Below are 46,268 nucleotides of genomic sequence, written 5' to 3'. Positions count from 1 at the left end.
GGACGGCGCGGCCTTGTCCTCGAATGCCGGGCGGGCTGGATGGTGTGGGCTGGCATCGGGTGGGTGGGGGTTTGGGACGGCGCGGCCTTGTCCTCGAATGCCGGGCGGGCTGGATGGTGTGGGCTGGCATCGGGTGGGTGGGGGTTTGGGATGGCCTGGACTGGTCCTCACGCGCTGGGCGGGCTGGATGGTACGGGTCGGCGTGGAGAGGTGCCGTTGGTGGCATGTGCCTTCAGCGGGTGGGTGGGGTTTGCGACGGCGCGGCCTTGTCCTCGAACGCTGGGCGGGCTGGAGGGTGGCACCCCCTGGGGGGTCGGTGGGGGTTCGGGGCGGCGTGGTCTTGTCCTCGTATGCCGGGCGGGCCGAATGGTGCGGGTCGGGGGTGGAAGTTGGCGTTCCTTGTGGGTGGGTGAGGGCTTGTCCTCGGGCGTTGGGTGGGGCGGCAATGCTTGGACCGGCGTTGGGAGGGGGCCGGTCGCCCGGCTTGGGTGGCCCGAGGGGGTTCGCCAGCCGGGCAGGTGGGTGTGGTGGGTCTACGCCGGTCGGTGGCCGTGGTTTGAGCGGCCCTTCTTGGTGCGCCACTTGCGTTTGCGGGTTTTCTTCGACATGTCTCTCGTAATTAACCGAGGACAGCGCTGCCGTCGAGGGGTCATGCGCGCCCGATGGGGGCGAGTACCGCGTCGGTGAGCTTGGTGAGGTCCTCGGGGGAGAGTTCGACCTCCAGGCCGCGGCGGCCCGCCGAGACGCAGATCGTGGGGTGGGCGGAGGCCGAGGCGTCCAGGACGGTGGGGATCTTCTTGCGCTGGCCCAGGGGGGAGATGCCGCCCCGGACGTAGCCCGTCGTGCGTTCCGCCAGGGCCGGGTCGGCCATCGCCGCGCGCTTGCCGCCGACCGCCGACGCCAGGGCCTTGAGGTCGAGCTGGCCCGCCACCGGGACCACGGCCACCGTGAGGCTGCCGTCCACGTCCGCCACCAGCGTCTTGAAGACCCGCTCGGGTGACACACCCATCGCCTCCGCGGCCTCCTCGCCGTAGGAGGGGTGGGAAGGGTCGTGGTCGTAGGCGTGGACTGTGTAGGTGATGCCTGCGGATGTGAGGGCCACCGTCGCGGGAGTGCCGCCCGATTGGGGGTGGTTCTTCTTTGACTTCTTCGCCATGTCGGCCGGTTCCCGTCAGTTCAGGCTCGTCGGGCCGCGCGTCAGGTCCGACGCCGGCAGCGATGGCAGCGTACGGATGATCGAGGTCTCGGCGCGAAGGAGTTTCAGTTCGTCGCGCAGCCGGGACGCCGTGTCGGGGGACTGGAGCAGGCGCTGCTTCGTCGGGGTGTCCAGCATCATCGCTGCCGCGACCAGGTAGGAGACGACCGAGGGCTGGTCGGGGAGGTCGGCCGTGGTGGACACGGACCGTTCGCGGGCGCCCGCCAGACGCTTCTGGTACTGGCGGAACGACCGCAGCACCCCCTCCGCCAGCGCCCCCGCCTCGTCGCCCGGTTCCTCCGGGAGCTCTTCCAGCTCCGCGGTCAGGAACGGCCCCGACGCGTCCACCGACACCAGCCGCACCCGAGTCGTCCCCGTCGCCAGCACCTCGAACGTGCCGTCGGCCCGCTCCCGGATCGTCGCCGCGTCCGCCACACAGCCCACACCGTGGAAGGACTTCGCCGGGTCCTCGCCGAAGCCCGCCGCCGGCCCGCGGTCGGGCTGGGCCGTCGGGTCCGGCATGCCGGGGGCGCTCGGGGCCACCTCGTGGCCGTCGCGGATCGCCACGACGGCGAAACGGCGCGGTTCCTCCTCGGGGGTCTTCAGCAGCTCGCGCATCATGGCGCGGTAGCGCTCCTCGAAGACGTTCAGCGGGAGGACCAGGCCTGGGAACAGCACCGAGTTCAGGGGGAAGAGCGGAAGGTGGACGGTCACGGCGCCAAAGCCTAGTGGTCGCCGGAGCGAACGCGTCCCGCCCGCCCACCTGGTGGATGCCCGCCGCCCGCACCCTGCGCCGCCCGCACCCGCACCTCGTCGCGCATCTCCAGGAACCGGCCCAGCGGATCGTCCGAGAGCCGGCTCCACGGGAAGGAGGTGGCGTACGGCCCGATCAGGCGGAGCTGCTCCAGGGCGTCCTCCCAGCGGTCCAGCCGTACCAGGACGTACGTCAGCTTGTTGCGGACGGCGGCGGGCCACACGTCGGTCGCCGGGAACCGGGCGGAGAGCGCGATGGCCCGGTCGGCCGCCGCGTCCAGCCGCTCGCGCGGCACGCCCGGCCCGCAGTCGTCGTTCAGGTAGGCGAGGGCGGCCCAGGTCGGCAGCGCCTGGACCAGGGAGTCGGCCGGGGTGTCCTGCGCGGCCCGGTCGGCGAAGTCCAGGCACTCCCGGTGCGAGCCGTGCCAGGAGGAGGCCAGGTAGTGCAGGGCGGCCACATGGCAGCCGTAGTGGCGCGGGGCGCGGCGCAGCGCCGCCTCCCACAGCTCCCCGAAGTAGACGTGCCCGGCGCGTGAGCCGCGCGCGTGGTCCAGGGCGATCCGCCACGGCACCGGGTCTCGGTCGTCGGCCCGGGCGGCGGCGGTGATCAGCGGGCTCACCCCGCGCAGCGCCTCGGCCCGGGCCGGCGAGCGCCAGGCGTGGTCCACCGCGAGCTGGGCCCTGATCAGCAGCGCGTCCGGGTCCTGCGGGGCGGCCGCGTACCAGGACTGAAGCCACTCGGGGCGCGAGCGGGCGAAGGCCGCCAGGTGCCGCGCGTATGCGTCGCGGTGCTCCCACTGCGCGTGCCGCCGCGTGGCGGCGAGCAGTTCGGCGGCGGATTCGTACCCGCCCTGCCCGGCCGCGACCAGCGCGGGGCCGAGGCGGTCGTCGGGCGCGTCGAGGAGCACCTCGTCGTCGGCGGGGAGCCCGGCGACGGAGGGACCGCCGGCGGGGCGCTTGGCGGCCGCCCGGGACAGCCGGGACGCCCGGCCGAACGGGAGCATCGAAGCCATGGCCGCCCCTTGCGCACCTGAACCGCGCCGCTCTCGCGAACCGAAGGTTCCCGTCGTCGTGGTTGCTCCATCAATGGTTGCGATAGAGATGACCACTCACCACCGGCGAGGGTTGTACGCGCGTCCGGGCGACGCTCAGCTCCGCCGCAGCAGACGTGTCGCCCCGGCCGCGACCGTCGTCGCCAGGACCCAGCCCAGCAGGATCATCGCGGCGGCCAGCCACTGCCAGGCCCCGCTGAGCTGCCAGAACCCGGCCTGGCCGAGATCGATGACCGGCAGCAGCAGGTCGAGGGCGAACAGCGGCGGGTTCCAGGTCGGATGCTCGCCGCCCTTGAGCGGCGGAGGGTCGGCCTGCGCGAAGGCCACCGAGCTCGCCGCCCACAGCACCGCCATCCACACCGCCGCCCGGCCGGGCCGATAGCCGTAGGCGACCATCCAGTCCTGGGCGTACCCCCAGAACTTGGCCGCCGGCGGCAGCGTCTCGCGGCGCCGGCGCTGCTTGGCGAGCAGCACCTCGCGCGCGTCCTCGTCCTCACCGCCGTTGCGTAGTACGGCGGCCAGCCGCTCGTACGGCTCCGGGTTGTACTCGGCGGTCGCCGCCGCCACCCACTCCAGCCGCCGCTCCAGCGGGAACGGGCCGCGCGGCACGAGGTTCTCGTAGGTGAAGCCGCTCATGTGCAGCAGCCCCGGGTCCGGCCAGGCGTCCGCCCGGTCCATCAGGTTGACGATCCGCGCCCCCGACAGCACCACCCCGCCGCGCTCCGGCCGCTCCCCGAGGAAGCGCAGCTCGGGCGTCTGGATGCGGCGCAGCGACAGCTCCTGCTCGTCGGTGAAGGTGAACCGGGCCCGCTCCAGGTCGACCGCGTCCCCGAACCGCCCGTCGTCGAGCCGCACCCCGCCCTGGCACTCGAACCGCTGGATGCGCGTCCCGCGCGCGGGCGTACGCCCGCTCAGCAGGGGGCTGCCGATGCCCGCCGGGGTCAGGTACAGGGTGCGCCCGACGGTCAACTGGGGCGCGTTCAGCGCGAGCCGGGTGTACGGGTTGACCAGCCGCGCGCCCCGCAGGCTCAGCGACACGCCGATGCTGGCGCCGCGCAGGCTCAGCTCGCCGTGCGACTCCAGCATCTCGGCCTGGAGGTCCTGCCCGACGCTGATGCCGTCCGCGGCCATCGAGCGGCCGCTGCGGTCGCGGTAGACGATCGCCTGGTTGAGCAGCAGATCCGTGCCGATGTGGGCGTCGGTGAGCCGTACGCCGTTGTGGAACCGGCAGCGCGGCAGATGCAGATCGCCCTCGGTGTGCACCCGGGCCGCCTCCAGGCGCGGTACCGCGCAGTCCACCAGGCGCACGGTCGTGAAGTGGGCCTCCGGCAGCAGGATCTCCCGGTCGAAGCGGCAGCCGCGCATCTCGACGTAGGGCACCACGGTGCCGCCCGCGAGGTCCATCGTGCCGCTGATCCGCACGCCGGTCAGCTTCAGCGAGGACACCCGGCCAGCGAGGGCGGGCGGCCCGTCCAGCAGCAGCCAGCAGATGATCCGCGCGCGTACGGTGCGCTCGTCGCCCCAGGGATGCCCGCCGTGCGGATCGTCGACGATCGTGTCGCCGCTGCTCAGGTCGTACACGCTGCCGTTGCGGAAGGCCTGCCACATGCCGAGTTCGGCGGCGGTCAGGTCGTTGGGCAGGTCGTCCGGCAGGTCTCCGTCGCGGAGGCCGGCACCTTCGGTCACGTTTCGCCCATCCCCCTCATCTACTCATGGGTTCGTACAACTGTTCATGCCCGCTGAGTGACGCTCCGAACGCAAGACGTGAAGGTGATCTTCCGGGTTCCCGTGGGATCTCGGGAGCGATCTGTATCAGCCATTGATCCCGGTTACTGGCTGACGGGGGGAATGACCGGCCATGGACGGCCAGAACTGCCAGGTCAGGCGAGCATCGGCCGTCGCCTCACATGCAGGCTGTGAGAGATGTGTGAGACGGCGGCCGTCCCGAGCGAGCACGGAAAGGCCCCGCGCGGGAGGTTTCCGGTCCTCCCGGGCGGGGCCTTCGTACGACCTCCGACCTTCGCAGCGGAACCCGGCCTTCAGTACCGTGCGTCCGGCATATGTGCGTGCAGCGCGCTCGCACGGGGTGTGAAAAGGCCCCGCCCATCCGCTTAGGGCGTGTATCGAAAGTGGATCTTGAGCGTGAGATGATCTTGATTCGTGGCACGTGGAGATCTGACCGACGCGCAGTGGGCGGTGCTGGAGCCGTTGTTGCCGAAGGGCAAGAAGCCCGGACGGCCGCCGACGTGGGCCAGGCGGCAACTGGTCGACGGCATACGGTTCCGGGTCCGCACCGGCATCCCATGGCGGGACCTCCCTGCCGAGTACGGGCCGTGGGGCCGGGTGTACGACCTGTTCCGCCGGTGGCAGCGGGACGGCACCTGGCATCAGATCTTCATCGCGCTCCAGGCCCGGGCCGACGCGAAAGAGCTGATCACTTGGGACCTCAACGTCGACTCCACGGTGTGCCGGGCCCACCAGCACGCCGCCGGGGCAAGGAAAAGGAAAAGAAGGAAACGGGGCAAGGAAAAGGGGGAGCTGCAGAAGGAGCCGCCGGGCGGCGTCACCGTCGAGCCGGACGACTACGGGCTCGGCCGCTCGCGCGGGGGCCTGACCACCAAGCTGCACTTGGCCGTCGAACAGAGCCAGAAGCCCATGTCCATCGTGATCACGGCCGGGCAGCGGGGCGATTCTCCGCAGTTCGAGGCTGTCCTGAACAAGGTCCGTGTTCCGCGTCTTGGGCCGGGCAGGCCACGCACCAGACCAGACCGGGTGCGGGCCGACAAGGCGTACGCATCCCGTCGCAACCGCGCCTACCTGCGGCGGCGCGGGATCCACTGCACCATCCCGGACAAGGCCGACCAGGCCGGAAACCGCAAGAAACGCGGCTCGCGCGGCGGCCGACCGCCGAAGTTCGACCCGCAGGATTACAAGGCTCGGCACGCGGTCGAGTGCGGCATCAACCGCCTCAAGAGGCACCGGGCCGTGGCCACGCGCTACGACAAGCTCGCGGTTCGCTACGAGGCGACCGTCCTCGTCGCGGCCATCAACGAGTGGCTTTGAGCAGCTCATTCGAACCGGCCCCGGGGGGTACGGCAACGTCGGCTCGCCGCGCCAGCGGACAAGATGGCAGGGTGCGGCGCATGACGCCCCAGTATCAGATTCGTGCCGACTACGACGCTCGCACGATCGTGTTCTATCAGGCGTACTCGCCTGCCATCGCTGGCGCGGCACTGCGGGCGGGCCGCTTCGTTGCGCCGTTCTCGTTCCACCGCATGACGTGGATCTTCGCTGTACTTCACTACTGGGCGGGGAGGAATATGGGGCGCAGGGCGATGGCACTGACATCCATCCTGTTGGTGCTGATCGGTAACCCGATTCACGCCCCGAAATGGCCAGCCGGTCTGCATGAGCGGCAGGCCGGGCGGTACGCGCCATTGGTGCGTACCGCCCGGCTGTCGAGGGGGTCAGGCGCCGGTTGCTGCCTTTACCGGCTCGGTGTCCGTTGTGACCTTCACGGGCTCGGTGCCCGTGGCGCTGTGCTGGGCGGCCCAGTTCTCCAGGGCGGTGCGGACAGCGTGGTCGAGGTGGTGCAGGCCGGACATGTCCAGCTCGACCGGACGGTCCTGCGGCAGTGCCTCCAGGCTGTCGAGGATCTTCGGCAATCGCAGGAAGGTCGCGTTGCCTGACAGGTACGCCTGGATCGGGCCGGCGCCCTTGTCGATGACCTCGAGCTTGACGTGCGAGGCATCCCAGGCGGTCTTGATCACCGCCAGTGCGAGACCGATGAGCACGCCCTCGAACATGTTCACAGCGACGATCGCCACGGCCGTGATCACCAAGATCAGTGCCTCACCCTTGTGGTCCCGCCACAGCTCCGCGATCTGGCGGAAGGGAATGAGCTTGAAGCCCGCGTGCACGAGGATGCCGGCGAGGGCGGGAATCGGGATCAGCGCCAGGGCGGCCGGCAGTGCGGCGGCGAACAGCAGCAGCCACACGCCGTGCAGCACACGGGAAGCCTTGGTCTTCGCGCCCGCGCCCACGTTGGCGGAGCTGCGCACGATCACCGCAGTCATCGGCAGCGCGCCGAGCAGACCGCACACGGTGTTGCCGGTGCCCTGGGCGATCATCTCCTTGTTGTACTGGGTGCGCGGACCGTCGTGCAGCCGGTCCACGGCCGCCGCGCTGAACAGCGACTCGGCCGAGGCGATCAGCGCGAAGGCGACGATCGTGCCCCAGATGGCCGGGCTGGCCAGCTCACCGAAGGCAGCGGCCCCGGGCGGCTGGATGACGCCGAGCAGGCCCTCCACCTTCACCGTGGCCACCGGCAGGCTCAGGGCGAGGGTGGCGACCGTCGCAAGGATGACCGCGGCGAGGGCGCCGGGCATGGACTGCACCGCCTTGGGCAGCTTCTTCCACAGCACGATGACGGCGACGGTGCCCGCCCCGATCGCGAGCGAGGCCAGTGCCTGGGGGGTGTCGAGCGCGTCGGCGAACGCCCCCGGGAGCCCCGCGATCTTGCCGATGCCGGACGCCGGGGCCTTCAGGCCCGCCGCCGCGTAGATCTGCCCGGCGATGATCACCAGACCGATACCGCACAGCATGCCCTCGACGACGGCGACGGATATCGCCCTAAACCAGCGGCCGATCCCGAGGAAGCCCATGGCGAGCTGGAGCAGACCGGCGACCAGCACGATCACACCGAGCGTGCCCACCCCGAACTCGCTGACCGCCTCGAAAACGATCACGGTCAGGCCGGCGGCCGGCCCCGACACCTGAAGGCTGCTGCCGGGCAGAAAGCCGGTGACGAGGCCGCCCACGATGCCGGTGACCAGGCCGAGTTCGGCGGGGACGCCGGAGGCGACCGCCACGCCGACGCACAGCGGCACGGCGACCAGGAAGACGACGATGGAGGCAAGGAAGTCCTGCCTCAGGTAAGGGAACTTGGACAGCATGGTCGTCAACTCCCTTACAGGATCTCGAACGTGTCGGACTGCGCGCGGTGTTCGCACACGATGCCGGTGTGGACCTCGTAGTACCAGCCGTGCAGCTGCAGTTCACCGGCCTCGAGGCGCTTCTCGATGCAGGGGTAGGAGCGCAGCCGCTCCAGCTGCGTCAGCACGTGGTTCTGCACGGCCTCGGCAACCGTCGGGTCGCTGGGGTCGGTGCACTTGGGCTCGTCCGCGGCGTGCGCGAGCCAGTCGCGTACGGCGGGTACGGCCGCCAGGTCGTCGTGGCGCACCACCGCACCGACGGCGCCGCAGTGGGAGTGACCGCAGACCACTATGTGCTTGACGCCGAGCACCTGCACGGCGTACTCGATGGTGGCCGCCTCGCCGGTGGGGGTGGCGGAGGCGTACGGCGGGACGATGTTGCCCGCGGTGCGCAGTTCGAAGAGCTCGCCGGGCCGGGCGCCCGTGATCAGGGCGGGAACGACCCGGGAGTCGGCGCAGGTGACGAACAGGACCTCCGGGGATTGTCCCTTGGCGAGGTGAGCGAACTCCTCAGGGCGCTGTCCGAACGTTCGGGCGTTGTCGATGAGGGGTTTCATATCAGCTGTCTCCAGCGCGCGCGATGGCGCGTTGTTGTGTGAGGGTTGGCACGCCGGTGGGGGCAGCGTCGATCGGCCGTGTGGCGCACGCGGGCACACGGCATGGCAAAACGGTGGGGGGTGGTGTCGGAGCGGACCGTGTGGCGCACATGGGCACACGGCATGGGGACAGTGGGGGGTGGCGTCAGGGGGACCGTGCGGCACACAACGGGCGCACGGTGATGCGGAACGGCCAGGCATGCGGAGGCGGCCACGGACGGTCCGGTGCTGCCAACGTGGGCCGTTCAGCAGGGAAGAGACATGTGGCTCAGCAGCGGAAGACTTGCAGGACCGCAGGGAGCGTGCCGCTCAACCGTCGCGGTGCCTGGTAGGTCAGGGCTGTTCGGATGCTGGTCGGTGTGACGGCAGAGGCCGCCGGATCCTGGGACTGGACACCACGCGCGGGCCTCTTAGGCTCGCAAGTCTCGCCCTCGTGCCACTGGTGGGTGCGCACATGTGGGATCGCGTCGTCAGGGAGCTCCGGGCCACCACGGCCGACGATCTCCGCCTGGGTGGCGATGAGGTCCGCCTGGTGAGCGGACGCCGTGGGAGCGGTGTGGAGGACAGCCAGCAAGGCCAGCAGAACACCGGCGATGAGCGCGAGCACGGGCTGTGTCGTCGCAGCTCGTGACACGTCCACCTCCCGGTTCGTCTCGTCCATGCCTGTACGGGGCGGAACGGCGTGATGGATGCCTTGAACGCCGTACCCCTGGCTAGAAGTTAGGTGACCGAAGTTTGAGGGGGATTGCTGCCGGGTGACGCTCCGGTGAGCTTTCAGATGCGTTTGTGATCAATGTGTGCCCGACGGTACGCACGAGAACACGTTCCCGGCCGGGCTTGCGGGCCCAGTTCCTGCGGTGCATCAGCCACATGAACGACGGCTTGGCATTTTCGATACACCCCCTAGCAGGGCTGCCAGTACGTGAAGCCCAGCGACGTGAGCCCCTCGGAACGGCACAGGGCGTCCGAAGGGCCGCCGACCTCGGTCTGAAGGAGTTGGTAGGCGGCGCCGTGCGACTGGCCCCAGTGCATCGCGGCGCGCCACAGCAGTCGGCCGAGACCGGCTCCTCGATGCCCCTTCCGGACACCGAAGTACTGCGGCATGAGCTGGGGAACGGTGATGGCGTCCTGTCGGATCTCCATGGGACCGATGGCGCCCGCCACGGTTCCGTCCACGACGGCGGTCAGGACCGGGCCCACGTTCCCGTTGATCATCTGCTCGTAGAGGAAAGCGAAGCCGTCTGCGGCCATCTCACCGGCGAAGTCCTGGAAGGTGTCCCGCACGGCCTGTGGCCATTCGGTGAAGGGGCGAACGGGGCCGCCAGGGGCAGGGCAGGGCGCGGCGGTGAAGTCCTTGAGCTGGATGCGCGTGCCGCGGCCGTCCAGTGCCTCGGGTCCGAGGAAGCGGATGATCCTCGCCTTGTCGGCGTCGTACTGCATGGCGAGCTTCTGGGCCAGCTCCGACGCCACGAGCGCGCTGTCGTCCTGCATCCCGTAGACGTGGACCTTGACGGTACCGGCGCCGCGCCGCAGCAGAGTGGGGATGAGCGTCTCGCCTGGGCGGTGGACGATGTCCTCGGCGAGGACGGTCTCGTCCTTGCTGTCCGACCAGCGGACGTCCTTGTCGTAGCGCAGGAAGCGCTCTGTGGAGGCCGCGATCAAAGTGTCCGAAAAGAGGTCCTGCGTTAAGACCGACGGGTGCACAGGACCGAGCGTCGGTACGAAGGGGACCGTCACCACCGGGCGCAGCCAGTCCCAACGGAATCGCATGGCGGAACCCTACCCGCCGCTCACACGCGGAACAGGCCCCGGCGCGAAGTGCGCCGGAGCCTGACCGGAACTGATCGATGCAGGTCAGTGCGGGTTGTCGTCACTCGATGAGCACGAGCATTCGTTGCCCTCCAACAGGGCATCCAGGTCGGCCACGACCGCGACCTCCTCGGTCGCGACGAGCGAACGAGCCGCGGGCCGCACAGCGGGCGGCCGGCTCAGGATGGTCACCGGTACAGCACTCACGCCAGTGCTCCTTCCTTCGATCCGTGCTGGCAGTAGTTGATGAGCGGTGTGCGGGATTCCTGGTACTGCTTGGCCAGCGGGCGGCACACCTTGCACGTGCCGGACAACTGGCAGCCCTCGCACCCTCCGGTGCGAAGCATGAGGCGGTCGGAGATCTCGGGGAGCCTGCGCAGGCCCTCGATCCCCTCCGCCATGAGATCGATCTGGTCGTCCCGGCCCACCTTGCAGATGCTGACCTTTCCGTGGGGGTCGGCGTGGAAGAAGGTGACCCCTGCGTTGCAGCCGGCGAACGGGGCACGCTCGCGCAGGTACTTGGCCGACTGGACCAGGATCGGCTCGCCCGTTCCGTAGATCGTCGGGGTGAGGTTGGGGAAGACGTGGTGGGGCAGGCCCCAGCTCTTTGCCATGGCCGTCATGGCGTCGACCTCGTCCTCGTTCGTCGAGGTCACCACGATGTTGATGCGCAGCGGCAGGCCCGCGTCACGGGCGGCCGTCACACCACGTATGAAGTTGTTCCACGCTCCCCTGGCCCGGGTCAGCCGCTCGTAGCTCTCCTCGGTGGCCCCGTACATGCTCACGACGAGCCGGTGGGGCGGGCGGTCCTCGAAGAGGTTGAGGATTTCCGGTTTCCACAGCCGCGAGCCGTTCGTACTGACGGTGATCAGCATGCCCTGGTCATAGGCATAGCTGTACGCGCCGGGGAAGTCCGGGTCGATGGTGGCTTCGCCGCCCGTGATCTGGAGCATCAGCACACCCGCGGCGCGCATGATGTCGAGCAGGCGCAGCTTGTCCTCGTAGACCAGGGCGTCGAAGGGCCGCTCGCGCAGGTAGCACATCTCGCAGTCGAAGTTGCAGCCGAGATTGATTTCCCAGCTCGCCCTGGAGTAGCCGTACTTCGACGGGAAGCGCACGAGCATGACGTCGCGGCTGGGTTCGCCGTGGAGGTCCAGACGCCAGGTGCTGTACACAGCGTCGGCGAACCACTCGGGCACGGGGTCGTCCGAGCCTGCGAGCGTCTGGAGTTCGAGGTACTTCTCCTCCGGGAGGCGGATGCCTGCTTCGCTGCCCGGTCGCACGGCGAGGAACCCTTCGAGGAAGGGGCTGACGATTAACGCATGCGACATCGGCTCATCCCTCCCCGCTTTGCCGCGGGACGGGGTTGTCGGGGCTGTCGAGCCACACGCTGTAGAACGGGCCTCCGGGGGTGGAGAGGCCGAACCGCTCGAACGACGGCCTGCCCTGGATGTCCCACCACGTGTAGGCGGCTGCCAGCTCTTCCCACAGCCGCCGCGGACCGGCCTGGGCGATCTGGAACTCGGTGCGCCCCTTCAGGAAGTCGGCCGTGGCCCAGCTCGTGACGCCCGTGTCGAAGAGCCACAGGCGGTAGGCGCCCTCCTCGCCGTAGGTGACGCGGCAGAAGAGATCCGGGACCTGGACGCCGATGGCGAACATGGCGATCCAGTCACCGACATCGTCCGGGGACAGGGTCGTCATCGCCATCTCGGCTTCGGCCGGCCAGGTCTGCGGGTCCACGAAGCGTTCCGTGGCGGGCAGGGATCTGCGCTGCTGGCGCAGGCGCATGAACGCGGAGGACCCGATGAAGGTGCCCTCTGCCCTGCCGCCATCATCGATGGTGAGGCGCACCACGCCTTCGCCGCCGTACGTGGGTCCCCAGGGGGCGACGATGATCGCACCGGGGCGGGCCTGACCGATCCACTGGGACGGGATCGTCTGGACGGAGGCCGTCGAGATGATCCGGTCGTACGGGGATTCCTTGCCGTAGCCGAGCGACCCGTCTCCGGTGACAACGAGCGGGCGGTACCCGGCGGCGCTGAGGTGCTCGCGGGCCTCCTCGGCGATCGTCTTGTCGACCTCTACGGTCACCACGTTCGGGTCGCCGAGACGGTGGGCCATCAGGGCTGCGTTCCATCCGGTGCCGGTGCCGATCTCCAGGATGCGGTTGCCCGGCTGTACGTCGAGAGCGTCCAGCATCGAGAAGACCATGGTCGGCATGGAGCTGGAGGACGAGGCGATGTTCCCCTTCTTGGGCCCCGTGTACTGGCCGTCGTCCCACTGGGTCGTGATCGGGGCGTCGCGGTAGACGGCCTCGAACCACATGTTAGGGGATTCGGAGCGAAGGATGCGGTCGTCCTGGCGGTTCATACCGGCGCGTCCGGGCCAGATGGCGTCGGGGACGAACAGCTCGCGCGGTACGGCCCTGTAGGCGGCGAGCCAGTCGGAGGTCAGCACCTTCTTGTCGAGGAGTTCGGTCGCCAGCCGGTCGGGGCCGGCGTCCTTCGTCGTCTGGCTCATTTTCCGTCCGCCGGTCCCTGTCCGTCGTTGGTGTTGCCGCCCTCGTCGGAGCCGCCACCACCGTGCTTGTTGCCGGAGTCGCTGTCATCCTGGGGGTTTCCGCCGCCTGTGGCCTCAAGAATCCACCAAGCACCCATTGCGGGTCCTCCTCATAGGTCCTGACTGTCTGTTTGGTCGTGCGGGTGTTTGAGAACCCGCCCCAGCCGCTGGCCTTCACGGGGCGGCGCGGCGACTGGGGCGGGAGTCTGCGGACGCTTGCTGACGAAGTACTCCCAGATCATCTGCTCCAGCTCGGCCAGGCAGTCCGCGCACGCGAACAGTGGGGCGTGTATCCCCTGCGCCTGCGCCGAACCGACATAGATGACCGGGAGCTGTCCGCGGCGGCAGAGCCAGCATGCTCCGACCCCCCAGTCCCGCCCGTCTCCGGGCTGCGAGGGCTTCGGTCTGCTGGCCTCCGGGTAGACCGCCGCACCGTTGATCAGGTCTGTCTGCGCTGCTGCGGGCACCGGCACGGAGGCAGCTCCGTGCTGATCCCCAGGCCGCCCTGCTCGAGCATGTCGTCCACGTCGGTGCGTGGAAGGATGACCCGACGACGCCCGTCCGGGCTCATGCGGTAGCCCCCCATCCACATCCGTGGCGCGGGCTCGTGATCGGGGAGCGCGCCCGTAGGCGTCTCCGCTACCGCCGTCATGCCCGCTCCTCGATCCACTCCGCGAACCGGGTAACCACATCTGCCCTCGCCCGTCCGAGTTCGACCATCGGGGTGTCGCGTACCGGGAACGTGCCGCTAAGACTGGGAAGGGTGAAGCCCGCAAGTGCCAGGGCATGCTTCAGCTTGTCGGCCGCCTCCTGGCCCACTTCGAGTTCGGTCTTCTCCTGGTTCTCCGAGATCGCCTGTCCCACGGAGACCTCCCTAGTCGGCTCGCTCGCTGTCTGTAACCACTCAACTGCGGCCGACCAAGATCAGTTCACACAAATCTTGCACAACGGGTCCTGGCCAAGCTTCAGTTGATGCCGCGCACCCTCTTGACGTGGAAGAGTGAACCCATGGAGAGCACGCCCACCGCCGGTGAGAACATCGCGGTCCTGCGCAAAGCGCGCGGCATAGGCCAGACGAAGCTCGCGCGCCAGATGGGGATCACGGTCTCGTACCTCAGCAAGGTCGAGACCGGTATCCGGCCCGCCACACCGGTCGTCGTTGCGGGTGCTGCTAAGGCCCTTCACGTCACGACGGCGCGGATCTACGGCCAGCCGTTCAGCGATCCGTCCGAGCAGGCGGACCTGCTCAACGATCTTCGGGGAGCAGTGCGCCGGCACACCCTCCCGAAGGAGGACACCCCGCCGCCGGAGGCCCTGGCGGGCGGTCTCAAGCACGCCGCTCAGTTGCGGGCTGAGACGAAGTACCTCGAACTCCTGCGGGAGCTGCCCACGCTCCTGGGCCAGGCCACCGCCACCGCACTGGATGCAGACGGCGATGCCGTCGCCTGGGGCCAGGTGTCCGACCTCTACGGGTGCGCCTACGCCGTCGCCCACCGCCTCGCGCAGCCCGACCTCGCGGACATGATCGTGTCACGGCAGCAGTGGGCCGCACAGCGCACGTGGAATCCGGCGGCCGAAGCAGCAGCGGCCTGGAATGAAGCTGGCACCTACCAGAGCGCCGGGCAGTACGACGACGGGCTCGCGATAGTGGAGCGGGCCATCAGCCAGTTCGAGCGGGCCAGGTCCAACGGTCCCGAGTCGGTGATCGTACTGGGATCCCTTCATCTGCGCGGAGTGGTGCTCGCCTCCCGCCATCGGGACAAGAACGCCACGGAAATCCACTTGCGTCACGCCAAGGAACTCGCCGGGCAGTTCCCGGCCGACCAGCTGATGCATAACCTGACGTTCGGTGAGGGCAACACCGCTCTCTATGAGTTGGCCGCTCACATCGAGTTGGACCAGCCGAACAGGGCCGTGCAGATGGCCACACCTCTGCTGGACCAGCCGCCGACGGGCCTCAAGCCCAACCGCCTCGGTCGGTTCTACATCGACCTGGCGCGGGCACGGCTCGCGACGAAGGACCTTGAGGGGTCGGAAGAGGCTCTGAAGCGGGCGTTCCAGGTGTCACCTCAGATGGCGGAGATCCATCCGATGAGCCGCGAGGTTCTCCGCGTGCTCTTCGTCATGCACCAGCGCAGTCGTCCGGACCTGATGCAGATGGCCAAGCGCACCGGTTTAGCTGCATAGACGCGAGTAGCGCCCCACCATGTGGTGGGGCGCTACTGCATTGTGCGCGTGCGTGCGCTCGTTAGTACGGGAGTCAGGCCTCAGTGCCAAGGCAGTTGACGCACCGCTTCCACCTCTGGGGCACCTCGCCGTCGACCGGGAACGTCAGCAGCTGCCCGCCGCGGTAGCCCCGCTGGAACCAGCTGCAATCCGTGCTGGCGTGGTAGAAGTCGCTCGTCTCCGTGGTGATGAACTGGGGGTCGAACTCCCAGGTGCCCGGACGCATGTAGCGCCCGTAGGGGTCCTTGCGCAGGCCCGCATCGATCGTGCCGTCCTTGCCGCCCCGGCTGTTACGGGTGTTGACCCCGCAGGCCTCGGCGAACTCGTAGACGTCGAAGTTGGGGTCCGAGTATCCCAGCACCTGCGCGGCTACCCACATGACGTTCGTGCGGAGTCGATCCGTCTCCTGGTCGCTGAGGACCTTCTCAGAGCGCTTGGAAAGGGAGTCGCTGGCGCGGCTGTGGCCAGCGCGGTCACGGCGATACGGTGCGTCGGACCAGTCGTGATTGCTGATCTCGGCGGCGAATTCGCGCGCAAGCCTGCTGAGGGCCATGTTGTCCTCCGATCGGACGGCCTGTGCCGCTCCCCGACGGAGCGGCTGCGCGACCATACCAGCACCACACCCACACTCACCGCCCACCCCGTCAGCCAGAGGCTGCTACGGAGCCCTCGCCGAACATCGGCACGTCGCTGGGGGCTGCCGCAGCCGGGCGAACCGCACCGGGTGCCGCCAAGCTCCGCGGTCCTAGGCGGTGTCGACCTCGTTCTCCGCGACGAGATCGGGCTCGGCCAGGATCACGCCCAGCGGTGTGCGCGACCCCCAAGACCCGGTGAACCGTACGCCGAAAAACAACGAGGCCGTGACCTTCGGAAACGTCGAGTGTGGTGCTGCTCCGGACGGTGGTGGCCCAGCCCCGCGAAGGAGGGTCACCCGTTTGGCGTAGCAGGGTCGGTGTTCGACGTGCGCAACCGCCACAGGCATGAGGAACTTTAGGTATGGCTCGGAGGTTCGCCCGTTCCCCAAGTGCCCCTTTGGGGTGTGGTGATCGGCGCAGTCTTCGTGCTCCACCGGTCCGGAGCACCGCGCAACCAGAGAAACCTGGAGGTTCGACATGAATTACCCCAAGCCAAAAGTTACCAGCGTCACCCCCCAGTTCCCATACGTGAACGACACAATCATCGTGGAGGGAATGAACTTCACGCAGGACGCCAGCGTGTGGTTCAAGCAGAACCCGACGGGTCAGGGAACAAGGGCCCAGCAATGCACATGGAAGAACGCCAACAAAGTCGAGGCAACGGTTCCCACCTTGGTGTCGGGGGAGTATTACGTCTCGATCAAGACCAGCGCCGGGGAGAGCAACATCGACAAGAAGGTTACGGTAAGTAACCCTGCAGAACAGCTTCCCGGTTTGGAGATGGCGATGGAGGCGGAGTGACCGCGTCGTCGGCGGCCCGAACCCCCGAACTTGCGGCCTGCGCTTCAGGCACAGCCACCTGATCTGGGAGTACGGGGCTAGGATCCCCGCGAAATCGCGGGGATCCTTTCAGCAAGAACCCGCGGGTCCGATACCGCCATATTCGAGGACGGGCCCGTGGGTTTGCAGCGAACACGCTGGGTCGGTTTCGAGATCGCACCGGAGGAGCTGCCGTGCCGAGCGCGCGTAGCAGATTGCGGCCTTCGCCTCGATGTCGGAGACGAGAACGAGGTAAAGCCCACGATCCAGCGGGCACGCCGACGCGAGCGCGTGGCAGTTGAGGGAAAGGCCGTATGGCTTCGAGCCCATCCAGCGACCAAGATCACCCTATCGCCCCACCCGCTAAGTGCTTCATTCTGGAGAAATACCGGCAAGCCCCCGCATCCTCCTGCGGGCCCCGGACTGTAATGAGTCGATGGTTCCTAGCCGCACTTGAGGTTGCCATGCCTATCATTGATCTTGCCACCGTCGTCGAGGACAACGGCGAGGCCAAATGCACCATCCATGGGAAAGCCGACTGGTTCACGAGGAACGACCTCGATCAAGCGGGATACTCTGGAAGGATCTACTTCCTCGGTTTCGATGTCACCGCTAAAGCGTATTACCGTTTTGGCCTATGGCTTTCGTCCAACTGGGACATTCAGCTCAGCTTCTCGATCTACAGACAGAAGGCCATCGGGTGGGACATAATCCAATCCATGAATGACAACGGGTATAGAAATATCCCAAACGGCGCGTTCGCATCCGGAAGAGAATTGCTATGGAAGTATGCTGTCTGTATCCCGGGACCTGGGGTATACAAGGTTAAATGGCGCGGCTGGCTGACGGTACGCAAGGCCACGGAGAGCAAACAGATGCTCCAGTTCCTGCCCACCGACGCGACGAAGAACCAGCTGAGTGTGCCCGATGTGGATAAAGTGCCCGACACGAGGTAGCAACTGCCGCGCATCGGAGCCTCCGAAAGGAGGCCTACTGCCGTCTGGCGCGGCCCAGGCCATCTACCTCACCCCCTCGTGCAGCGCCTCGCCGGGTGAAGCACCTGCGGGAGTTCGTCAGATGGTTGAAGACCTCAACGAGTGTCGTCGGTAACAGCACGAGCGCCCCGCCCTACCGGAGCAGGGCGGGGCGCTGGGGGATGCGCCGATCCGCAGGCACCGGGGAGAGAACCCACAGATCCATGGCTACAAACGACCGATCGACAACTCCTTCCGCGTCGTGGGCGGATCAGCCGCTACGCGTCCGCGTCAGGCCGCTTCGACGGCTCCCGGTTTGGCACGTACCACGTGAAGCCGAGCGCGGCGAGCACGGCGGCCACGGCGGTTACGCCCTCGGCGACGGTGACCGTGCCGTCTTGAGCCGCCGTCGATAGCGCACCGGTGCCGGCAGCGAGCGCGGCGACGACCGCCTTCCAATAGCGGGAGATCTTCACGGCTCACCTTCCGGCTTGGTGACGGTGACGTTCACTTCGAGACCCGCGAGCCTGGCGACGAGCGTGGTCGGGTCCAGGGCGGCGAGCAGTTCCTCGATGGCCTTCACGCGGGCGAGTGTCTCGCGGCCTGCCTCAACACCGGTCTGGAGCGCATACCCGAGGCGCCACATGGTGTTCTTCGGGGTCTTGCCGTCGGCCTCGAAGTAGTCGCCGTTGTTCCATGGCGGCCGGGCGGCGGGTACGTGGTCGCGGTCGATGATGCGGTCCAGGTCGCTGTTCTCCAGGACGCCCCCGCCCGCAGCGAGCTTCCTGAAGACCGCATCGGCAATCTTGTTGATGTCCTCGGGGCTCAGGGCCACGTCGTCCTCCTCATCTCCGGCCGCCCAGGCGCGCAGCTGGGCGGCGGACAGGTAGCAGATGTTCCGGTCGAGGGGCTGGCTGGTGAACTGCCAGAACAGCGGCGTGCGGCCGTGAGGGCGGGGCTGCTCGGCGGCCTCAGCGCGGCTGTAGGGGGCAGCGCCCCACGGGTATTGCGGGTACCAGAGCGGCACCCTGGGCGGCAGGTGGCCTTTGCCGATGTCGTCGCGGGAGGTGTAGACGCCGACCCGCTGTCGTGGGAAGGCGGCCTGCACCCTGGCGATCCACCCCTCGGCCCACTCGCGGATCTGCGCGTCGGTGCGTCCCCGGTAGTTGTGGCCGTCCGAGTACCGCTCAAGGTCGAGCCAGTGCACGAAGTCGTTGGCGCTGGCGTACGGCTTGACGGCACCGATGTAGTTGTTGGCCTCGATCGCCGCGTCCTGGTTGGGCCACGCGAAGTGGTAGGCACCCGGTACCAGCCCGGCCTTGATGACGGCGGCGATGTGCGCATCGAACCGGCGGTCCCGAGTTCGCTGCCCCTCGCTCGCCTTGACCCATGCGAACACCACGCTGTCGCGCTTGTGGGCGGCCCAGTCCTGCGGGCCTTGGTAGGCGGAAATGTCGACGCCCCGGCAAGTGGGCATGTCAGCCTCCGATCAGGTGGACGGGCAGCCAGACAGCGAAGCCGACGATCGCTGCGACGCCGAGCGGCATCCACCACCGGCGCGGCTTGATGCCAAACAGCCACTGCAATGTGGCGGTCAGGGTGCGACCGCCACGGGTGAGCGCGACCGCCTCCAGGACGGCGCCTGCGGCAGCCCACACGGCCCACGCCCGGCGCGGGACAGCGGGCTTCACCGCCGCCTCCACAAAGGCCGGCGGTGGTCGGCGAGGTGTGCGTCCAGCCGGGCCCCGAGGGCGCGCTGCTCGTCTGCCAGGTCGGTCACCGCCGCCTGGATGGTGTCGACCTTGTCCTTCACGGAGTGGCCGGAGTTCGGGGACAGTTCGGTGACGAGTTCGTAGATCCGCACACCGCGGCGGTTGACGCGCCACGCCCAGCGGGCGACGACTCCGATCGCGGCGAGGGCGCCGCACACGGCACCGGCCTTCATCAGCCACTCCATCCCGCTGTCCCCTCCTATGGCGCCGTGACGGTGATCGCGGTCAGGTGGTAGTCGCCGCACAGCCGGTCGCAGTTCGTGGCGTACGTCAGCGCGAGGCGGCCGGCGCCGACGCGCTGCTCGGGGTGCGCCTCAACGGCGTACGTCCAACGGCCGTCACTCTGCGGGATCGTGGCCACGACGCGACGGGAGCCCCATGGCCCGTACGGTGTCGCCGAGTCATAGGCGATGATCTCGGTGGACCACATGTCGAGCCGCTTGGCGTACAGCCGGTAGCCCCCGGCCGCCGTGCGGACGACGGACACGACCGTGCCGAGTTCCATCGAGGGGCTCATGCGGGTGCCGAGGTAGCGCCAGCACCAGACGCACCACACGTAGCCGGAGGGGACGCGGGCGACCTCCACGGCCTTGCCCAGTTGCCCGGCCACCGGGTACGAGCCGTACGCGTAGGTGTAGCCGTCGCGCGCCCTGAACAGTTGGGACCACATCGCCCCCGACGCCCGACGAGGCAGCGGCACCTTGCCCAGGTACGCGAGATCGGGCAGGCGGTAGGTCAGAATGTCGGTGCGCTCGTAGCGCATGTCCCACGCCCCGCACGGGTCCGTGCACGTGAAGTCCATGGCCAGCACCCGCAGCCGGGAGCCCTCGCGGACTGCCTGCCCGGGCCAGTACCAGTGCCCGGCCGCCGACGCCTTCAGGAACGCCCCCGAGCGGGGCCGCATCACGCCGTCGGGGCCCTGGACAACGGCGCTGTTGCGTCGGAACGTCCCCGCGGGGGTGAGGGTGTCGCCGAACAGCCACAGCACGCGCCCGTCACCGACCGGCACGGACGAGCCGACATCGGCGTGGTAGGTGGCGAAGAAGGCGTTGAGGCCGGCGGTGTCACCGCGCGCCGGGGGCGCCGTGGCCACCAGGCCCGCGAGGACGAGGCAGAGCACGACGAGGGCAGCACGAAACCGGGCCATGACACCTCGGCGACGGGGGAGACGAGGAGCGACTTGGCGCCATGGCCCTGTGGCAGGGTCTACGCGAGCCGCGTAAAGGATTCATCGGGGCGAGATAAAGTCGCAGATCCGGTCGGCAACGTAGCTGTTGCCCTTGTTGGACAGGTGCGCGGTGTCCGCGTACAGGCCGTGGTTCGGGGAGTCCGCCTGGTTGGGCAGGCGCGGCCCTAGGGTGAGGTCGAGGCAGGTGACCAGGTCGTCGGCCTGAGCGACGTTGTGCGCGGCGTTCACGTAGTCCGCCCACGGGTAGGTGAAGGAGCCGCCGCGGGCGGCGTGCATCGCGAGGAGGATCGGCGGGAACGGCGAGGGCGCGCCGACGGCACCCCGCAGAGACGAGATCAGGGTGACCAGGTTGGACTGGTAGGTCGCCGGGTCGGTGTTCAGGAAGTGGTCGTTCGCCCCGAGCATGATGACGATCAGATGCGGGCTCAGAGCGGAGATCGCCGCAGGCCACGTGTTGTTCGCGGTCACCACACTGATCCAGAAGCTGGTGTCCCAGCCGAAGTGGCCGCAGTCGTGGACGGTGATCCCGGCGTTCTCGTCACCGTCGTACTCGATCACGCCGCTGACGAAGGCCTGGAAGCCGTCCGTGGCGGCCTCGATGTCCAGGCTGTGGGCGCCGGACGCGCCGAGGGTGACGCGGGTGAGCATGCCGTCCTGATCGCTGCCCCCGGTCGCGACCGACGACCAGGAGCCGCCGTCCACCCGGTACTGGAAGTTGCCGCCCAGCGACAGCCGGGTCCACATGATGTCCACCGCGGTGCCCTGCAACGCCGAGTAGGTGATGCGGTCGGCGGGTGCGGTGAAGTCCAGCTGCGCCGCGAGCCTCTTGGGCCCCCAGTCGTCGTTCTGCGTCGGCCCGCCCGTCACGGTGGCGGGCCAGGTGAACGACGTCGAGCCGGTCGACAGGGCGCCGATGTAGCCGCGTCCCCCCTTGGGTTGCCGTCGGTGGGGAACCGGGCGCGCAGCAGTTGCCTGAGGCGCGATGGCCAGGAGTTCGCGAACGCGGTGGCGCCCTGCCCCTCAGTGATGGAGTCGCCGATGCACACGATGTTGCATCGCTGGAAGTGCCGGTTGGCCAGGCCTGCGTGGAAGCCCTGGAGCGCCTTCGAAGAGCCGTCGGGCCGCCATCGGGAGGTGAGCGCGTCGTAGGTGAGGACGCCGCCGCCCTTGACGTCGTCGACGGCCGGGTCGGCGCGGGCGTCGGTGAGGTCGGCGACCTCGGTGGCGTGCGGGTTGGCGGCGCCGGTGTGGCTGGTGATGTCCGATTCGGCGGTGGTGAGGTCGTCCCCGACGTCGGTGGCCACGGTGCGCCGCCGGGGGCCGGCGCCCCCGTTGGCGTCGAGATAGATCGACCGTACGCCGTCCGGGCCCATGAACTCGGGGACAGAGCCGGTGGCGTCGGCGGTAAGCACGCCGCCGGAGATGGGGGTCACCCCGTCGGTCTCGGTCAGGTCGGTGTACTGGGTGCCGGACGTGGCCGCGTTCCAGCAGGTGACCTGCGCGTTGGGCTCCAGGGTTGCGGCGTCGTCGGTACCGACGGTGATGATGTAGTCGGCGACGCCTCCGAAACGGTGCCGGGCCATGCGCTCACACCCTCAGATAGCTCATGGTCAGGGCCAGCCGGTTGCCGATCGGGACGGTGCCGTCGTTGCGCGTCACCCAGATCTCTCCGTCGGTGCGGACCTCGACCAGGGCCTCGACTCCGGAGCCGTAGAACTTGCCCACGTAGAAGTTGTTGTAGACGGAACGCAGCGCGGACGGCAGCACCCCGATCTTCGAGCCGTCCGGGTCGTTGACGGAGAGGGCGGACTCCTGGCGCTGGACCCACACCCGCAGCCACACCTGGTCACCGATGCGGCGGCCGACGTTGTGGAAGACCTGGTCCCACGTGGAGAAGCCGGGGCTGATGAACAGCAGCCCGGTGTCCTCGAACAGGGTGCGGCGCTGGCTGCCGTCCCAGCCGCGCCAGCGGCCGGTGTCCCGCTCGAACTGGATCTCGCCGAGCTGCGGGAACAGGTTCGGGGTGGCGGAGTCGACAGCCCGCACCCGGCTGCCGACGTACAGCTCCTCCCGGGTCACGGTCACCGACGTCGCGCTGTCGGGCACGGTCACCCGCGCCAGCTGGATCTCGAACACGCCCGTGCTGCCGGTGTCCTGGGTCAGGGCCGGCGCCCCGGAGCCGGGGGTGCCCTGCTTGACCACGGCCCGCACGTCCCAGGTGGAGCGTTCAAGGCGCAGCACCACGCGGTCGGTGCGGGTCTGCCCGGAGGCGTTGGAGGCGATCGTCAGGGCGTCGTCGGTCGTGCCGGACGTCCACGCGTGTCCGCGCAGGGACGCGAACTTGGCGGCGCGCACGAGCACCTGGAGCCCGCTGGTCGTGTAGACGACGGACGAGTCCGCGGGGGTGCCCCACACGCCGTCATCACTGAACCGGGCGGCGAGCTGCTCGTACTCGGCGTCCGTGACGTTGCGGGAGTTGTGATTCGGAGACGGCCACGAGTCCTGAGCCACGGGCGGTTCACCTCGCTTCCAGGCGGCCGAGCCTGCGGCCGAGTTCGCGGATCAGCCGTACGGTCTGCGGGTCGGTGGTGGCCTCCGGGGAGCCCACGAGGGAGGTGACGTGCTCCCCGCTTCCCGGCGTGGCCTGAAGGTGGATGGAGCGGACGACGTCGGCGACCTCCAGGCCGGTCGGCAGGGCGATGGTGACCTTGTCGCCGAGCCCGAAGTCCCGGCCCGCCTTCAGCTCCGGGGTGTCGACGGTGACGGTGGCCAGCTCCACCGGGGCCGCGCCGCTGGCGAGTTCTTCGTTGCCGGCCTGGGTGAGTTCGCCGTTGGTGTCGGTCTCGGCGCTGCCGTCGACCAGCTTCTCCACGCGCCACCAGGTGGCTGCGGCCGTGGAGTCGGCGACCTCGACGAACTTGCGGTCGGCCGGGGCCTCGACCTCGGAGCCCTGCACCAGGGCGTGCGTGACGGTCGGTGCGCTCTGCTTGTAGGTGATGGAGCGGAGGTTGTTCAGGCCGGTGCTGAAGCGGGCCGTGGCAGTGAGGTCTTGCGGGGCGTAGCAGCCGAACTTGATCTGCCCGTTGTCCTGGCGGGTGCGGAAGCCGATCCGGCCGCCGTCGACGGCGACCCGGCGGCAGGCGGCGAGCAGTGCTTCGAAGCGGGTGTTGACCGTCGTCGTGGTGCCGACCCCGGCGACGCTGTCGAGCACGAGGTGGGGAACCTGCCGGGCGGCGAGCGCGGACGGCCCGCAGTTGACGTCCACCAGGGTCCGGATGATCGTCTCAGCGTTTGTGCTGGTGATCGAGTACGAGGCGGTGTCGGGCTGGTTCGCCCACGTGGCCGCGGGGTCGGCCCAGGTGATGTGTCCGGCGACCACGGCCAGGTCGTCGCTGAAGTAGACGGTGACCTTGCCCGGGTCCGGTTCGCTCGACTCGCCGATGGACCACGTGTAGTCCTGCGGGATCTCCAGCGGGCCCGCGCACCAGACCGCAGCGTCCCGGATGACGATGATCCGGTTGCCGGGCTGGAGCTGCGCCATCACCGCCGGGTGTGCGGGGATCTCGAAGCTGCCGGAGGCGGGCTCGTTGAAGCGCAGCGTGCAGTCCAGCGACGTCCAGCCGCCGAGAGGATCTCCCACCACGTTCAGGTCCGGGTCGGTGACGAGCAGTTGGATCGCCATCGATCACGCCGTCTCGAACCTGGGGAAGAACTGCACCTCGACCGCCGAGCCGGGGCCGGATCCGTCGAGCTGGAACGTCACCGCGTTGGGGCCCGGCTCAAGCGGCCACAGCACGGCGCCCGGCCAGTTCAGGGCGCCGACCCAGTTGGCCGTGGCGCCCTCGGTGACCGTGGCCACGGTGACCGTGCCGCCCGTCAGGCCCGTCGGAGTGACCGTCACCTCCGGCACATTCACCCCGAGGTACTGTCCCGCGAAGGTCAGCGTGATCGTCCCGGGCAGCGGTCCGCCGGTCACGAAGACGTCCTCGGCGTCGAGGTTCGACAGGGCCTCCAGCGCGGCCTGCACGGTCGCGGCGTCCGCGTTGTAGGCGATGGAGCCGGTGGTCTGCCCGTCGAACGTGATCGTGACCGTGCCGGCCGTTGCGCCGCCGAGGTCGATCGTCTGCCGTTCGGTGGTGTACTTGGTGACCTTCGGCGGATCGGTCGTGATGATCACCTGCTCGTGGGCCAGCAGGCTGCCGGACACGTCCGCCGGGTCCAGGACGAAGGAGTCGCCACTGTCGTCGTGGGTGAAGGTCACCAGGGAGGCGGGCCCGGTGATGGTCCAGGAGGGCCAGGCGATGACGTCGCCGGGGTTGACCAGCACGGTCGCGCCGAGGACCTGGCCGGACGACACGCTCGGGTACGGCTGGAGGAAGTCCTCACCGGTGGCGAACTCTCGCCGCTCGGCCATCGGTTGCGGGTCGTAGAAGTACGGGTCCTCGCAGTACAGCGACAGGATCGCGGTGTCGGAGTTGATGCCGGTGCCGCGCGCGCCCTGCCCCTCGAAACCCTCCCGGTAGAAGCACTCGATCCGCCGCCTCGTGCCGTCGGGGCGGGCGATCTCCAACACGCCCGGGGGGTAGGTGCCGTCCGGGCGCCTGCGCAGGGTGCCGGTGAAGGCCCGCGCGAGCGCCCGCCAGCGGGCGGTGAACTGAAGGTGGTCGTCGCCGTAGACGTGCAGCGGCCACACGACGGTGCGGGAGACCGGCTGGACGTGCCGCAGCCGGGAGCCCCCGCGCGGGTGGTCGTCCGTGGTCAGCTCCACCGGAGCGGCGCCGACCCCGCTGACGCCGTCGGCGAGGGTGAACCAGCCGCCCGGCGGGTTGGTCAGCGGCCAGGTGACGCCGTCCGGGCCGGTGAAGCTGGCCGTCGCGAAGCCGATCTCCGGCAGGACGGCGCCCGGCGTGAAGTCGCCGCGGACGATGGGCATCTAGCGCGGCCTCCCCATCCTCGCCCGCGCCTCCTGGCGCCGCTGGAGCACATCGAGATCGGCGACCGTCATGTCCAGGGTGCGCGGGTAGAAGTTGTAGGTGTCCCCGCGCGGACCGTCGCCGCCTCGGGCCGCCGCGAACAGGGCCTGCCACTGCCGGTCGGTGAGCACCCTCTCGGGCCGGCGGGTGCCGTTGTAGACCGAGTGCAGGCCGGGCGGCAGAAGGCCGCCGTCGTCGTAGCCGCCGGGCCGGTTGTAGGCGCGCGGCAGCGACCCGTACGAGGCGAGCGCGTACCGCATCGAGCTGTAGATGTTGGCGAGCGGGTTGATCGACACCCCGTAGAGGAACGGCCCGGTCTTGCGGTACCGCCCGGCGTAGCGCTGGAAGGTGGGCCGGATCACCTGCATGAGGCCCACGGAGGGGTGGCCGCGCTGCCAGTTGATGTCCCAGCGGTTGACGGCCTTCGGGTTGCCGCCCGACTCCTGGTTCATGCGGCGCAGGGTGATGCCGGTGTAGGCGGCGGGCTGGCCGACCTGGCGCAGCGCCATCTGCACGACGGGCTTCCACCGGTTGACGCCGGAGCCGCCTCCGCCGCCGAGCCCGATCGCACCGAGGAGGCTTCCGGCCGCATCCTTGATGAGTCCGATCAGGCCGTCGACCGCCATGCGGGGGAACCGGGCGACCATCCGGGCAAAGGGGTGATCCCCCAGGTCGCCCAGCTTGCCGAGGGCGCTGTTGAGCATCTTCTTGGCCGCGCCGAGCGGGTCGGCCAGGAAGTCCCCGATGCTCTTGATGCCGCCGACCACGGCACCGCCGACCTTCTTGGCGACGCCGCCGAGGAAGCCCAGTACGCCGCCGTCCTCCATCAGCTGCGCCCCGGCCGCCTCCCACAGCATGCGCGCCCGGCCCCGGTACTTGGGGTCGGTGGGGATGACGAACTCCGGGTGGGCCGGGTTGCCCTCGCCGACGATCGCGGTGGGCCGGTTGAACACGCCGGGCGTGGCGGGCTGTCCGAACCCGGAGCCGACGGTGCCGCCGGACGCCAGTTCCTTGAGCGTCTTCAGCTTGTTGCCGAGCCCGATCCAGCCGGTGATCTTCTTCCAGATGGAGACGATGCCGTTGTTCCAGACGTTGCGGATCACCCAGTTGACCGGCGCCTTCGCCTTGGACTTGATCCCGTCCCAGGTCCTTCCGAGGCCGTCGCGCATCTTGGCGAAGAAGTCGACGACCTTGTCCTTCATGGACCGCGCCCAGCCGGGGATGGTGTCCTTGAAGAATCGGCCGATGGGGTTGAACACCCGGTCGCGGATGAAGGTGTAGACGCCGTGGACCCGGTCCCGCAGGGTTCCGAACGCTCCGGCCACCCGGTCTCGGACGGTCGCCGCCCAGCCGGGGATCGTGGAGGTGAAGAACGTCCGCAGGGGGCTGAACACGCCGTCGCGCACGAACGCGTACGCGCTGTGGACCCGGTCGCGCACTGTGCCCCACGCGGCCACCACCCGGTCCCTGACGGTGCGCGCCCAGCCGGGGATCGTGGAGGTGAAGAACGTCCGGATCGGCGTGAGGACATTGCGGACGATGAACTGCCATGCCGCGAGAAAGAAATCCCGGACCCGCCGCCAGTGCTTGACGATGAACACGACGGCGAGCCCGATCGGCCCGGTCAGCGCGCCCAGCAGCCAGGGCCAGTTGGAGCGCACCCAGTTCAGCACCGTGCGGAAGGCGCCCGGGATGGTCTGCGTGAAGAACCGCACGAACGGCCCCGAGAACCAGCCGCCGATGGCCCGGCCGACGGCGAGCATGCCTTGGAAGGCGCCGTTGACGATGTTGCGGAACGTCTCGGACTTCTTGTAGGCGACGACCAGGGCCGCCACCAGCGCGACGATCGCCGTGATAACGAGGATGATCACGTTGGCGCGCATGACCGCATTGAGCGCCGCATGCGCGATCGTGGCCGCCCTCGTGATCGCCGTCCACACCTTGGCCACCCCGCCAGCAACGCGCATCGCAACGGTGACCAGGCCGATCGCAATCGCGTTCGCGGACAGCGCCAGCGTGAACCCGGCCACGGCGATGCCGATCGGGATGAGCCAGGCGTTCATGTCCCTCAGCCAGTCGACGACTGAACGGCCCACCTGAACCAGCCCCGAGAAGCCGGCGACCAGGACGGGGCCCACGACGTCGGCTGTGGCCGCGAGCGCGGGCACGAGGTAGGTGTTCAGCCACCGGCCGACCTCGGTGATGACGGGCAGGACCTTGCCGCCCAGGAACTCGACGAACGCCTGCTGCAACGTCCGCTTGAAGACGGTCAGTTCGTGCGCCGGGCCCGACCGGATCGTCTCGCCGACCTTCTTGGAGGCGTCCTCGACCCGGCCGAGCGCCTGCTCCGCCTTCGACGGGTCGAGAGCAAAGAGGCTCTTGCCGAGATCCTCGGCCTTGGTCCCGAACAGGGCGACCGCCGCGGCCTCCCGCTCGACGGGGTCCTTCATCGCCCGCAGCCGGTCCAGGACCAGTTGGAGCCCGTCGGAGGCGCCCTTGCCGCCCCCGGCGATCTGCGCGGTCATCTCCCGGGCGTTGAGCCCCAGCGCCTTGAAGCCCTCGGCCGAGGCCTTGGACCCGTCGACCGCCCGGATGCTGAATTCCTTCAGCGCGTCGGCGACGAAGTCGGTGTCGCGGGCGCCGGCCTTCATGCCCTGGCTGAGCAGGCCGAAGGCTTCCTTGCCGGACAGGCCCAGCTTCTGGAACTGGCCCGCGTACTCGTTCGTGGTGTCGATCAGGTCATCGGCACGCGGGCCCATGGTCTGGAAGCCGCGTGTGATCAGGTCGATGGCCTCGGTCGCGTTGCGCGCGAGGCCGGTCTTCATGAGCTGACCAGCCGCGTTGGCGGCCTGACCGAGGTCGGCGTCGAAGACCGTGGAAAGGTCGGTGACCTTCGCCGAGATCGATTCGATCTGCTTGTTCGTGGCACCGGGCGGCAGCAGCCCGGACGTCATCACGACGCGGATCGACGCGGCGGCGTCCTCGAAGGTGTCGGTGACCCCGGTGCTGTAGAGCCTGCCCGCGATCTTGCCGTGCTTGGCGGCGACCTTGTTCGTGCTGCCCAGCTGGGCCTGGAGCAGGCTCGTGGCGTTGAGCTGCCCCATGGCATCGCCGATGCCCTTGACCAGGGCCGCCCCTGCCGCGATGCCCGCGACGACGGCACCGGCCTTCAGCTTGCTCTTCAGGCCCTCGCCCGCAGCGGTCCCCGCGCGGTCGCCCGCGTCACCGGCCGGGCCGACGATCTGGCGTCGCAGTTCGTCGGAGATCCCTCGTACCGAGGGGATGACCTGGAGGACTGCGTACCCGGCGTTGGGGGTGGCCATCGCGCACCTCCCGTCCAGGGCTCAGGGGGTGCGCGGGTGGTGCGGTGGATCAGGAGGCAGCGGGCTCCGCAGCCTCGCCCGGCTCGCCGTCGATCGGGTTGCCATCCTCGTCGATGCGGCAGTGCTCCCGGTACGCCTTGAACAGGGCGCGCAGCTTGTACTGCGGCATGCGGATCTTGCGGAAGTCGTCCCACTGGTCGCCGAGCGCGGCCTCGAACGCGCCGACCATGGCGGCGATGTCACCGGCGTCGGCGAGATGCAGGACGGCCCACACATCGAGGTCGTCCAGGTGCCGCATGACGAAGCGGCGCCCGCCCCAGTGGAAGCGGAACGGGGTCAGCTCCTGCTCGGGCTCGACGGCGTCGAGGTTGAAGTCGAACGGCTCTCTGTCGGCGGGCTTCGCTGCGGTGCGCTTGCGGGCTTGCGGGGCCATGGGCGGGCTCCTTCGGATCAGGTGGGCGGGTTGTACTCCAGGCCAGCGGCCTCGGCGGCTTGGCGCGTCAGGCCGCGCTCGTTGTCCCACTGGCGGGCGCGCGGGTGCTGGACGACGACGGCGGCGGCCTGGCGGTCGGTGGTGTAGGGCCGGAACTCCACAGGCGCGTTCTCGGGCAGCGAGGCCCGCGCGTTCGCGGCGACCTCGACGGCCTTGCCGTTCATCAGGTCCCGGAACTCGCCGGATTTCAGCGCCTCGGCGATACCGGCGGTGTCGAGCCGGAACTCGATCAGCGCCATGGGTCACTCCTTTCTGCGGCGGTGCACGCCGGCAGTGAAGCGGGGATCGGCGGCGACGTCGGCCATGGTCGGACGCCCGGCCTCGCGGGCTTCGGCCAGCCGCTTCAGGATCAGGGCGTGCCGCATCTTGCGCCGCTTCAGCTTGATCCGGTCGCGGGCGGTCTGCGGACGCCGCTGCGGTCGGGGCGGCCTCTGCGGCCTCTTCGCCACGGTGTTGACCACGGCGGTGACAACCTCACCGAGCCGGTCAACCATCAGGTCGAGCCGTTCGACGACCGGCGAATACTCGGTCAGCGACGGGTGGTGCCCACCCTCGGGTTCGGGCAACTGCTCGGCGAGCTCTTCGTCATCGGCCATCGCGGCGACGAAGTGGGAGGTGCGCGGCAGGTGCTCGATCAGGTTGAGGAGGAACCGCCAGCGGCGCTCCCGCCACAGCTTCGCCAGGTCCCAGCCGAGCGCGGCCAGATCGGCGTCGATGGCCCCGCCGTACCTGGAGATCAGGTAGACGAGGCGTCGGCTTCCCCCGGGCCCCCGAGCCCGTAATGGGCACGCCAGGCTTCCATCAGCTTCTCGAACTTCCAGCCCGGCAGGGACAGCTTGCGGAACTCGCCGAACTGCTCACCCAGCAGCAGACGCAGGTCCATCTCGGCTGAGACGGTACCGAGCCGGTCGAGCTGCTTCCAGTCGAGTTCCTGCGGGTCGGCCAGCTTCCACGGCCGTCCGCCCAGCTTGATGGTGAACGGGCCGGGTGTGCCTTCGCGTTCGAGGGCGTCAAGATCGAGCATGGGCGGGCTCCTCGCGGGCGGGCTACTGCTTGGTGCGCGGCTGGCGTTTGGGGGCAGGCCTTTCGCGGTCCACGCCCTCGCCCCTGGCCTTGGGTGCGAAGCGGGCTTCGCGCGCGTCCTGCTCGGCCTGCTGCTGGCGGCGGAAGTTCTGTTCCCGCTGAAGGTGCTCGGTCGCCGCCGGGTCCTCGTTGGCGGCGAGCGTCTCCAGCTCCGGACGGGGTCGCCACCCGGCCGCCTGAAGCCGGTACATGGTGGCCGGATCCTCGACGACCTGCACGGCGCCGGAGGGCGCGATGTACTCGACAGGCTCCACGCCGATCACTCCTCACACGGGTTGGGCAGGCAGACACTGACCGCGGCGGCCGGCGCCCGCCCAGGCTCCGGCCACCGTGGCGATCAGAAGCCCATCGCGGTCAGCAGCGCGTGCCAGCCGGGGCCGCCGAAGTAGAAGCGCTCCGAGTAGCCGAGCGTCGAGTCGAGGTAGGCGGTCAGGGTGACCGGCCAGCCGACCGGGGTGTCGGAGTTGGTGAACGCCTGGTCGCCCTTGTCGGTGACGGAGGCGCGGGGCAGGAAGCGGGCGATGTAGATCTCTCCCGCGTCGTCAAGGTCCACGCCGATGGTGAGCACCCGGTAGAAGCGCAGTGGCGGCCGGTCCGGCTTGGTCACTGCGACCTCGCCGGAGGTGGCGTCGGGGACGACGGCGGTCATGTCGACGCCGGTGTAGAGGCCGATGGTCTCCTTGTTGGTCTCCTGGACGCTGACCTGGAGGGTGGTGACGTCGGAGACGATGTCCCGCCTCGTGGGCTCGACCGCACCCCACGAGGTGACCTCGCTGGTGTCGATCTCGGCGGAGAACTGGGGGCCGTCGTCCGACATCCACCCCAGGTCGTTGTACCCGGCCGGGAGGGCGAGCAGCGCCTTGTCCGCGCCGGTCAGTGCGGTGATCGCGGAGCTGGTGGTGGGCGCGATGAACGTCGACCCTTCGAGCGCCTTGCGGATCAGGCGGTTCTGATGGTTCTTGAGCGTCGACCATGCGGGCACGGCCCGACTCCTCTCCTGCGGGACTCCAGCGGGGCAGAGCCCCGCGGCTGGCGGGGCTTGAGGGGCGGGCGGGCTACGCGCTGCGGCGCGTGTGGCACTCGTACGTGGCGACGATGTGCCGGGTGTGCGGGTCGGCGTCTGTGACCTCGTTCGGGCCGAGTTCAGTGAGGGCCCGGTCCATCAGGCCGACGCCGGGCACGAACAGCCAGCCGGAGATGAGGCGCTGCTGCACCTTCAGGGCGATGTCCATCGCCTGGCTGTAGGTCTTGGCGGCGACCTCGACGTCCACGCGCGGCCGGTCGGTGCGCCGGTCGTCACCGCCGCCGAGCCGCCGCACACGGATGAACGGCAGGCTCGCGGCGAGTTCTTTGGCCGGGGGGAAGGTCTGGCCGCACGTGCCGAACTCGGCGAGAGCGGCGACCAGCAGGGCTTCGATGTTCGGGAAGGGCTGGAAGTCGGCCATCGGCTGATCCCCTCCTTCAGCCGGTGACGATCCTCAGCCGGACCTCGATGTGGTGGGGGCGCCCGCGTTCGTCGTCGAGGGGCTGCGGGTCGCCGTCGACGTCGTACGTCTGGCCGCGGAACTTCACCTGGTCCGTGGCCCGCACGTCCGTGCCGGGCGGGACGAACCAGTCCCACAGGCTGACGACCTGTTCGCCGCCGTCGATGGTCTCGACGCTGGACGCGGGCTGCATGGACGTGCCGGTCACCTCGATCTCGTCGGGGTCGCCGGGCAGCGGATCCCCGAAGCTGTCGGTGCCTCGGCCGCGCAGGATGACCGCGGTGTGGTTGCCGAGCCGGGCCATCAGAACCCTTCCGGCAGCCGGTGGTAGTCCAGGCGCGGATCGTCGCCCACCCCGGCGACGGCAGCCCGCACGTCCGCGTAGGTGACCGACACCCGCCCGACTGTGCGGGACTTCAGCAGTCCGCCGGGGTTCCCGGCCAGTGGTGCGGCGGACTCCAGCGTCACCGTCCTGAACACGCCGGGCACCGAGCCTTCCGGGTAGCCGTGCGTGAAGGTCGCCGTCACACCCTGCCGCTTCTTGGTCCACGCAATCGGTTCGCCGCCGGACATGCGGGTCAGCTTGCCGTGCGCGTACCACAAGTAGTCGGCCGGGTGGGCGAGCGTGACACCGTCCTCGAGGACCGAGGCGACGGCCGTCAGGTGCAGGGTGGGCAGCAGCAGGTCCTCGTGCCCGGGCCCGTCCAGTGTGACGGCCACGCCCGCCTGCTCGTTGACGGGCCAGCCGAGCGCGTCGCGGATCTCGTCGGAGATGGCGGTGAGGATGACGTCGGCGTTGGCGGGGTTCAGGCCGTCGTCTTCCAGCCAGGCCGCCAGGTCTCCGGAGGTCGCGAACGCGGCCACCACTGGTCAGTCCTTGGCGATGATGCCGCGCGAGCGCAGTGCGGCCAGCATGCCGTTGATCTTCGTTCCGAGTGCGTCCAGCGCCGCCTCGACCTCTGTATCGGAGAACGTGGCGTTGAGGGCGTGCGCCGTCGACGCGTCCGTGATGGCGGCACCGTGCACGTAGTGGCCGGCGTCCTCGTCGAACACCGTGGGCTGGTCGGGCATTGCGGCTCCTTACTGGATGTAGAGGACGAGTTCCGAGGCGTTCGTGCCGTCCCGGTCGACGAAGATGCCGGTGGCGAACTCTGCGGCGGGCAGCTCGGCCGCCGCGGTGCCGTCTGCGGGAATGCCGATGACGGCCTTGACCGGATCGGTGGCCGTGGTGCCGTCACGCAGCCGCACGACCGAGGTCGTGCTGCCCGTCGCGACGAAACCCATGAGCGTTGCGGCGCCGGTGTATGCCTGCGCGTCCGTCGCGGCCGACGCGACGGAGATCGCCCTCGACACGGGTCAGGCCTTCTGTGCGTCGGACGCGCCGGGCTCGGTCTTGTTCTCCGGCGGCTTGACCGACTTCGTGGCGCGCTTGCTCGCGGGCTTGCCCGCCTGCCCGGTCGGCTTCTGCACGACTGGCTTGCTCGCGGCCGTCTTCTTGGCGGCCGGGCGCGGCTCGACCTTGCGGCCGTTGGCGTCCAGCTGGTACGCCCGCCCCTCGGCGACCATGGCCGCGCCGCGGGCGTCGTCGACGTAGTACTCGTGGTGCGCGTCGTACTCGGAGACGCCGCCGGACTCTTCCTTGAAGCGGCTCGTCTTGGTACACAGGATCCTCACGGGATCGGATCTCCCTCCGGTGCGGCCAGGCCCGGACGGCGTTCGGGGCCCGGCCGTTGGATGGTCAGAGCTGGTACCAGGCGAACGCCTTGGGGCGGATGACGTCTCCGCCGACCCGGTGCCGGAACAGCAGGCCGATCTTGCCCTCGTCGGCGTAGCGCTCTTCGAGCCGGGTCACGGTGATCCGGCGCCGGTCGGCGATCATGTAGCCCTGGCGGAAGTCGCCGAACATCACGGACTTGTCGGTGCCCGCGCCCACATCGTTCGTGGTGGTGATGGCGGGCAGGCCGTCCACGGTGTACCAGCGGTAGCCCATCAGGGTGCTGGGCTCGCCCTGCGCGGTGTTCGGCTGGAGCAGGTAGCGGCCGTCCGCGTCCTTCAGGAGTGCGATCTTCTCCTCGGCGGAGGTGTGGCCGATCCATGCGGCGTTCGCCGACTTGCGGAACTGTGCCGGGACCTGGAACGTGACCCGCTTCAGCTCGTCACCGGTGACGGTCTGCCCCGCCGCGGCGGCCACCCCCTGGGTGATGCCCGTGGCCTGTGCCACGCCACGCGGCTGGCCAGTACCGGTGCCGTTGGCGAACGCGTCGTCCTCCTGCTCGGCGAGCTTCAGGGACAGTGCCTCGCTGATGACCCCGGCGAGGTCTTCGTCGGAGTCCTCCAGCTCGTCCACGCCAATCTTCACGAGGGCGTTGAGGTCGTGGACGGAGATGGTGTCCTTGTCCGCGGGGTCGGCTGCCAGACCGTCGGCGGCGACGGTGCCGGTCTCCAGCTTGCCCCATCCGGCGGCGGCGATGTTGACCACGCCAACGTCGACCTTGTTCTTCGAGGTGGGGCGGATGAACGCGAGGTTGCGGATGACGGCCATGCGGGGCAGCTCGCGCAGGATGGTGCCCGCGAAGTCGGTCGGGATGAGGACCTCGCCCTGCGTGTCCTCGACCAGGGCCGCCTTCATCTCCGGCGCCATGCCCGCCCAGCCCTTGCGGACATAGGACATGAACGCCTTCTGCGCGGCTTCCTTGCGCTGCTTGTCGGTGGTGTAGACGCCGCCGATGTCGGCGACCGACATGCCGCCGGTCTCCTCCTCGCCGCCCATGTCGTGCTTGAAAACCGGCGCGGACAGGAAGTTGTCCAGGTCCGTGAGCCTGGCCTCGCGCTCGACCTGCTTCTTGCAGTCGCTGGCCTCGTTGAGCAGGAGGTCGATCTTCTTGGCGACCTCGGCCGGCATCTGCCGCTTCTCGGGGAACTCGTCGTTGAGGGCGCGGGCCTGCTCGATGCACTGCGCGGCCCGCACCAGGAGGGGATGGGCTCCCATGATGTCTCCAGACATGCGGAAGCCCCCGCATGCGGGGGCTCGAACAATCAGGTTGGGTGGCCTGGAGATCCGTCGCTGCTCGTCGCAGGCAGGTGCTGCTCCGGCCGTCCGACTGCTCGTCGCGTCGGTGCTTCGGCGTGGCTCGTCGCGCGCCGGTTGAGGGCGGGCTACTCGCGGAGCTGGCTGAGCTCGTCGGTCAGCTCGGCTTCGCGATTGCGGTCCTTGACCCACTGGTCGAGGACATCGAGGCGGGCTTCCATGCCCGCGCAGGTGACGGGGTCGGTCATCTCGTCCGGGTCGCGGCCCGCCAGGACGGCGTCCGCCCGGTACATCTTCAGCTTGAGGGAGTCAGCGCCCTCGTTTGTGTCGTCCGGCCCGTCGCCGTCGGAGCTGCCGTCCTTCGTGTCCTCGCCGGCCGGTGACGTGGCATCGTCCGTGGTGACGGGCTGCTCTCCGGGCGGGCTGTCAGCCGTCGCGTACGCGCGGATGGCCGCCTTCACCTCGCCTTCGTCGACGCCATTGGCGACTGCCCCAGCGATCACGAAGCCGATGGTGTGGTGCACCGCGGACTTGACCGTGTCGACCAGCGCCTCGGGGTTGGCCGGGAAAACCACGACGCTGCCCTCCCACAGCTTGACCTCCTTCAGGACCCGGACCATGCGGCCGTCGTCGTCCTCGCGGATGCCCCACTCCTTCGGCTCGTAGCCGATGGACATCGCCTTGAGGTGGCCGTCGAGCAGCTTCTGCCGGATGGCCTGCGCGTCGGGGTCGGCCGCGAACCTGGCCCTGATCCGGAGCCCCTTACTGTCTTCCTCGGCGTGCACGATCGTGCCGAGCACGTTGCGCACCGAGGCGTTGTGGTCAGCAAGCAGCGGGATGCCGTCCTTGTTGACCTTGTTCACGGTCTTCGCGAAGGCTCCCGGCTCGATCACGTCGCCCTGGAGGTCGGTGTTGCCGAAGGTCGACAGGTAGCCCTCCAGCGTGCCCGGCCCGTCGTCGGACGCCTTCCACTCGGCGGGCGCGATGAGCCTCTGAATGGTCATGGTCACCTCTCTGGCCCGTGGCGGGTCATGCCGCGTCGACGGTCATGGAGCAGTTGCAGTTGGAGCGCTCTTTGTCGTCCAGGCGCGAATCGCCGGGCCAGCGCGCGCCGTTGCTGAAGGTCTCGTTCATCGGCACGGCCTGGCCGTCGAGGCGGGCATGGCTGGCGCGGGGATTGCTGCCGGTCTTCCAGGTCTTCACCAGGTCGCGGCCGGACTGCTGTGCCGCCTCGCGGGTGCCGAAGCCCGTGGCGGCCGTTACCTCGGTCCGGGCGATCTGCGGTGCCCTGGCCTCAGCCATCGTGCTGAAGAGGTCGCGGACGTCACTCGCCGTGAGATCGGCGGCGAGGGCGTCGCGTACGGTGGCGCGGGTCCGGCCGTTGACCCCCGAGGCGACGCCGGAGGCGTGCGCGGCGATCCAGGCCAGCGTCACGTCCTGGTCGTAGCCGTCGGCGGCCAGGCCCAGCCCGGCGAGCACGGAGCGGCCCGCGGCCGTGGAGACGGCGAGCGCAATCGTCTCGACGACGGGAGCCAGGACACGGTTCCAGCGGGCCAGGCTGAACACGTCCGCCAGCGCCTTGCCACTGCTCTTGGGCTCGGGCCAGTTGGCCGCGATGGCAGCGCCCTGGGTGCGGAAGAACTCGGCGAGCGCCTTTTCTGCGTCCCGCAGGTGCGAGGCGGGGACCCGGGCCCGGACAGGCATGGCTCACACCCGGACCAGGTCGGCCAGCAGCCGCTTGGCGATCTCCTCGTCGGAGGCGTTCCCTTCGGGCTCGTCGTCGGTGACTGTCCCACCGGACGGCTGGTCCTCCGGGGTGCCGGTGGGCTCCTCGGCACCAGCGGCCGGGGTGCCGTCCGCGAGCGTGGGCATGACGCCGGCCGGGCGCAGGAACACGTCGCCGCCCTCGACCCGGGGCAGGCCGACGATGCGGCGGAAGTCGTTGATGGTGATGGCCCCGGCCCGCAGCGCGTTGTTGGCGCGCTCCCAGATCGCCTGCTCGGACTCCTTCAGGGCGAGCACCTGCGAGCGGTCCCACTTCACCGTGACCCGGCGGGGCACGATGAACGTGGAGTCATTCACCTCGGGCAGCAGCCTGCGCACGATCACGTCGCGGATCAGCCGCTGATCGGGCATGATCGTCTCTTCCCAGAACGACTGCCGTGCCTCGCGGTAGTTGGCGAACGTAGAGCGGTCGAGACCCACCTTGGCGCCGACCAGGATCGGCGGCACCCCGAACGACATGCAGATCCGCGACTCGGAGATGGTGCGCAAGTCAGGGAACTCCAACTGGTCCAGGTTGAGTCCGAGGACCTTGACGTCCATGCCGGTCTGGAGCACGGCGGGCTCGCCGCGGCGGGAGCCGCCGAACTTCTGCTTCCACTTCGTGGCCAGCCTGTTGCTGATCTCCTCGTCGACCTTGCGCTGCGTGGTGATGACCACGCCCGGCACAGCCCGGTTCTGCACGAGGTGGGTGACGAAGTCGGTCACCTCGTTGTCGAGAGCCACCGCGCGCACCGCCGGCCGCAGCGGCGGCTGACCGAGCAGCGGATCGACCGGATTGGGGTAGCGGAACGCGATCACGTCGGTGCCCAGGTCGACCATGCCGCCGCCGAGCAGGTAGCCGTAGCGGGTGCGCCCGTTGCGCTGGCGCAGCATGCGCACCAGGTCCGGACGCAGCGGCCACAGCTCCCGCGGCCTGTCCGCCCGGTCCCGCACGATCTCCCAGAACGAGATCCCCGCGAGGTTCATGTGCAGGACGGTCATCTGGAACATCTCGAACTCGCTGAGCAGCGGGTTCGGGTTCGCGATCAGCTCACGCAGCGGGTGGTTCTCGCGCGGCTCGCCGAGCCCGTCCGGCCCGTACACGCGCAGCGGTGCCTCGGGCAGAGAGGTCGCCTTCTCCATGATGCAGGCGTACACCAGCTCGTTCTTGCCGAACCCGGCGCTGGCATACGACAGGAAGTTCATGCCCGGGTAGACCGGCTCGTTCACGCCGAAACCCAGCGACGGGCCGAAGGCCAGGCCCTCGACCGCCTTGGACTCGCGGCGCGGTCCGGTCAGCCAGCCCACGTCACGCGTTCCAGCCGGTGAGGATGCCCAGCCCGATCAGCAGACCACCCGCGGTCACGGCCGCCCCGCCAACGCCGACAGACACGAGCACCCCCGCCGGGACGCTGGCGAGACCAGCAGCCATCGAGGTGACGGCGGTCGTACGACGCGGCGCCTGCGCGGCCCGCCCGGCACCCTCCCGCAGCCGTGCGGCGAGTTCCCGGGCTCTCACCACAGCGGCGTCCAGCGGCGCCTCCTGCGGGCCCCTCTCGCCCTCCCGACGCCCGCGGCGCGGCCCGCTGCCCCACAGCAGCACGCCCAGCGCCAGCAGCGCCCAGCCAGGCCCCGCCAGCACACCGATCCCGGCAGCCAGACAGGCGACAGCGGCAAGTCGGTGCATCACGACGCTCCTTCGGTAAGCAATCGAAGGGCCAGCGCCGCTGACGTTCAGCGTTCGACGCGGCCAGGAAGGGCGAGGATTCAAATTGAGGCGGTTATGCCTGCTATTTCCTGGTTAGCCTGGTTATTAGCCAGGTGATAGCTAAGCCCCTTCCTAGATCACCAGCGATGGAAGGAGGTGAAAAGCATGAGCAACACCGAACCCGAGCCTCTCGGGGTGGAGACGGGCACGGTTCCCGCCGAAGAGCCGGAGCAGCCCGCAGCCGAGGCGACGGAGGAAGCGGCTTCCGAGACCCCCGCAGCCGGTGAGGGTGAGACTGCCGCAGAAGAGGCGGAGCAGCCCCCAGCCGACACGTCCTGATCCCGGCCCCGCCACGACCCCGTGCTGTGGGCGGGGCCGTGGCCTCACCATCGGTCAGCTCAACCGGTCAGAAGATGTCGGCGGCTGCACCGCCTTCGTCGACGGCGAGTGATCCGTCGATGGCGAAGCACAGGGCCGGCATGCCGTCGATCCGCTTGCCGGACTTCTTGCGGTCGGGCTTGACGGGGCGCACGCGGTCCGGGTCGTCGGTGGGGTGCTTGGCTTCCAGGTTGTCGGCCATCCACCGTGCGACGGGGTTCGCGTAGTGCTTCAGCTCACCGGCCTTGAGCATCCGCATCAGCTCGGTCATCGGCGCGGTCATCCGCTCGTACGTCGTCCCGGACTCGATCATGTCCAGGCCGGTGCGGTCCTCGACCTCCTGCCGGACCGGCTCGCCGCACCACTTGTCGTACGTGACGTCGATGATGACGAAGTCGCCGTGATCCTCTTCGATCGCGTCGTACACCGTCTCGTAGTCGATGACGTTGCCGTCGGTCGCGGTCACCCAGCCGTCCGCTACCCACTGGCTGAACTTCCCGTTGGTGTGTTCGTCCAGGACCGGCACCACGGACTCCGGCACCCAGAACCGCCACAGCACGCTGCCGTCCGCGAACAGCAGCGCCCACGCCGTCATGTCGAACTTGCTGGACAGGTCGAGACCGGCCCAGCACTGCTCGCCCACCAGGCGCACCCGCACCCACTCGGGTGTCGCCGCGATCTCCCCCGCGTTGGCGTCCCACAGATCCATAGGGATGTACCGGGTGACCTGCTGCACCCGCACGTTGAGCTGGAACTGGAGGAACCCGTTCTCCTTGTGCGGGTCGCCGCGAGCCTCCAGCGCCTGGCGGCGCATCGCATCCCGGGACTTGAACTGATCCAGGCCCGGGTTGGGCCACTTCCAGTTCGCCTCGTCCCACGGATCCAGCGACACCGGCAGGTCCGGGTGCCCGGGGAAGACCCGGTGCAGGCGGTCCAACTCGTCCCGCGAGCGGGGCGCCTTGCGGACGTAGGCGAAGATGTGCGGCGCCCGCTTCGGGTCCTCCATGACCCGGTCGGCCTCGTCGATCAGATCGGCGCCGAACGACGCCGAGTCGTTCGTCTCCGTCGTGATCGCGAACAGCAGCTCCTGAAGCCGCGCACCCACCGCCGTCGTCAGCGCCTGCCACAGCGACCCGTCCGGCTGCGACAGCACCTCGTCCAGACAGAACCCGTGCGGGTTGTGACCCAGCTCGCCCTCAGCATCCGCCGTGATGATCTCGTAGTAGGAGGCAGTCTTCTCATCGATAAGACGGCGGGCGTTCTTGTTGTGCTTCAGCCGCTTCGTCAGCAGCGGCTGCAACTGCATCATCCGCAGCGCGGGCTCGAACACCTTCCCGGCCTGCTTGGTGTCGGCCGCCGCGCCGTACACCTCCGCGGACTCCTCGTCGTCACCGACCAGCAGGTACAGCAGCAGTCCGGCCGCCAGCTCGCTCTTGCCGTTCTTACGGGCGACGACGATGTACGCGATGCGGTAGCGGCGGACGTAACAGCCGTACTCCGCCGACCACAGGACCTCCCCGAACAGGGGCCGGACGATCTCGTGCTCCTGCCAGTCCTTCAGCACGAACGGCTTGCGCTTGTGCGGGCCCTTCGTGTGCACCAGCAGCTCGGCGAAGAACCGCACCACTCGATCGGCGCGCGGCTCGCAGTAGTGGGCCGCCTTCTTCTCGCATGTCTTGCCGCGGAAGGTGTAGCCGCAGGTACCGCCCCGCCGGTCCCTCGGCCGCCACCGGGCATCGTGGTCCACACGCCAGGTCCGCGGCCTGCGCGAGCCGCGCCCCGACGGCGGCCGGCGCCGCGCCGGCGCGCCCCGATCAGCCGGTGAGGAGGTCGTCCTTCGGGTCACCGGCGTCGCCTCCGATGCTCAGCGAGGCGCGGTCCGACGGCGTCAGCCCGAACCGGGCACCGTATCGGCCGAGGATCTCGGCGTAGTCCTTCAGCGCGGTCAGCGCCGGGTTCTTCACCCGGCCACGCGCGCCCGCCACCGTCAGCCCTTCCCGGACCACCTGCACCGCGGCCCGCCGGTAGCCGATCACGGCGTCGCAGAACACGGCGAACGCCTCCACGTCCCACGCCGTAAGCACCCGCTTGCGGATCAGGTCCGGGGCCAGGCTGCGCCACACGTCCAGCGCCGACCCCGTACCGTCCTCCGCCTCGACCTCCAAGTCGACCAGCCACGCGGGCGGCTCGATGTCCCCCTCGTCCGGCACAGGCTCCGCGTCGTTGATCCGGTCCGAGCGGTCACCGTGCAGCACCTTCAGCGCCGTCGGCTTGGACGGGCGGCCCTGCCCACCACGGCCCACGATCATCACCCCCGGGACAGAGTCGGGACTTTCGTCGGTGAGGGCTCCGCATCACCCCGGCGCTCCGGGAACGATCATCTGAGATCGTCGACCCCATCCCCCCTACCTGGAGGATCACTGGGGGCGGCGGTTCCATCCGCCGGGTTGGTGTCGGGCGGTCTCGCGCTTGTGGCAGGTGGAACAGAGGCCGCGCCCGTACTGTGGGTCGTTGGGGTCGAGGCCTTGGGCGATGAGCTGCTTGCGGGAGCGTGGCCAGTGGTCGGCGTCGGTGCTGGGCTCGACTCCGCAGATCACGCAGATCGGGTCACGGGCCAGGACCGGCTTGCGGAACAGCTCCCGGTGGTCGCGTCCGTAGCCCTGCTGGGTGGAGCTGGCTCGTGCTCGCTCGCCTGCTGCCTTGCGGCGCTTGGCGCACTGGGGTGAGCAGCTGCCGTCGGGCTTGCGGATCTGCCTACACCTGGGGCATCGAGAGCGTGCGCGCGTGGGCATCAGGGCTCGAAGACGACGAACTTGATGTCGGTGGTGGCGCCGTCGATCGGGATCTGCGTGCCGTACAGGGCGGTCGGGAACGAGCCGAAGGTGCGGGTCGCCGTGGCTGGGATGGACACCACCGTGTCGTCGACGGCCTTGCCGCCCACAGTGATCGGGGTCTGGAAGGTCACGTTCTGGGCGACGGTGGCATGCTCGTTGCGCACCCTGATCACGGTCTTGCCGGTGTTGGCGACCTGGTTGCCATTGACGGTGTCGGCGGTCGTCTCCGCGGGGTCGGCCACGCCGGCATCGGACAGCTTGGTCACGGGGATGGTCACGCGCGGCATGACACCGGCTCCTCTCGGCAGGGCGGTCAGGCAGGGCGGGCATGCGAAAGCCCGGCACTCTGGCCGGGCTGAGGGTGCACGAGGTGCAACGTACGTAATGAAGCGTGCGGTGCTGGTCAGCGGATTGTCAAGCAGCGCTGCCGTTGGGGCGTACGGCGTCGGCGATGTCAGCGAGGTCCCACCATGCCTGTGGATGGCCTGCGTTGCCGGTGGGCCGGTAGGTGGCCGGGGTGATGCCGCGCCTGCTGGCCCAGCCGCGGAAGGCGGCTGGGCTCGGCAGGCCGAGGCTGTAGGCGGCCATCACGGTGCTGACGAGCGGGCGCCCGTCGCGCCCCAGCGGTGTGCTCACGCCTCAATGGTGCCCCGCTAGGCGTGCGTTCGATCAGGTGTCGGCCTTGTCCGTTGAGTTGTACGGCGCGTGCAGCCACGGTGTCGGAATTGCGACGTGGTCAACCGCCGACCTTCCCAAGGGTGTTGGTCTCGCAACCGTCCGCGGCCCGGGTAACGCTCCAAGCACGCGGGGCGCTGTTGGAAGTGACCCCACGCCAAAGGGTCATGGAGCCCGCCCTCTGTGGAGGGGGCAGCGGGCGCCGACGTGCAGGGGCAGGCTGGTTCCCCCCGTGACGGGTCTGCCCCTGCACGTGCTTCTAACTCCTCGACTACCCGAGGACGGGGCTCCGGTTTGCGGATTCTCCGGAGCACAGGCAGTGTTCGCGCCATGCGCTACTACGTGATGAGTGGCCCACACCAGGGTGACACCGGAACGATGACCGAAGGTGTGGGCGAAATCCGGCTCCCGCACCCCAGCGTCCGGGGCCTTCATTGCCGGTACAAGGTGAACAGCACCGACGCGATGATCGAGACGCCCGGCTTCGAGCCGGGCGTGCGGTTGCACTATGCCGGAGACGTGCTCGGTGGGGACGCCCGGGGGGAATGACGGGCGGCCTGAGCGCCCAGGCACGGTGCAGCACCCTGCGCCATTCTCACCGCGTTGACGGCCATACTTCGGGTCCTCCGCCGTGCCACTCGATCAGGGGCGAGTCGATGACGTCGACCTCGTCCAAGCCCTCCAGTCCGGCCCGCTCCAGGAACACAGTCAGGTCGTGCAGGCTGTACGCGGTGCCCAGCGTCTCGCCGTCGACCTGGACACGCCGACCGCCTGTTTCGGTGGGTGGGGACACGATCACGCGACGTTCGGCCATGCCACCAGCCTCACCCGGCCCGCGTTCGCACGCACGCGAGAGAGGGCCGTCCGTGATGCCTTTGCTCTTCGCCGCGCCATTGGCGAAGGGCCGGGCTCTGCATAGCTGGCCCGCCTCGCCAGGTGGAGAGCGAGGCGGGCCCAGTGCCCTGATGCCGGGGTCTGGCGGGGCGAGGGACTCACCCTGGCACGAGAGGCGTGCGTGGCGAGGTATGCGCGGCCGTAGCGATCCTTCGGCGCGACGGGCGACTCACCTGTTCGGCCTCCGACTGGGCCAGGGTGTGACGAGCGGCAGTCGGCCCGGCCGTGCGCCCCCGGGCGAACACGGCGTAGGCGGGGAGCTGCACGGTTGCACTCATGCCCCGATCGTGCGCCGACGGCCTACGCCGTGCCCGTGCGGTTACGCCGAACGCCCCCAGGCTCCCTAGCTGGGGGCGTTCGCTGCTGGGCAACCGGCCAAGGTGCCTTACAGGCAGCTAAGCACGCGGGGCCGTGGCCTGCTCGCCGGGCGCGTCCTGAAGGGCGGCGGCGACTGCCTGAACGGTGATCGTGACGTCATCGGCCAGTCGCACCCCCGACCGGCCACGGGTCGGGGGTTTGACTGCATCGCAGTTGCTCTGACTGAGATGTCTCCAGCGGCAACCTATGCGCTCTCGCCCGTAAGGACCTGGGGGTCGCACTCGCGGGCCGGTGCGGCCAACACAGGATTCAGACCGACTGGGATCGTGTTGGTAAGGCCAGGTGCGGAAGGATGAAGGCATGCACCCTGAGTCCGAGATTCTGGCCCGTTGCGATCCGATCGTGTGGCAGATGAAGGCGTATGAACCGGAGGTGGTTGTCCACGGCGGCTGGCTGGAGTTGGAGGAGTTGGCGACCTCCTTGGGCTGCGAGATCCTGAACGACTGCGTGGAGATTTCCGGCTTCTGCGACAAGACGTTCGTCGAATGGCGGGTGTGTCTGCCCAGAGCCGAGCACGAACGCCGTGGCGCGGACGGCTACCCGCTGGCGATCGAAAAGATATGGCGGCACCTGAGCTACGAAGTGCCGCTGATGGAAGACGAATGGCGCATCGCCCCCCACGAGGGTGACACCGCGAGGATCGCTGCCGGGCAGAGGTTGCGTGCTGCATACGCCGATCTGCTCGATCCTCTCGAAAGCGCCCTCGAACCTCTGCGTATGGACGGCGCCGAGGAGCACGCACCGCGTGTGACGTTCTGGGGCGGTGAGGAGGGGCTCCAGGCCGGCGCTTGGGATCTGCGGCTGTGCCGGGACTATGAGGACTTCCCGGACTGGGTGGTGATCAGCGCCGGGGTCATGGTCGATGAGCGGCTGCGGGACTCGTTCGATGACCACTTCGGGTATCCGGACGCGTTTGATGTCGAGGTGTCGAGTTGGGCCGATGAGCAGGTGTGGGGCCACCCGCCCCTTGACCAGGGGAGCGTTCTCGATCCACGTCATCCGATATTGCTGCTGCCTCGTCCGTCCCAGCCGTTGTGGAGCGTCGCCCTCGCCCGGCCCAGCTTCTCCCTCCGCGCTGACAATCCACGTCGCAATCCCGTCATCCCCGGCGATTCCTTCACGGTCGATGTCTGCCATCAATGGACCGCTCTGGACCCCCAGAGCCTGGCCGAACGTGTCGAGCAGGACGTCCGCGTCTTGCTGCCTCGACTCCGAGGCCCCAATAACTGACTGCTACTGAACGTACGTACCAGTCTTCGAGGGATGCGAAGGTTGTGGTGTCCCCAACGCGTATCACCGTGGCCCGGGTCCGGACATGGTGCTTCAGACTCATATCTATCGCCCCCTTTGCGCGCGCGGTGTCGCGTGGGAGGGAAGGGGGCATGCACCCGATTCGGCCACAGCGGTAGGGGGGTGTGCGAGATCTGGCGCGGGTCTCAATCGGCCACGGGCTGTTCCGGGATCGCTGGTTCCGGCGGGGGCGGTTGCGGTGGCGGGAACATGTGGTCTTCGAGGGCGGCCATCGCGAACAGCATGAGGAACATCATCACCGGCACGAGCAGCGCTATCACGATCACGACGCCTCCCCGCAGAGCAGTGATCACAGCTGGCTCTTGGCGCAACCGGGTCATGCTCAGCGTGCGACCGAATGGGATACGCCGCACATCGAGACGAGGGCCCGGGTAGGCCGGTTGGGTGGCGGCTTATCTCGTGTGGATGCGGGGCCGAGCAGCGGAGGTGATCCTGACAGTGCTCACCCCTCCCGGTCTGGGTGCCCCCGCCGCAGGGGGGCACCCAGACCTTCTCGGTGGGCCGGGGCGACAGGGGCCGCTCTGTGGGCGTATGGAGCCCAAGGCTGACTGTGAACGGAGCGAGACGAGGCGCCGAGCATGACCGGAAACACCGGAGGACCGAAAAGGAACGATCGGAACCTTCTGCGCCGAATAGAAGCTGAAGAATCTGCTTGGCCGGAAAGCGCCTTCTGAGTTAATCGTTCCGCCACCAGATTCAAGCTCCATGAACATGACGAACCGAATCGCCACTGTCGGCGTGGCAGCTTCTGCCCTCGCCGCAACCACACTGGCCATGGCACCCACCGCCTCGGCGGACAGCTTCAACGGGTGCATCTATCCCCGTGTCTGCTTCTACCTCACCAACAGCGACTGGAACAACGCGGCGCCCACCGCTGCCTACCGGGACGTCACCAGCGGCTACCAGAACCTCGGCCCCCGAAGCCGAGGAGCGGACTGGGTCAACAACACCCGCAACGACGACCGCGCGTACCTCCGTTACATCGTCAACAGCACCGGCGCAACCGCGTACTTCTGCCTCCCACCGAACCACCACGTGAACTTCTCGTCCGCGTACACCGTGACCGGCATCCGCATCGACACGGCGGCCACCTGCCCGTAGGAAACGCCTCGCCCGGGGCGCCCATCTGTGCTGCGGCGCCCCGGGCTTCATGGTGGGCGGGGCGACAGGGACCCGCGTCGGGGCTGCGGGGGCCCGCCGGCGCATGCGACCACGGGCCGGTGACCGGTCTTCCCGTCCCTGCGCGTCACCCCTGTTGGGAGTCCTGTGCATTCGGTGTCCAGCGTACGCCCTGCGGCTAGGGCCTGTTGCGAAAGTGGATCTTGTTCGTTGATGATCACGTCCCGTGGGACGTGGGGATCTGACGAAC

At 69.2% G+C, this 46,268-nt stretch carries 59 protein-coding genes and 1 pseudogene; 9 read left to right on the top strand and 51 right to left on the bottom strand.

Annotation, left to right across the window (positions count from 1 at the left end):
* Positions 1–649: 649 nt before the first annotated feature.
* The 4 genes from ybaK to ACP4J3_RS46025 all read right to left on the bottom strand — a co-directional run bounded on the left by ybaK (position 650) and on the right by ACP4J3_RS46025 (position 4,686).
* Positions 650–1,156 (bottom strand): Cys-tRNA(Pro) deacylase, encoded by a 507-nt coding sequence (gene ybaK / locus ACP4J3_RS46040; protein ID WP_426543416.1) that lies wholly within the window; start codon positions 1,154–1,156, stop codon positions 650–652.
* 15 nt (positions 1,157–1,171) lie between these two features.
* Entirely contained in the window at positions 1,172–1,909 is a 738-nt protein-coding gene (locus ACP4J3_RS46035) for an LON peptidase substrate-binding domain-containing protein (RefSeq protein ID WP_426543414.1), read from the bottom strand.
* Between the two features lie 11 nt (positions 1,910–1,920).
* Complete coding sequence (locus ACP4J3_RS46030; protein WP_426543412.1) at positions 1,921–2,961, bottom strand: hypothetical protein; 1,041 nt, start codon at positions 2,959–2,961, stop codon at positions 1,921–1,923.
* A 135-nt stretch (positions 2,962–3,096) separates the two neighbouring features.
* Positions 3,097–4,686: an oxidoreductase gene (locus ACP4J3_RS46025; protein ID WP_426543410.1), complete on the bottom strand. Its 1,590-nt coding sequence runs from the start codon at positions 4,684–4,686 to the stop codon at positions 3,097–3,099.
* A 474-nt stretch (positions 4,687–5,160) separates the two neighbouring features.
* On the opposite strand from ACP4J3_RS46025, the gene ACP4J3_RS46020 reads away from it, so the two are divergent.
* Both ACP4J3_RS46020 and ACP4J3_RS46015 read left to right on the top strand, forming a co-directional pair.
* Positions 5,161–6,063 carry an IS5 family transposase gene (locus tag ACP4J3_RS46020; protein ID WP_426543408.1) on the top strand — a complete coding sequence of 301 codons (903 nt, stop codon included), beginning with the start codon at positions 5,161–5,163 and terminating at the stop codon, positions 6,061–6,063.
* Positions 6,064–6,143: 80 nt separating this feature from the next.
* A pseudogene (locus ACP4J3_RS46015) lies at positions 6,144–6,287 on the top strand (DUF4291 family protein); the annotation flags it as partial.
* Between the two features lie 180 nt (positions 6,288–6,467).
* On the opposite strand, the gene ACP4J3_RS46010 reads toward ACP4J3_RS46015, so the two are convergent.
* The 11 genes from ACP4J3_RS46010 to ACP4J3_RS45960 all read right to left on the bottom strand — a co-directional run bounded on the left by ACP4J3_RS46010 (position 6,468) and on the right by ACP4J3_RS45960 (position 13,822).
* The gene (locus ACP4J3_RS46010; protein ID WP_426543406.1) at positions 6,468–7,955 is read right to left on the bottom strand and encodes a SulP family inorganic anion transporter; all 1,488 of its coding nucleotides are present in this window, start codon (positions 7,953–7,955) and stop codon (positions 6,468–6,470) included.
* A 14-nt stretch (positions 7,956–7,969) separates the two neighbouring features.
* Positions 7,970–8,551, bottom strand: coding sequence for a carbonic anhydrase (locus ACP4J3_RS46005; protein ID WP_426543404.1), 582 nt, complete (start codon positions 8,549–8,551; stop codon positions 7,970–7,972).
* A gap of 307 nt (positions 8,552–8,858) precedes the next feature.
* Positions 8,859–9,251 carry a hypothetical protein gene (locus tag ACP4J3_RS46000; protein WP_426543402.1) on the bottom strand — a complete coding sequence of 131 codons (393 nt, stop codon included), beginning with the start codon at positions 9,249–9,251 and terminating at the stop codon, positions 8,859–8,861.
* Positions 9,252–9,303: 52 nt separating this feature from the next.
* On the bottom strand, positions 9,304–9,462 hold the full coding sequence (locus tag ACP4J3_RS45995; protein ID WP_426543400.1) for a hypothetical protein: 159 nt from the start codon (positions 9,460–9,462) through the stop codon (positions 9,304–9,306).
* A gap of 31 nt (positions 9,463–9,493) precedes the next feature.
* On the bottom strand, positions 9,494–10,360 hold the full coding sequence (locus tag ACP4J3_RS45990) for a GNAT family N-acetyltransferase (RefSeq protein ID WP_426543398.1): 867 nt from the start codon (positions 10,358–10,360) through the stop codon (positions 9,494–9,496).
* An 84-nt stretch (positions 10,361–10,444) separates the two neighbouring features.
* Entirely contained in the window at positions 10,445–10,606 is a 162-nt protein-coding gene (locus tag ACP4J3_RS45985; protein ID WP_426543396.1) for a hypothetical protein, read from the bottom strand.
* Complete coding sequence (locus ACP4J3_RS45980) at positions 10,603–11,730, bottom strand: radical SAM protein (RefSeq protein ID WP_426543394.1); 1,128 nt, start codon at positions 11,728–11,730, stop codon at positions 10,603–10,605. The genes ACP4J3_RS45985 and ACP4J3_RS45980 overlap by 4 nt, the downstream gene beginning before the upstream one ends.
* Before the next feature lie 4 nt (positions 11,731–11,734).
* Complete coding sequence (locus ACP4J3_RS45975; RefSeq protein WP_426543392.1) at positions 11,735–12,919, bottom strand: methyltransferase domain-containing protein; 1,185 nt, start codon at positions 12,917–12,919, stop codon at positions 11,735–11,737.
* On the bottom strand, positions 12,916–13,056 hold the full coding sequence (locus tag ACP4J3_RS45970; RefSeq protein WP_426543390.1) for a hypothetical protein: 141 nt from the start codon (positions 13,054–13,056) through the stop codon (positions 12,916–12,918). Before ACP4J3_RS45970 ends, ACP4J3_RS45975 begins: the two co-directional genes overlap by 4 nt.
* 341 nt (positions 13,057–13,397) lie before the next feature.
* A complete protein-coding gene (locus ACP4J3_RS45965; RefSeq protein ID WP_426543388.1) occupies positions 13,398–13,610 on the bottom strand; it encodes a hypothetical protein in 213 nt (70 codons plus the stop codon).
* The gene (locus tag ACP4J3_RS45960) at positions 13,607–13,822 is read right to left on the bottom strand and encodes a hypothetical protein (protein ID WP_426543386.1); all 216 of its coding nucleotides are present in this window, start codon (positions 13,820–13,822) and stop codon (positions 13,607–13,609) included. The genes ACP4J3_RS45965 and ACP4J3_RS45960 overlap by 4 nt, the downstream gene beginning before the upstream one ends.
* Positions 13,823–13,930: 108 nt before the next feature.
* Here ACP4J3_RS45960 and ACP4J3_RS45955 point away from each other — a divergent pair, with 108 nt between their 5' ends.
* Positions 13,931–15,145, top strand: a complete 1,215-nt coding sequence (locus ACP4J3_RS45955) for a helix-turn-helix domain-containing protein (RefSeq protein WP_426543384.1) — start codon at positions 13,931–13,933, stop codon at positions 15,143–15,145.
* A 73-nt stretch (positions 15,146–15,218) separates the two neighbouring features.
* Here ACP4J3_RS45955 and ACP4J3_RS45950 read toward each other — a convergent pair whose 3' ends face one another.
* On the bottom strand, positions 15,219–15,737 hold the full coding sequence (locus tag ACP4J3_RS45950) for a hypothetical protein (RefSeq protein ID WP_426543382.1): 519 nt from the start codon (positions 15,735–15,737) through the stop codon (positions 15,219–15,221).
* Positions 15,738–16,296: 559 nt separating this feature from the next.
* On the opposite strand from ACP4J3_RS45950, the gene ACP4J3_RS45945 reads away from it, so the two are divergent.
* Both ACP4J3_RS45945 and ACP4J3_RS45940 read left to right on the top strand, forming a co-directional pair.
* Positions 16,297–16,620 carry an IPT/TIG domain-containing protein gene (locus tag ACP4J3_RS45945; protein WP_426543381.1) on the top strand — a complete coding sequence of 108 codons (324 nt, stop codon included), beginning with the start codon at positions 16,297–16,299 and terminating at the stop codon, positions 16,618–16,620.
* 482 nt (positions 16,621–17,102) lie between these two features.
* Positions 17,103–17,594 carry a hypothetical protein gene (locus ACP4J3_RS45940; protein ID WP_426543379.1) on the top strand — a complete coding sequence of 164 codons (492 nt, stop codon included), beginning with the start codon at positions 17,103–17,105 and terminating at the stop codon, positions 17,592–17,594.
* A 296-nt stretch (positions 17,595–17,890) separates the two neighbouring features.
* On the opposite strand, the gene ACP4J3_RS45935 is transcribed toward ACP4J3_RS45940, so the two are convergent.
* The 28 genes from ACP4J3_RS45935 to ACP4J3_RS45800 form a co-directional block, all read right to left on the bottom strand.
* Positions 17,891–18,088, bottom strand: coding sequence for a hypothetical protein (locus ACP4J3_RS45935; protein ID WP_426543377.1), 198 nt, complete (start codon positions 18,086–18,088; stop codon positions 17,891–17,893).
* A complete protein-coding gene (locus ACP4J3_RS45930) occupies positions 18,085–19,089 on the bottom strand; it encodes a glycoside hydrolase family 25 protein (RefSeq protein ID WP_426543375.1) in 1,005 nt (334 codons plus the stop codon). The genes ACP4J3_RS45935 and ACP4J3_RS45930 overlap by 4 nt, the downstream gene beginning before the upstream one ends.
* 1 nt (position 19,090) lies before the next feature.
* A complete protein-coding gene (locus ACP4J3_RS45925; protein ID WP_426543373.1) occupies positions 19,091–19,303 on the bottom strand; it encodes a hypothetical protein in 213 nt (70 codons plus the stop codon).
* Entirely contained in the window at positions 19,300–19,557 is a 258-nt protein-coding gene (locus ACP4J3_RS45920; protein ID WP_426543371.1) for a hypothetical protein, read from the bottom strand. Before ACP4J3_RS45920 ends, ACP4J3_RS45925 begins: the two co-directional genes overlap by 4 nt.
* A gap of 26 nt (positions 19,558–19,583) precedes the next feature.
* Positions 19,584–20,531: a hypothetical protein gene (locus ACP4J3_RS45915; RefSeq protein WP_426543369.1), complete on the bottom strand. Its 948-nt coding sequence runs from the start codon at positions 20,529–20,531 to the stop codon at positions 19,584–19,586.
* 81 nt (positions 20,532–20,612) lie between these two features.
* A complete protein-coding gene (locus tag ACP4J3_RS45910; protein WP_426543367.1) occupies positions 20,613–21,440 on the bottom strand; it encodes an SGNH/GDSL hydrolase family protein in 828 nt (275 codons plus the stop codon).
* Complete coding sequence (locus tag ACP4J3_RS45905; protein ID WP_426543365.1) at positions 21,437–22,156, bottom strand: hypothetical protein; 720 nt, start codon at positions 22,154–22,156, stop codon at positions 21,437–21,439. The genes ACP4J3_RS45910 and ACP4J3_RS45905 overlap by 4 nt, the downstream gene beginning before the upstream one ends.
* Positions 22,157–22,160: 4 nt before the next feature.
* Positions 22,161–23,084 carry a hypothetical protein gene (locus ACP4J3_RS45900; RefSeq protein WP_426543363.1) on the bottom strand — a complete coding sequence of 308 codons (924 nt, stop codon included), beginning with the start codon at positions 23,082–23,084 and terminating at the stop codon, positions 22,161–22,163.
* Between the two features lie 7 nt (positions 23,085–23,091).
* Positions 23,092–24,255: a siphovirus ReqiPepy6 Gp37-like family protein gene (locus ACP4J3_RS45895; RefSeq protein WP_426543361.1), complete on the bottom strand. Its 1,164-nt coding sequence runs from the start codon at positions 24,253–24,255 to the stop codon at positions 23,092–23,094.
* 3 nt (positions 24,256–24,258) lie between these two features.
* Positions 24,259–25,506: a phage tail protein gene (locus tag ACP4J3_RS45890; RefSeq protein ID WP_426543359.1), complete on the bottom strand. Its 1,248-nt coding sequence runs from the start codon at positions 25,504–25,506 to the stop codon at positions 24,259–24,261.
* Complete coding sequence (locus tag ACP4J3_RS45885; RefSeq protein WP_426543357.1) at positions 25,507–28,869, bottom strand: phage tail tape measure protein; 3,363 nt, start codon at positions 28,867–28,869, stop codon at positions 25,507–25,509. It lies immediately after the preceding gene.
* A 49-nt stretch (positions 28,870–28,918) separates the two neighbouring features.
* Entirely contained in the window at positions 28,919–29,302 is a 384-nt protein-coding gene (locus ACP4J3_RS45880; RefSeq protein WP_426543355.1) for a hypothetical protein, read from the bottom strand.
* 17 nt (positions 29,303–29,319) lie between these two features.
* Positions 29,320–29,601, bottom strand: a complete 282-nt coding sequence (locus tag ACP4J3_RS45875) for a hypothetical protein (protein ID WP_426543353.1) — start codon at positions 29,599–29,601, stop codon at positions 29,320–29,322.
* A gap of 3 nt (positions 29,602–29,604) precedes the next feature.
* Complete coding sequence (locus ACP4J3_RS45870; protein WP_426543351.1) at positions 29,605–29,958, bottom strand: hypothetical protein; 354 nt, start codon at positions 29,956–29,958, stop codon at positions 29,605–29,607.
* Positions 29,959–30,098: 140 nt separating this feature from the next.
* Positions 30,099–30,386, bottom strand: a complete 288-nt coding sequence (locus ACP4J3_RS45865; protein WP_426543349.1) for a hypothetical protein — start codon at positions 30,384–30,386, stop codon at positions 30,099–30,101.
* A 22-nt stretch (positions 30,387–30,408) separates the two neighbouring features.
* Complete coding sequence (locus ACP4J3_RS45860; protein WP_426543347.1) at positions 30,409–30,699, bottom strand: hypothetical protein; 291 nt, start codon at positions 30,697–30,699, stop codon at positions 30,409–30,411.
* A gap of 83 nt (positions 30,700–30,782) precedes the next feature.
* A complete protein-coding gene (locus ACP4J3_RS45855) occupies positions 30,783–31,427 on the bottom strand; it encodes a phage tail protein (protein ID WP_426543346.1) in 645 nt (214 codons plus the stop codon).
* Between the two features lie 73 nt (positions 31,428–31,500).
* A complete protein-coding gene (gene gp17 / locus ACP4J3_RS45850) occupies positions 31,501–31,890 on the bottom strand; it encodes a tail completion protein gp17 (protein WP_426543344.1) in 390 nt (129 codons plus the stop codon).
* A gap of 16 nt (positions 31,891–31,906) precedes the next feature.
* A complete protein-coding gene (locus ACP4J3_RS45845; RefSeq protein ID WP_426543342.1) occupies positions 31,907–32,233 on the bottom strand; it encodes a hypothetical protein in 327 nt (108 codons plus the stop codon).
* On the bottom strand, positions 32,233–32,793 hold the full coding sequence (locus ACP4J3_RS45840) for a hypothetical protein (RefSeq protein WP_426543340.1): 561 nt from the start codon (positions 32,791–32,793) through the stop codon (positions 32,233–32,235). The genes ACP4J3_RS45845 and ACP4J3_RS45840 overlap by 1 nt, the downstream gene beginning before the upstream one ends.
* A 6-nt stretch (positions 32,794–32,799) precedes the next feature.
* Positions 32,800–33,000 (bottom strand): hypothetical protein, encoded by a 201-nt coding sequence (locus ACP4J3_RS45835; protein ID WP_426543338.1) that lies wholly within the window; start codon positions 32,998–33,000, stop codon positions 32,800–32,802.
* 9 nt (positions 33,001–33,009) lie between these two features.
* The gene (locus tag ACP4J3_RS45830) at positions 33,010–33,282 is read right to left on the bottom strand and encodes a hypothetical protein (RefSeq protein ID WP_426543336.1); all 273 of its coding nucleotides are present in this window, start codon (positions 33,280–33,282) and stop codon (positions 33,010–33,012) included.
* A gap of 3 nt (positions 33,283–33,285) precedes the next feature.
* Positions 33,286–33,603, bottom strand: coding sequence for a hypothetical protein (locus ACP4J3_RS45825; RefSeq protein WP_426543334.1), 318 nt, complete (start codon positions 33,601–33,603; stop codon positions 33,286–33,288).
* 64 nt (positions 33,604–33,667) lie between these two features.
* Entirely contained in the window at positions 33,668–34,918 is a 1,251-nt protein-coding gene (locus ACP4J3_RS45820; protein ID WP_426543332.1) for a phage major capsid protein, read from the bottom strand.
* A 167-nt stretch (positions 34,919–35,085) separates the two neighbouring features.
* Positions 35,086–35,961, bottom strand: a complete 876-nt coding sequence (locus ACP4J3_RS45815) for an HK97 family phage prohead protease (protein WP_426543330.1) — start codon at positions 35,959–35,961, stop codon at positions 35,086–35,088.
* Between the two features lie 25 nt (positions 35,962–35,986).
* Positions 35,987–36,661, bottom strand: a complete 675-nt coding sequence (locus ACP4J3_RS45810; RefSeq protein WP_426543328.1) for a hypothetical protein — start codon at positions 36,659–36,661, stop codon at positions 35,987–35,989.
* 3 nt (positions 36,662–36,664) lie between these two features.
* On the bottom strand, positions 36,665–38,029 hold the full coding sequence (locus ACP4J3_RS45805) for a phage portal protein (protein ID WP_426543326.1): 1,365 nt from the start codon (positions 38,027–38,029) through the stop codon (positions 36,665–36,667).
* A gap of 1 nt (position 38,030) precedes the next feature.
* A complete protein-coding gene (locus ACP4J3_RS45800) occupies positions 38,031–38,408 on the bottom strand; it encodes a hypothetical protein (protein ID WP_426543324.1) in 378 nt (125 codons plus the stop codon).
* Positions 38,409–38,594: 186 nt separating this feature from the next.
* On the opposite strand from ACP4J3_RS45800, the gene ACP4J3_RS45795 reads away from it, so the two are divergent.
* Positions 38,595–38,768, top strand: a complete 174-nt coding sequence (locus ACP4J3_RS45795; RefSeq protein WP_426543322.1) for a hypothetical protein — start codon at positions 38,595–38,597, stop codon at positions 38,766–38,768.
* 67 nt (positions 38,769–38,835) lie between these two features.
* On the opposite strand, the gene ACP4J3_RS45790 is transcribed toward ACP4J3_RS45795, so the two are convergent.
* The 5 genes from ACP4J3_RS45790 to ACP4J3_RS45770 all read right to left on the bottom strand — a co-directional run bounded on the left by ACP4J3_RS45790 (position 38,836) and on the right by ACP4J3_RS45770 (position 42,277).
* Positions 38,836–40,554, bottom strand: a complete 1,719-nt coding sequence (locus tag ACP4J3_RS45790; RefSeq protein WP_426543320.1) for a terminase large subunit — start codon at positions 40,552–40,554, stop codon at positions 38,836–38,838.
* A 67-nt stretch (positions 40,555–40,621) separates the two neighbouring features.
* A complete protein-coding gene (locus ACP4J3_RS45785) occupies positions 40,622–41,110 on the bottom strand; it encodes a phage terminase small subunit P27 family (RefSeq protein WP_426543318.1) in 489 nt (162 codons plus the stop codon).
* A 114-nt stretch (positions 41,111–41,224) separates the two neighbouring features.
* Positions 41,225–41,599: a holin gene (locus tag ACP4J3_RS45780; RefSeq protein WP_426543316.1), complete on the bottom strand. Its 375-nt coding sequence runs from the start codon at positions 41,597–41,599 to the stop codon at positions 41,225–41,227.
* On the bottom strand, positions 41,599–41,928 hold the full coding sequence (locus ACP4J3_RS45775) for a hypothetical protein (RefSeq protein WP_426543314.1): 330 nt from the start codon (positions 41,926–41,928) through the stop codon (positions 41,599–41,601). Before ACP4J3_RS45775 ends, ACP4J3_RS45780 begins: the two co-directional genes overlap by 1 nt.
* Before the next feature lie 127 nt (positions 41,929–42,055).
* Entirely contained in the window at positions 42,056–42,277 is a 222-nt protein-coding gene (locus ACP4J3_RS45770) for a hypothetical protein (RefSeq protein ID WP_426543312.1), read from the bottom strand.
* A 369-nt stretch (positions 42,278–42,646) separates the two neighbouring features.
* Here ACP4J3_RS45770 and ACP4J3_RS45765 point away from each other — a divergent pair, with 369 nt between their 5' ends.
* On the top strand, positions 42,647–42,865 hold the full coding sequence (locus ACP4J3_RS45765) for a hypothetical protein (protein ID WP_426543310.1): 219 nt from the start codon (positions 42,647–42,649) through the stop codon (positions 42,863–42,865).
* Between the two features lie 46 nt (positions 42,866–42,911).
* On the opposite strand, the gene ACP4J3_RS45760 is transcribed toward ACP4J3_RS45765, so the two are convergent.
* Positions 42,912–43,130 carry a hypothetical protein gene (locus tag ACP4J3_RS45760; protein ID WP_426543308.1) on the bottom strand — a complete coding sequence of 73 codons (219 nt, stop codon included), beginning with the start codon at positions 43,128–43,130 and terminating at the stop codon, positions 42,912–42,914.
* Between the two features lie 758 nt (positions 43,131–43,888).
* Between ACP4J3_RS45760 and ACP4J3_RS45755 the strand changes: the two genes are divergently transcribed.
* A complete protein-coding gene (locus tag ACP4J3_RS45755; protein WP_426543306.1) occupies positions 43,889–44,818 on the top strand; it encodes a hypothetical protein in 930 nt (309 codons plus the stop codon).
* 206 nt (positions 44,819–45,024) lie between these two features.
* Here the strand turns inward: ACP4J3_RS45755 and ACP4J3_RS45750 are convergent, their stop codons facing one another.
* Positions 45,025–45,165, bottom strand: a complete 141-nt coding sequence (locus ACP4J3_RS45750; RefSeq protein ID WP_426543304.1) for a hypothetical protein — start codon at positions 45,163–45,165, stop codon at positions 45,025–45,027.
* A gap of 445 nt (positions 45,166–45,610) precedes the next feature.
* On the opposite strand from ACP4J3_RS45750, the gene ACP4J3_RS45745 reads away from it, so the two are divergent.
* A complete protein-coding gene (locus ACP4J3_RS45745; RefSeq protein WP_426543302.1) occupies positions 45,611–46,000 on the top strand; it encodes a hypothetical protein in 390 nt (129 codons plus the stop codon).
* The last annotated feature ends 268 nt before the right edge of the window (positions 46,001–46,268 follow it).

This window comes from Streptomyces sp. UG1 (genome assembly GCF_049974585.1).
Taxonomy (GTDB): domain Bacteria; phylum Actinomycetota; class Actinomycetes; order Streptomycetales; family Streptomycetaceae; genus Streptomyces.
This window is presented reverse-complemented; position numbering and strand designations above follow the sequence as displayed.

Coding starts and splice junctions, on each gene's coding strand:
- ACP4J3_RS45745 (WP_426543302.1), top strand. CDS start 45,611: ATGACGAACCGAATCGCCACTGTCGGCGTGGCAGCTTCTGCCCTCGCC.
- ACP4J3_RS45870 (WP_426543351.1), bottom strand. CDS start 29,958: ATGGCCGATGACGAAGAGCTCGCCGAGCAGTTGCCCGAACCCGAGGGT.
- ACP4J3_RS45915 (WP_426543369.1), bottom strand. CDS start 20,531: ATGGCCCGGTTTCGTGCTGCCCTCGTCGTGCTCTGCCTCGTCCTCGCG.
- ACP4J3_RS45885 (WP_426543357.1), bottom strand. CDS start 28,869: ATGGCCACCCCCAACGCCGGGTACGCAGTCCTCCAGGTCATCCCCTCG.
- ACP4J3_RS45950 (WP_426543382.1), bottom strand. CDS start 15,737: ATGGCCCTCAGCAGGCTTGCGCGCGAATTCGCCGCCGAGATCAGCAAT.
- ACP4J3_RS45975 (WP_426543392.1), bottom strand. CDS start 12,919: ATGAGCCAGACGACGAAGGACGCCGGCCCCGACCGGCTGGCGACCGAA.
- ACP4J3_RS45905 (WP_426543365.1), bottom strand. CDS start 22,156: ATGGCCCGGCACCGTTTCGGAGGCGTCGCCGACTACATCATCACCGTC.
- ACP4J3_RS45890 (WP_426543359.1), bottom strand. CDS start 25,506: ATGCCCATCGTCCGCGGCGACTTCACGCCGGGCGCCGTCCTGCCGGAG.
- ACP4J3_RS45755 (WP_426543306.1), top strand. CDS start 43,889: ATGCACCCTGAGTCCGAGATTCTGGCCCGTTGCGATCCGATCGTGTGG.
- ACP4J3_RS45955 (WP_426543384.1), top strand. CDS start 13,931: ATGCCGCGCACCCTCTTGACGTGGAAGAGTGAACCCATGGAGAGCACG.
- ACP4J3_RS45845 (WP_426543342.1), bottom strand. CDS start 32,233: ATGGCCCGGCTCGGCAACCACACCGCGGTCATCCTGCGCGGCCGAGGC.
- ACP4J3_RS45775 (WP_426543314.1), bottom strand. CDS start 41,928: ATGCCGCGCGTGACCATCCCCGTGACCAAGCTGTCCGATGCCGGCGTG.
- ACP4J3_RS45945 (WP_426543381.1), top strand. CDS start 16,297: ATGAATTACCCCAAGCCAAAAGTTACCAGCGTCACCCCCCAGTTCCCA.
- ACP4J3_RS45820 (WP_426543332.1), bottom strand. CDS start 34,918: ATGGGAGCCCATCCCCTCCTGGTGCGGGCCGCGCAGTGCATCGAGCAG.
- ACP4J3_RS45780 (WP_426543316.1), bottom strand. CDS start 41,599: ATGCCCACGCGCGCACGCTCTCGATGCCCCAGGTGTAGGCAGATCCGC.
- ACP4J3_RS45990 (WP_426543398.1), bottom strand. CDS start 10,360: ATGCGATTCCGTTGGGACTGGCTGCGCCCGGTGGTGACGGTCCCCTTC.
- ACP4J3_RS45760 (WP_426543308.1), bottom strand. CDS start 43,130: ATGGCCGAACGTCGCGTGATCGTGTCCCCACCCACCGAAACAGGCGGT.
- ACP4J3_RS46000 (WP_426543402.1), bottom strand. CDS start 9,251: ATGGACGAGACGAACCGGGAGGTGGACGTGTCACGAGCTGCGACGACA.
- ACP4J3_RS45835 (WP_426543338.1), bottom strand. CDS start 33,000: ATGCCCGACCAGCCCACGGTGTTCGACGAGGACGCCGGCCACTACGTG.
- ACP4J3_RS46010 (WP_426543406.1), bottom strand. CDS start 7,955: ATGCTGTCCAAGTTCCCTTACCTGAGGCAGGACTTCCTTGCCTCCATC.
- ACP4J3_RS45970 (WP_426543390.1), bottom strand. CDS start 13,056: ATGGGTGCTTGGTGGATTCTTGAGGCCACAGGCGGCGGAAACCCCCAG.
- ACP4J3_RS45765 (WP_426543310.1), top strand. CDS start 42,647: ATGCGCTACTACGTGATGAGTGGCCCACACCAGGGTGACACCGGAACG.
- ACP4J3_RS45920 (WP_426543371.1), bottom strand. CDS start 19,557: ATGAAGGCCGGTGCCGTGTGCGGCGCCCTCGCCGCGATCGGAGTCGTC.
- ACP4J3_RS45930 (WP_426543375.1), bottom strand. CDS start 19,089: ATGCCCACTTGCCGGGGCGTCGACATTTCCGCCTACCAAGGCCCGCAG.
- ybaK (WP_426543416.1), bottom strand. CDS start 1,156: ATGGCGAAGAAGTCAAAGAAGAACCACCCCCAATCGGGCGGCACTCCC.
- ACP4J3_RS45795 (WP_426543322.1), top strand. CDS start 38,595: ATGAGCAACACCGAACCCGAGCCTCTCGGGGTGGAGACGGGCACGGTT.
- ACP4J3_RS45865 (WP_426543349.1), bottom strand. CDS start 30,386: ATGCTCGATCTTGACGCCCTCGAACGCGAAGGCACACCCGGCCCGTTC.
- ACP4J3_RS45995 (WP_426543400.1), bottom strand. CDS start 9,462: ATGTGGCTGATGCACCGCAGGAACTGGGCCCGCAAGCCCGGCCGGGAA.
- ACP4J3_RS45800 (WP_426543324.1), bottom strand. CDS start 38,408: ATGCACCGACTTGCCGCTGTCGCCTGTCTGGCTGCCGGGATCGGTGTG.
- ACP4J3_RS45810 (WP_426543328.1), bottom strand. CDS start 36,661: ATGCCTGTCCGGGCCCGGGTCCCCGCCTCGCACCTGCGGGACGCAGAA.
- ACP4J3_RS45940 (WP_426543379.1), top strand. CDS start 17,103: ATGCCTATCATTGATCTTGCCACCGTCGTCGAGGACAACGGCGAGGCC.
- ACP4J3_RS46030 (WP_426543412.1), bottom strand. CDS start 2,961: ATGGCTTCGATGCTCCCGTTCGGCCGGGCGTCCCGGCTGTCCCGGGCG.
- ACP4J3_RS45965 (WP_426543388.1), bottom strand. CDS start 13,610: ATGACGGCGGTAGCGGAGACGCCTACGGGCGCGCTCCCCGATCACGAG.
- ACP4J3_RS45980 (WP_426543394.1), bottom strand. CDS start 11,730: ATGTCGCATGCGTTAATCGTCAGCCCCTTCCTCGAAGGGTTCCTCGCC.
- ACP4J3_RS45815 (WP_426543330.1), bottom strand. CDS start 35,961: ATGACCATTCAGAGGCTCATCGCGCCCGCCGAGTGGAAGGCGTCCGAC.
- ACP4J3_RS45895 (WP_426543361.1), bottom strand. CDS start 24,255: ATGGCGATCCAACTGCTCGTCACCGACCCGGACCTGAACGTGGTGGGA.
- ACP4J3_RS46005 (WP_426543404.1), bottom strand. CDS start 8,551: ATGAAACCCCTCATCGACAACGCCCGAACGTTCGGACAGCGCCCTGAG.
- ACP4J3_RS45875 (WP_426543353.1), bottom strand. CDS start 29,601: ATGGCGCTGATCGAGTTCCGGCTCGACACCGCCGGTATCGCCGAGGCG.
- ACP4J3_RS45880 (WP_426543355.1), bottom strand. CDS start 29,302: ATGGCCCCGCAAGCCCGCAAGCGCACCGCAGCGAAGCCCGCCGACAGA.
- gp17 (WP_426543344.1), bottom strand. CDS start 31,890: ATGGCCGACTTCCAGCCCTTCCCGAACATCGAAGCCCTGCTGGTCGCC.